At 41.9% G+C, this 48,556-nt stretch carries 48 protein-coding genes, 4 tRNA genes, 1 pseudogene and 1 riboswitch; of the genes and pseudogenes, 28 read left to right on the forward strand and 25 right to left on the reverse strand.

The window, feature by feature from the left end; all coding sequences use genetic code 11:
- Positions 1 to 415 precede the first annotated feature (415 nt).
- From HUS62_RS17880 to HUS62_RS17915, 8 genes are all read left to right on the forward strand, one after another.
- Positions 416 to 1,348, forward strand: coding sequence for a hypothetical protein (locus tag HUS62_RS17880; RefSeq protein ID WP_062566278.1), 933 nt, complete (start codon positions 416 to 418; stop codon positions 1,346 to 1,348).
- Positions 1,349 to 1,378: 30 nt separating this feature from the next.
- On the forward strand, positions 1,379 to 2,278 hold the full coding sequence (locus HUS62_RS17885; protein ID WP_175080663.1) for a DUF350 domain-containing protein: 900 nt from the start codon (positions 1,379 to 1,381) through the stop codon (positions 2,276 to 2,278).
- A gap of 73 nt (positions 2,279 to 2,351) precedes the next feature.
- Positions 2,352 to 4,004, forward strand: coding sequence for a polyamine aminopropyltransferase (locus HUS62_RS17890; RefSeq protein WP_404936076.1), 1,653 nt, complete (start codon positions 2,352 to 2,354; stop codon positions 4,002 to 4,004).
- Positions 4,005 to 4,083: 79 nt separating this feature from the next.
- On the forward strand, positions 4,084 to 4,497 hold the full coding sequence (locus HUS62_RS17895; RefSeq protein WP_054563728.1) for a YjfI family protein: 414 nt from the start codon (positions 4,084 to 4,086) through the stop codon (positions 4,495 to 4,497).
- Between the two features lie 24 nt (positions 4,498 to 4,521).
- Positions 4,522 to 5,214 carry a PspA/IM30 family protein gene (locus tag HUS62_RS17900; protein ID WP_054563727.1) on the forward strand — a complete coding sequence of 231 codons (693 nt, stop codon included), beginning with the start codon at positions 4,522 to 4,524 and terminating at the stop codon, positions 5,212 to 5,214.
- Positions 5,215 to 5,285: 71 nt separating this feature from the next.
- The gene (locus HUS62_RS17905; RefSeq protein ID WP_175080665.1) at positions 5,286 to 5,924 is read left to right on the forward strand and encodes a hypothetical protein; all 639 of its coding nucleotides are present in this window, start codon (positions 5,286 to 5,288) and stop codon (positions 5,922 to 5,924) included.
- Positions 5,921 to 6,238 carry a hypothetical protein gene (locus tag HUS62_RS17910; protein ID WP_063700569.1) on the forward strand — a complete coding sequence of 106 codons (318 nt, stop codon included), beginning with the start codon at positions 5,921 to 5,923 and terminating at the stop codon, positions 6,236 to 6,238. Before HUS62_RS17905 ends, HUS62_RS17910 begins: the two co-directional genes overlap by 4 nt.
- A 65-nt stretch (positions 6,239 to 6,303) precedes the next feature.
- Complete coding sequence (locus HUS62_RS17915; protein ID WP_054554683.1) at positions 6,304 to 6,489, forward strand: hypothetical protein; 186 nt, start codon at positions 6,304 to 6,306, stop codon at positions 6,487 to 6,489.
- Here the strand turns inward: HUS62_RS17915 and HUS62_RS17920 are convergent.
- The 5 genes from HUS62_RS17920 to HUS62_RS17940 all read right to left on the reverse strand — a co-directional run bounded on the left by HUS62_RS17920 (position 6,482) and on the right by HUS62_RS17940 (position 9,583).
- A complete protein-coding gene (locus HUS62_RS17920; protein ID WP_058585357.1) occupies positions 6,482 to 6,883 on the reverse strand; it encodes a hypothetical protein in 402 nt (133 codons plus the stop codon). The two genes, HUS62_RS17915 and HUS62_RS17920, sit on opposite strands and share 8 nt — an antisense overlap.
- Before the next feature lie 13 nt (positions 6,884 to 6,896).
- A complete protein-coding gene (locus HUS62_RS17925; RefSeq protein WP_175080666.1) occupies positions 6,897 to 7,382 on the reverse strand; it encodes a hypothetical protein in 486 nt (161 codons plus the stop codon).
- A gap of 149 nt (positions 7,383 to 7,531) precedes the next feature.
- Positions 7,532 to 8,908 carry an aspartate ammonia-lyase gene (locus HUS62_RS17930; RefSeq protein ID WP_175080667.1) on the reverse strand — a complete coding sequence of 459 codons (1,377 nt, stop codon included), beginning with the start codon at positions 8,906 to 8,908 and terminating at the stop codon, positions 7,532 to 7,534.
- Positions 8,909 to 8,916: 8 nt separating this feature from the next.
- Positions 8,917 to 9,243, reverse strand: coding sequence for a hypothetical protein (locus HUS62_RS17935; protein ID WP_175080668.1), 327 nt, complete (start codon positions 9,241 to 9,243; stop codon positions 8,917 to 8,919).
- 145 nt (positions 9,244 to 9,388) lie between these two features.
- Positions 9,389 to 9,583 carry a hypothetical protein gene (locus HUS62_RS17940; RefSeq protein ID WP_054554610.1) on the reverse strand — a complete coding sequence of 65 codons (195 nt, stop codon included), beginning with the start codon at positions 9,581 to 9,583 and terminating at the stop codon, positions 9,389 to 9,391.
- Between the two features lie 183 nt (positions 9,584 to 9,766).
- Between HUS62_RS17940 and HUS62_RS17945 the strand changes: the two genes are divergently transcribed.
- Positions 9,767 to 10,357 carry a DUF938 domain-containing protein gene (locus tag HUS62_RS17945; RefSeq protein ID WP_175080669.1) on the forward strand — a complete coding sequence of 197 codons (591 nt, stop codon included), beginning with the start codon at positions 9,767 to 9,769 and terminating at the stop codon, positions 10,355 to 10,357.
- Here HUS62_RS17945 and HUS62_RS17950 read toward each other — a convergent pair.
- The 3 genes from HUS62_RS17950 to HUS62_RS17960 form a co-directional block, all read right to left on the reverse strand.
- On the reverse strand, positions 10,334 to 11,473 hold the full coding sequence (locus tag HUS62_RS17950) for a GNAT family N-acetyltransferase (protein ID WP_175080670.1): 1,140 nt from the start codon (positions 11,471 to 11,473) through the stop codon (positions 10,334 to 10,336). The genes HUS62_RS17945 and HUS62_RS17950 overlap by 24 nt on opposite strands.
- Positions 11,470 to 12,837 carry a carboxylesterase gene (locus HUS62_RS17955; RefSeq protein ID WP_175080671.1) on the reverse strand — a complete coding sequence of 456 codons (1,368 nt, stop codon included), beginning with the start codon at positions 12,835 to 12,837 and terminating at the stop codon, positions 11,470 to 11,472. The genes HUS62_RS17950 and HUS62_RS17955 overlap by 4 nt, the downstream gene beginning before the upstream one ends.
- A 68-nt stretch (positions 12,838 to 12,905) precedes the next feature.
- Positions 12,906 to 13,367: an Lrp/AsnC family transcriptional regulator gene (locus HUS62_RS17960; protein WP_175080672.1), complete on the reverse strand. Its 462-nt coding sequence runs from the start codon at positions 13,365 to 13,367 to the stop codon at positions 12,906 to 12,908.
- Positions 13,368 to 13,480: 113 nt separating this feature from the next.
- Between HUS62_RS17960 and HUS62_RS17965 the strand changes: the two genes are divergently transcribed.
- Together HUS62_RS17965 and HUS62_RS17970 are read left to right on the forward strand one after the other, a co-directional pair.
- Positions 13,481 to 14,650 carry a monodechloroaminopyrrolnitrin synthase PrnB family protein gene (locus HUS62_RS17965; protein ID WP_054563718.1) on the forward strand — a complete coding sequence of 390 codons (1,170 nt, stop codon included), beginning with the start codon at positions 13,481 to 13,483 and terminating at the stop codon, positions 14,648 to 14,650.
- Positions 14,650 to 15,765 carry an aminotransferase class V-fold PLP-dependent enzyme gene (locus HUS62_RS17970; protein WP_175080673.1) on the forward strand — a complete coding sequence of 372 codons (1,116 nt, stop codon included), beginning with the start codon at positions 14,650 to 14,652 and terminating at the stop codon, positions 15,763 to 15,765. The genes HUS62_RS17965 and HUS62_RS17970 overlap by 1 nt, the downstream gene beginning before the upstream one ends.
- A 12-nt stretch (positions 15,766 to 15,777) precedes the next feature.
- Here the strand turns inward: HUS62_RS17970 and HUS62_RS17975 are convergent, their stop codons facing one another.
- The 5 genes from HUS62_RS17975 to HUS62_RS17995 form a co-directional block, all read right to left on the reverse strand.
- Positions 15,778 to 16,545 (reverse strand): MBL fold metallo-hydrolase, encoded by a 768-nt coding sequence (locus HUS62_RS17975; protein ID WP_175080674.1) that lies wholly within the window; start codon positions 16,543 to 16,545, stop codon positions 15,778 to 15,780.
- 69 nt (positions 16,546 to 16,614) lie between these two features.
- Positions 16,615 to 17,115, reverse strand: a complete 501-nt coding sequence (locus HUS62_RS17980) for a DUF4124 domain-containing protein (RefSeq protein WP_175080675.1) — start codon at positions 17,113 to 17,115, stop codon at positions 16,615 to 16,617.
- 108 nt (positions 17,116 to 17,223) lie between these two features.
- A tRNA-Ser gene (locus tag HUS62_RS17985) sits at positions 17,224 to 17,316 on the reverse strand.
- A gap of 53 nt (positions 17,317 to 17,369) precedes the next feature.
- A tRNA-Ser gene (locus HUS62_RS17990) sits at positions 17,370 to 17,460 on the reverse strand.
- Positions 17,461 to 17,687: 227 nt separating this feature from the next.
- Positions 17,688 to 17,828: a hypothetical protein gene (locus tag HUS62_RS17995; RefSeq protein ID WP_166341396.1), complete on the reverse strand. Its 141-nt coding sequence runs from the start codon at positions 17,826 to 17,828 to the stop codon at positions 17,688 to 17,690.
- A 407-nt stretch (positions 17,829 to 18,235) separates the two neighbouring features.
- On the opposite strand from HUS62_RS17995, the gene HUS62_RS18000 reads away from it, so the two are divergent.
- Entirely contained in the window at positions 18,236 to 19,000 is a 765-nt protein-coding gene (locus HUS62_RS18000; protein ID WP_309473923.1) for a YegS/Rv2252/BmrU family lipid kinase, read from the forward strand.
- Positions 19,001 to 19,053: 53 nt separating this feature from the next.
- Here HUS62_RS18000 and HUS62_RS18005 read toward each other — a convergent pair whose 3' ends face one another.
- Positions 19,054 to 19,983, reverse strand: coding sequence for a DMT family transporter (locus HUS62_RS18005; protein ID WP_175080676.1), 930 nt, complete (start codon positions 19,981 to 19,983; stop codon positions 19,054 to 19,056).
- A gap of 101 nt (positions 19,984 to 20,084) precedes the next feature.
- On the opposite strand from HUS62_RS18005, the gene HUS62_RS18010 reads away from it, so the two are divergent.
- The gene (locus HUS62_RS18010; RefSeq protein WP_054563711.1) at positions 20,085 to 21,527 is read left to right on the forward strand and encodes a PLP-dependent aminotransferase family protein; all 1,443 of its coding nucleotides are present in this window, start codon (positions 20,085 to 20,087) and stop codon (positions 21,525 to 21,527) included.
- 66 nt (positions 21,528 to 21,593) lie between these two features.
- Here the strand turns inward: HUS62_RS18010 and HUS62_RS18015 are convergent, their stop codons facing one another.
- The gene (locus HUS62_RS18015; protein WP_054563710.1) at positions 21,594 to 22,394 is read right to left on the reverse strand and encodes a YggN family protein; all 801 of its coding nucleotides are present in this window, start codon (positions 22,392 to 22,394) and stop codon (positions 21,594 to 21,596) included.
- Between the two features lie 391 nt (positions 22,395 to 22,785).
- On the opposite strand from HUS62_RS18015, the gene HUS62_RS18020 reads away from it, so the two are divergent.
- Positions 22,786 to 22,974, forward strand: coding sequence for a PA3496 family putative envelope integrity protein (locus HUS62_RS18020; protein WP_082389337.1), 189 nt, complete (start codon positions 22,786 to 22,788; stop codon positions 22,972 to 22,974).
- A gap of 52 nt (positions 22,975 to 23,026) precedes the next feature.
- On the opposite strand, the gene HUS62_RS18025 is transcribed toward HUS62_RS18020, so the two are convergent.
- From HUS62_RS18025 to HUS62_RS18035, 3 genes are all read right to left on the reverse strand, one after another.
- Positions 23,027 to 23,509, reverse strand: a complete 483-nt coding sequence (locus HUS62_RS18025; RefSeq protein ID WP_175080677.1) for a glutathione peroxidase — start codon at positions 23,507 to 23,509, stop codon at positions 23,027 to 23,029.
- Between the two features lie 107 nt (positions 23,510 to 23,616).
- Positions 23,617 to 23,916 (reverse strand): AzlD domain-containing protein, encoded by a 300-nt coding sequence (locus HUS62_RS18030; RefSeq protein WP_175080678.1) that lies wholly within the window; start codon positions 23,914 to 23,916, stop codon positions 23,617 to 23,619.
- Positions 23,913 to 24,620 carry an AzlC family ABC transporter permease gene (locus HUS62_RS18035; RefSeq protein WP_054563737.1) on the reverse strand — a complete coding sequence of 236 codons (708 nt, stop codon included), beginning with the start codon at positions 24,618 to 24,620 and terminating at the stop codon, positions 23,913 to 23,915. The genes HUS62_RS18030 and HUS62_RS18035 overlap by 4 nt, the downstream gene beginning before the upstream one ends.
- A gap of 137 nt (positions 24,621 to 24,757) precedes the next feature.
- On the opposite strand from HUS62_RS18035, the gene HUS62_RS18040 reads away from it, so the two are divergent.
- Both HUS62_RS18040 and HUS62_RS23225 read left to right on the forward strand, forming a co-directional pair.
- Positions 24,758 to 25,408 (forward strand): cytochrome b/b6 domain-containing protein, encoded by a 651-nt coding sequence (locus HUS62_RS18040; RefSeq protein WP_175080679.1) that lies wholly within the window; start codon positions 24,758 to 24,760, stop codon positions 25,406 to 25,408.
- Positions 25,409 to 26,468, forward strand: a pseudogene (locus HUS62_RS23225) (IS4 family transposase); the annotation flags it as partial.
- Between the two features lie 41 nt (positions 26,469 to 26,509).
- Here HUS62_RS23225 and HUS62_RS18055 read toward each other — a convergent pair.
- The gene (locus HUS62_RS18055) at positions 26,510 to 29,020 is read right to left on the reverse strand and encodes a zinc-dependent metalloprotease (protein ID WP_175080682.1); all 2,511 of its coding nucleotides are present in this window, start codon (positions 29,018 to 29,020) and stop codon (positions 26,510 to 26,512) included.
- Between the two features lie 265 nt (positions 29,021 to 29,285).
- Here HUS62_RS18055 and HUS62_RS18060 point away from each other — a divergent pair, with 265 nt between their 5' ends.
- The 5 genes from HUS62_RS18060 to HUS62_RS18080 all read left to right on the forward strand — a co-directional run bounded on the left by HUS62_RS18060 (position 29,286) and on the right by HUS62_RS18080 (position 37,201).
- Complete coding sequence (locus HUS62_RS18060; protein ID WP_175080683.1) at positions 29,286 to 30,458, forward strand: efflux RND transporter periplasmic adaptor subunit; 1,173 nt, start codon at positions 29,286 to 29,288, stop codon at positions 30,456 to 30,458.
- Between the two features lie 9 nt (positions 30,459 to 30,467).
- On the forward strand, positions 30,468 to 33,605 hold the full coding sequence (locus tag HUS62_RS18065) for an efflux RND transporter permease subunit (RefSeq protein WP_175080684.1): 3,138 nt from the start codon (positions 30,468 to 30,470) through the stop codon (positions 33,603 to 33,605).
- 135 nt (positions 33,606 to 33,740) lie between these two features.
- Positions 33,741 to 33,824: riboswitch (cyclic di-GMP riboswitch) on the forward strand.
- 107 nt (positions 33,825 to 33,931) lie between these two features.
- On the forward strand, positions 33,932 to 34,501 hold the full coding sequence (locus HUS62_RS18070) for a hypothetical protein (RefSeq protein WP_055020585.1): 570 nt from the start codon (positions 33,932 to 33,934) through the stop codon (positions 34,499 to 34,501).
- 153 nt (positions 34,502 to 34,654) lie between these two features.
- Positions 34,655 to 36,733 carry a S9 family peptidase gene (locus HUS62_RS18075; protein ID WP_175080685.1) on the forward strand — a complete coding sequence of 693 codons (2,079 nt, stop codon included), beginning with the start codon at positions 34,655 to 34,657 and terminating at the stop codon, positions 36,731 to 36,733.
- 66 nt (positions 36,734 to 36,799) lie between these two features.
- A complete protein-coding gene (locus tag HUS62_RS18080) occupies positions 36,800 to 37,201 on the forward strand; it encodes a hypothetical protein (protein WP_095209738.1) in 402 nt (133 codons plus the stop codon).
- Between the two features lie 140 nt (positions 37,202 to 37,341).
- On the opposite strand, the gene HUS62_RS18085 is transcribed toward HUS62_RS18080, so the two are convergent.
- From HUS62_RS18085 to uvrD, 4 genes are all read right to left on the reverse strand, one after another.
- Complete coding sequence (locus tag HUS62_RS18085) at positions 37,342 to 38,190, reverse strand: CZB domain-containing protein (protein WP_175080686.1); 849 nt, start codon at positions 38,188 to 38,190, stop codon at positions 37,342 to 37,344.
- A gap of 67 nt (positions 38,191 to 38,257) precedes the next feature.
- Complete coding sequence (locus HUS62_RS18090; protein WP_175080687.1) at positions 38,258 to 39,382, reverse strand: ABC transporter substrate-binding protein; 1,125 nt, start codon at positions 39,380 to 39,382, stop codon at positions 38,258 to 38,260.
- Entirely contained in the window at positions 39,345 to 41,414 is a 2,070-nt protein-coding gene (locus HUS62_RS18095; protein ID WP_175080688.1) for a tRNA(Met) cytidine acetyltransferase TmcA, read from the reverse strand. The genes HUS62_RS18090 and HUS62_RS18095 overlap by 38 nt, the downstream gene beginning before the upstream one ends.
- Positions 41,392 to 43,557, reverse strand: a complete 2,166-nt coding sequence (gene uvrD, locus HUS62_RS18100; protein ID WP_054563945.1) for a DNA helicase II — start codon at positions 43,555 to 43,557, stop codon at positions 41,392 to 41,394. The genes HUS62_RS18095 and uvrD overlap by 23 nt, the downstream gene beginning before the upstream one ends.
- 258 nt (positions 43,558 to 43,815) lie before the next feature.
- On the opposite strand from uvrD, the gene HUS62_RS18105 reads away from it, so the two are divergent.
- Both HUS62_RS18105 and HUS62_RS18110 read left to right on the forward strand, forming a co-directional pair.
- Positions 43,816 to 44,040, forward strand: a complete 225-nt coding sequence (locus HUS62_RS18105) for a hypothetical protein (RefSeq protein ID WP_054554878.1) — start codon at positions 43,816 to 43,818, stop codon at positions 44,038 to 44,040.
- A 121-nt stretch (positions 44,041 to 44,161) separates the two neighbouring features.
- Positions 44,162 to 44,530 carry a YacL family protein gene (locus HUS62_RS18110; RefSeq protein WP_175080689.1) on the forward strand — a complete coding sequence of 123 codons (369 nt, stop codon included), beginning with the start codon at positions 44,162 to 44,164 and terminating at the stop codon, positions 44,528 to 44,530.
- 32 nt (positions 44,531 to 44,562) lie between these two features.
- Here the strand turns inward: HUS62_RS18110 and HUS62_RS18115 are convergent, their stop codons facing one another.
- Complete coding sequence (locus HUS62_RS18115; protein ID WP_175080690.1) at positions 44,563 to 45,192, reverse strand: peroxiredoxin-like family protein; 630 nt, start codon at positions 45,190 to 45,192, stop codon at positions 44,563 to 44,565.
- A 133-nt stretch (positions 45,193 to 45,325) separates the two neighbouring features.
- Here HUS62_RS18115 and HUS62_RS18120 point away from each other — a divergent pair, with 133 nt between their 5' ends.
- Positions 45,326 to 45,946 carry a dUTP diphosphatase gene (locus HUS62_RS18120; protein ID WP_175080691.1) on the forward strand — a complete coding sequence of 207 codons (621 nt, stop codon included), beginning with the start codon at positions 45,326 to 45,328 and terminating at the stop codon, positions 45,944 to 45,946.
- On the opposite strand, the gene yrfG is transcribed toward HUS62_RS18120, so the two are convergent.
- The gene (gene yrfG / locus HUS62_RS18125; protein ID WP_054563941.1) at positions 45,947 to 46,603 is read right to left on the reverse strand and encodes a GMP/IMP nucleotidase; all 657 of its coding nucleotides are present in this window, start codon (positions 46,601 to 46,603) and stop codon (positions 45,947 to 45,949) included. It lies immediately after the preceding gene.
- A 61-nt stretch (positions 46,604 to 46,664) separates the two neighbouring features.
- On the opposite strand from yrfG, the gene nudE reads away from it, so the two are divergent.
- The 4 genes from nudE (at position 46,665) to HUS62_RS18145 (ending at position 48,556) form a co-directional block, all read left to right on the forward strand.
- Entirely contained in the window at positions 46,665 to 47,237 is a 573-nt protein-coding gene (gene nudE / locus HUS62_RS18130) for an ADP compounds hydrolase NudE (protein WP_171040476.1), read from the forward strand.
- Positions 47,230 to 48,027: a 3'(2'),5'-bisphosphate nucleotidase CysQ gene (gene cysQ / locus HUS62_RS18135; protein ID WP_055021754.1), complete on the forward strand. Its 798-nt coding sequence runs from the start codon at positions 47,230 to 47,232 to the stop codon at positions 48,025 to 48,027. Before nudE ends, cysQ begins: the two co-directional genes overlap by 8 nt.
- 240 nt (positions 48,028 to 48,267) lie before the next feature.
- Positions 48,268 to 48,344: transfer RNA gene (locus tag HUS62_RS18140), tRNA-Met, on the forward strand.
- 139 nt (positions 48,345 to 48,483) lie between these two features.
- Positions 48,484 to 48,556 (forward strand) — tRNA-Met (locus HUS62_RS18145).

Below are 48,556 nucleotides of genomic sequence, written 5' to 3' on the forward strand. Positions count from 1 at the left end.
ATTATGAGCCCGCATATAAGCACGCAGTCTGACAAAATTAACGAAGGGTATTGTGCAATAGGAGGAGTCCATATAAGGCACTTCAGTGCCGAATTCAGACCAGAACAAACACATTCACGGCCAAAGCCATACCTACAAGTACACTTTGCCTAGAACCTCCAGCTGAGGAAGACGCAGCACCAAACACCTCCACCGCGCGGCTGATCGCTGACGGCTGAAAGCTCTTCTTATGATGGGTTTCACTCCGCTCTAGCCAACCTACGCCAGACCTCAAAACTTTACTCTTTCAACTTTCCCCTCGCTAACTTATGTAACCTACCAACCCAATTTACCCTTTGTTGCAATTTTAATCTTGGTTTAGTACCTGAGCTATGTAAAACTATTTGCGTTTTTAAACCACAATCAGGTGACATGAATGTCTCAAATAAAAGCTTGGAAACTTATTAGCCTGTTTTGTTTGGTAAGCTTGCTTATGGGCTGTGAGTCGAAAGAAGAGCAGCTGAAACAAACAATACAACAATCCATAGAAAAAGCTGAAGTTGAATTAAATCAACTCGGTACAGCGCTTGATAATGGCTCTTTGCGTAATGCGACGATACTTAAACAATACGGCAAGGTGCTTGCTGAGCAGCAACCGCAACTTTCTGAGATCGCCCGTGTAATTAGTCTTGATGCGACTCGTGAAGGGGCTATTTATTCAGGTCTTACACAACGCTTAGCTGATGTTAAGTCTACGTATCTAATACCACCATATGAAGATACTCTTCATCAACTTGATCTTATTCGTGATGCTGCCAAACCGTCTTTATTTCAGGATGCGCTGACAGATCCTATCAATATGCTTGCCGATATGTCGCAAGGCTCACTAGCGCGGGTTGGTGCAATTAGTGAAGCTGCTGAAGGTGAAAGTGTTGGTAACCAGTTAGTTGGTAACCCTAACTATGGGCAATGGCAAACAAATAGCAGCGGTACCAGTTTTTGGGTTTGGTACGGTATGTATCGCATGTTGGGCGATGTATTCGACCGAGTTGAATATGGTCGCTGGAGCCGTCATAGAAAGTATAGCTATTACAATGACTATGGCCGTTATCGTTATTCGAGCCCAAAACAGATTAAAGCACAACAAACGGTAGAGACGCGGACTCGACAGTCTTATCAACGCCAAGGTAAACAATTCACTAGTCCGTATGCCACTAAGCGCAGTGGTGCATCTGGATTAAGCCGTAGCAGCTATACGCCGCCACGCACACGCAGTAGCTATGCTTCTAGCAGTAGTTACAGTAGAAGCTCTGGGTCATTACGCAACAGCTCGAGCAGAACATCACGTGGCATTAGCCGCGGTAAGTAGTGAAAAGAATAACCACCGGAGTTACAACACATGTATGAATTTAATGGAATAACAACTTGGTCGTTGCAAGCTTTAGCAATCGACTTTGCAATCATTATCGCTTTATTTGTCAGCCTAAAATTTATCAAAGGCTGGGTATCTAACTTACACGCTAATGATGAAATAACTGAGCGTGACAATTTTGCTTTTGGTATTAGCTTTGCGGCAGGACTTGTGGCACTGGCTATTGTTCTAAGTGGCGTGAGCAGTGGCTCATTTGCACCGACTTTACAACAAGAAGCATTACAAATGCTAGGTTATGGTGTGATGGCGATTGTGCTTATCAAGCTAGGTCACTTCTTCCAAGACAAGGTAGCGCTTCGTAAAGTGAGCCTGCATGACGAAATCGTAAAAGGTAATGCGACTGCTGCACTCATTGATTTTGGCCATGTGGTGAGTGTGGCTATTGTTATTCGCTCAGCTTTATTTTGGGTGGCGACTGAAGGCTGGCATGGTATTCCAATTGTGATCGCAGCTTTTGCCATTGGCAGCATTGCGATGCTACTGATCAGTCAATATAGAGTGCAGTTATTCAAGCGTACTAATCGCAGTGGTGATTGCTTACAGCAAGCGGTTATTGACGGTAACTTAGCAGTAGGTATTCGTTACGCTGGCTTTTTAGTGGGTAGTGCATTGGCATTAACTGCTGCATCAGGTATTGCTCCTTATGCGGCTGACAACATTATTGCTAGTTTAGGTTACTGGGCATTAAGTGCTGCAGTGAGTTTAGTTGCTTTCATTTTACTACACTTAGTGACTATCAAAATCATCCTATCTGGTTGTGATATTTCAGATGAAGTGAACCGCCAGAAGAACGTGGGTGTAGCAGCTATCTCTGCAGCAATCTCATTTGCGATTGGCTCGACTATGGCAACCTTGTTAGGTGCCTAATTAAGTGTCTACTACAACAAGCGCCCCAAGTAGAGCCAATCTACTTGGGCATGATTTCCTATTAATAACTGTTATGGCCGTACTCGCTGGGTGCGGCCTTATTTATGAGTACCTGCTATCTCATTATGCAGGTCGTGTCTTAGGCTCGGTCGAGAGTGCCATTTATGCCATGATCGGCACCATGATTGTCGCTATGGGTATCGGTGCATTTTTAGCACGTTGGTTTAAAGATGCATTTACTGCTTTCGCGTGGCTAGAGAGTATTATTGCCTTGGTCGGCATGGGCTGTATTTTAGCGATAGCGAGTGTTATCGCTGTCAGTTATTCATTGCCGCATATCTTCTCCGAAATTTTTAACTTGCCTGCAGATACCGTACTTAATGGCTATGTATTTGAAAAGCTACAAGAGTGGTCACGTTTCTTACCCTATGTGTTTGGTCTGTTACTCGGGCTATTGATCGGTATGGAGATCCCGCTGATTGCGCGTATTCGCCAGCAAGTTTATGGCCGCTTTTTAGAAAATAATGCGGGAACTATTTACGGGGCGGATTATATCGGTGCCGGTGTCGGTGCTGCTATTTGGGTGAGCATTATGCTTGCTATGCCAATTATGCAAGCAGCAGCTTGGACGGCGTTGTTTAATATTATTGCTGGTCTCGTGTTTTTATGGCGCTATCATCAACATGTTCGCTTCGCTAAGCTACTGCTAGTTTGCCATGTGCTGTTGTTGGTGTTTTTTGCGTTTGTGCTTGTGCTTGGCACCAGCTGGATGAAAAACCTAAGCAATGTTTTATACAAAGATAAAGTTATCTACTCGCAAGCAACTAAGTATCAGCACCTAGTTTTAACTGAGCGTTTGAGCCGCAATCAGCCCAATGCGATTACCGATCTTTACCTCAATGGCCGTTTACAATTCTCAAGTGTGGATGAGCAAATTTATCATTCAATGCTTGTCTATCCTGCTATGTTGGCCTCAAATCGCCATGACAGCGTGTTGATCATCGGTGGCGGTGACGGGCTTGCATTACGTGATGTTCTGAAGTGGCCAGTAGAGCATGTCACTCTGGTTGACTTAGATGGTCAGCTGTTAAACTTATTTGGTAATGATGTTGGCGACTATGATGCGCCAGAGAAAATCAGAACACGTTTAACAGCGCTAAATAAACATTCTATGAGCGATCCCCGGGCTGATATTCGCATTGCAGATGCCTTTTTAGAAGTCGAAGCAATGCTGGCAAAAGGCGAGCGCTTTGACACTATTTTAATTGACCTACCAGACCCTAATCACCCTGATCTCAACAAGATGTACAGTGACTATTTTTACAATCATGTACGTCAGTTATTGGCGCCTGACGGGGCTGTGGCCGTGCAATCAACATCCCCTTATCATGCGAAGAAAGCATTTTTGAGTATTGCTAAAACAATGAAAGCTGCGGGTTTTGGTTATGTTGAGCAATACCAACAAAATATTCCTTCGTTTGGTCAATGGGGTTGGACAATCGCGACTACCGCTGGAAAATCAGCAAGTCAGCGAATTCGTGAAACTAACGAATTACCGGTGCCATCTCGTTGGGTAAGCAAAGAATATTTATTGGCTTCTTTTGTGTTTCCGAATCATTTTTTTGAACAAGTAAACACGATTGAAGTCAATAGATTAGGTTCAGGAACCTTATATGATTATTACCGCCAAGCGTGGCAAGTTGAAACCGAATTGTACAAAAATTGATATTTTATAGTTGACATAATATGTCGGCTATGCAAATCTTAACTCAGACATAATATGTCAAAACGTAAAAAGGTGAGACATGGAATTAAATGAACTATCAATCAAACTGGCTTCTTTTGAAACAGAAGGTGTGAGCTTTGAGTCTTTCTTGATTGCCAACGAAGGTGAGCAAGATGTGTTACAAGTTATCGTCGATGGGAATGATGAGTTACCTATCTTTGTTACTCAAACAGAAGAGCAATTACTGTGTATTAGCTACCTGTTTGCTGAAAACGAAGTACAAGCAGATATGCGTAATGAGTTAAACGAAACGTTACTACGTTTAAATGTACCAATCCCATTAAGCGCATTTGCAAAAATTGATGATAAATACGCTATTTTTGGCGCGTTATCGGTTAATTCATCGTTTGATGATATTACCCATGAGTTGGTAACACTGGCAGACAATGCGATTGATGCACTTGAAGCCGTGACCATTTATTTAAACGATTAATTAGCAATTTCTGGAGTTAAGATTATGAGTATTTTAAAGAAACTATTTACAGCTGTACGTGGTGGCGCTCGTGAAGCAGGACAAGCAATTGTTGATGCAAACGGTATCCGTATCTTTGAACAAGAAATTGCTGATGCACAAAATGCCCTACAACGCGCTAAAAAAAGCCTGACTGAAGTAATGGCAAAAGAGATGCAAACGAAGCGTAAAATTAGCGCACTAGATGCATCAATTGCAGAACATGAAGCGTATGCAGGTCAAGCACTTGAAAAAGGTAACGAAGCTCTTGCATTAGAAATCGCAGAAAAAATCGGTGATTTTGAAGCTGAGAAAGCAGAGCACGAAGAAGTGTTAGCTGGTTTTAGTAACCACATTGTGCAACTAAAGCAGCAAGTTAAAGATGCTGAAAAGTCGATTAAAGAAAACCAACGTCAATTAACGATGGTTAAAACGACAGAGAGTGTGCAGCAAGCAACAATGGCTGTTAATAGCACGCTAAATACTAATAGCTCATCAATGACATCAGCACGTGAGTCTCTAGAGCGTATTAAGCAGCGTCAGCAAGACCGCCAAGACCAGTTAGGTGCGGCTAAGCAATTAGAAGCTGATACTAATGGCGATGATTTAAAAGCGAAAATGGCTGAAGCGGGTATTGGTGATACCAACCCGAAAAGCGCGGATATTCTGGCGCGTATTAAAGCAAAACAAAATAGCTAATCAGTTAACACAAAGACAAAAGGTAACCCACGCACTGGGTTACCTTTTTTGCTTCAACAAGGAGTCAGCCAATGTTTAACTTTTTCAAATCTAAAAAAGCACCAGAGCGTCAGCTTACTGATCCAAGCCAATTACTCGTTGGTGATATGCTGACGGTGATTGATTCGTTTGCTTACCCAAGCTGGTTAAAAGGACAGACACTGCGTGTTATTGATGTGCAAACGTATCAGTATCAACGTAGTGCAGAGTATGAGTTGGTACTCGAAAGCGAATCTGGCCAAGTGGTGTTTTTGCAAATTGAATCAGATGACGGTGAGCAATGGGCAAATTTTGCGATCAAAATCCAACGCGACGATGTTGATGAGATTTTTACCCTTGATGAGTTCGCTCGTATTTTTGATGAAGACGAATTAACGGCAATTAACGTGCAAAATAGTCCGGAGCGTTTTAGTCACTTTTTAGCATCGAGCTACAAGCAATCAGAAGCGCCTTATGTGTGTTATTTCCATAATAAGGACTACCGTGATAAGCCTTTACCTCGTTATGAAGATGAAGGCGGTGAACCGTGTGAAATGATCTGTTTAAGCTCAGATGATGAATCGCATAGTTTAAATATTGAGATTTGGGAAGGCGGTGAAACAGAGGTATCACTTACGTTAACCAGACCAATTAGCGATATTGTTGACTTATTTCCTGGGGATGCCAAGTGAGTGATGCAAAAGCCAAATGGCAGCGTCAGGAGCAAGCCGTTAGAGCCACGCAAATGGCGTTCGATTTAAGCTCTGAAGTGCAAAAATCAATTAAGAAGCAAGCCATTGACCAAGAGCTTACGCCATCAGATATGATCCGTAAGATTTTGGAGCTCGACGTTAAGTCGAAAAAAACCAGACAGCGTTTATCGTTTAACTTAAATGATGAAGAGATTGCTTTATTGGCTGAGCGCTTTGGTGTTGCAGCTGATGATAAGCGTGCTGTGAAGCAGCGCGTGGCTGAATTACTCATTGCACACAGTAAAAAAAGCTAAGGTTTTGCCTTTACTTCTTTAAGCCCTTACACTGAGACTAGATGTTTTAAAGAAGTGGCATAACTGTGGATATTATTTTACTTGCGTATTTAGTTATTTTTGCATTATTTGGTACTGCAGCAAGTTACTTTGTTCGCTACATTTATGCTTACTGGGTGCATAATACAATGCAGGTTAAATACATATATAAGGCCGGGATTTGTATCATCAGCGTGGTGATTGTTTCCGGCCTTATTGCATTGTTTACTTAATCTCGATTGCTTGGCACTGCTGTGAAATACACAGTGATTGTACAGGCAGAACTGGTGAGCAATCGTTAACAGTTAATGCTTGATCAGATGACTTCTCAGCCGCTGTAATTCGCTCTGCAAGTTGCTCTGCTTGCTCTTGTGTATTGTTTAACGTTGAATAAACCACATAGCGACTTGGCCCACCACATGCCCGTTCACCAACTTCTAACACCTTACATTGAAAGCTCGCGGTACAGCTATTATTGCTAACGATATCGTTCAGCTGATCGTTTAAATCACCTAAATCAACGCGCGCAGAACTACCCGACGTTGTTGTTTCGCAACCGCTTAAAGCAATGCTTGCTAACACAGTTGTGGTGATGAAAAGTTTCTTGAAAGTCGATGAACGAACCATTATTGCTTATTCCTTAGTATACACTTGCCGCTGAGCCTTCGATTCTAACACAAGTATTCTCAGAACACTGCGCACCTGGTGCGGTTAGATGCTGACAAATACTCATCATGTCGTTTGCTGCGTTAAATTGCTTTTCAAGGGCGGTGATATCTTTTGCAAGTTTTTCAACCTCAGCCGTGTCAGCTGTTTTGGTTGAATAAACAATGAAGCTACTTGGGCCGCCACAGGCACGATTACCAACAGGTAATACTTTACATTGGGTGCTGTTGTCACAGCTTGGATCATCGATTAATTGTTTAAGTTGCTCATGGGCAGAGCTAATAGTGGCTTTATCTGGGGCTGCTTTGGTCACTTCCTCAGCGTTTTTTATTTCAACGGCTTTTGGTGCCTCGACAAGTTTATTGCTGGTTGCCGTTGATTCGGCTTGCTCATTAGTTGCAGCGTCCGAGCACGCAGTTAATAACACAGGAAATAAAATTGCCAATAGTGGATAGCGCATAACATACCTAAAAATCGTTGAATAAGTACTCACTATCATACACATTGCTCAAAGTGGAGCAATAAAAACGTTAGCTTTCAGTAAGTAGCTCTGTATTCACAGAGCTACAGTAAGATAAAAGTTTTACACCTATCTGCAATAAATAGGTATTACAAACCACCTTGGGTTAGTTTGGCAGGGTTCAGTAACTCGCTCAGTTCTTCGCGCGAAATATCCGTATGCTCAGCAGCAACATCAATAATAGGACGACCTTCTTTATAAGCTAATTTGGCAATTTTTGCGGCTTTGCTATAGCCGATCACCGGATTAAGTGCAGTAACCAGAATTGGGTTTTTAGCGAGCGCTTTATCAACATTGCTTTGGTTTACTTTAAAGCTGGCAATCGCTTTATCTGCCAGTGCTTCACTGCTATTTGCTAACAGTTCGATACTTTGCAAAATGTTTAAGGCAATCACTGGCAGCATTACATTGAGCTCAAAGTTACCCGCTTGACCAGCCACTGTAATGGTCGCGTCATTGCCAATTACTTGTGCGCTGACCATAGCGGCCGCTTCAGGGATCACAGGGTTTACTTTACCCGGCATAATTGATGAGCCCGGTTGTAAAGCCTCAAGCTCAATTTCTCCAAGCCCTGCAAGAGGGCCTGAGTTCATCCAGCGTAAGTCATTGGCTATTTTCATTTGTGCTACAGCAAGTACCTTTAGCTGGCCTGACAGCGCAACAATGGCGTCTTGTGAGCCGATGTTATAAAAGAAGTTTTTACTTGGGCTAAAGCGAATACCTACATTCTCACTCAAGTGTTGGCAAAACTCACCGGCAAACGCTGGATCGGCATTTATGCCGGTACCAACTGCTGTGCCACCTTGTGCAAGTTCACAAACTCGCTCAAGAGCTTGGCGAATGCCTGCCATTGCATGATCCACTTGTAACTGCCATGCCGCCAGTGTTTGTGCAAAACTCACAGGCATTGCATCCATTAAATGAGTGCGACCGGTTTTAACAATATGGCCTACTTCGGCTTGTTTGCTTTGTAGGCTTTGACTGAGTTTATCGAGTTTAGGAAACAGCTCATAAATGATGTTAATAGCGCTACTTACAGCAATCGCAGTGGGGATCACATCATTTGAGCTTTGTCCCATGTTCACATCATCGTTGGGGTGAATGGTTTCTCCTGCAAATTGGCTCGCCAGCGTTGCAATGACTTCATTGGCATTCATATTTGAGCTAGTGCCAGAGCCTGTCTGAAATACATCAACAGGAAACTCTGAAAAATGCTTACCATCGATGACCTCTTGGCATGCTTGCTCAATGGCTTTGGCTTTACCTTGGCTCAAATGGCCTAAAGCAGCATTACTTTGCGCGGCAGCTTGCTTAATGTAGGCGAGGGCGGTGATAAATTGCTTAGGCATGGCTAAGCCACTAATTTGAAAATTGTTGATAGCGCGTTGCGTTTGAGCTTGATACAAAGCATTGGCAGGGACTTGTAGCTCACCCATGCTATCTGATTCGGTTCTAAATTGGCTCATAAACACTCCTAAATCGGGTTAAATTCTTGGCTGAGAAGGCACGCTTCTCGCTCCAAACTGAAATACTTTTCAATACAGTTATGAGTTTTGTAGTAACGCTTTAGCGCAAGTTGCGGTTTATAAAGCTGAGCTAAACATTGTTTACGAATTGCATTATGCACTAATGAATCACACATCTTTTCAAGTAGTTCATGAAAGGTACGTCTTAGATACAGCTCTTGCAAAATAAAGTTGTGATGCTTTTCGTAATAGCGTGAAATGTTTAAACCCGCTTCAACATAGTTAGCAACAAGTGCAGGGGCATGTAGCCCAGGTCTTTGGCAAACACATTTCATTTGCCGCTGATAATGGAGCATAGCATTGTGAGAGTGCATAGAAAAACCGATTAACTGTAATGATAATTGTTATCATTACAGTTAATCGGTTTTAGTGCAAGTCTTATATAATGAAGCTAAGACTGAATGGATTAACTGTGTGTGATTAATTGTAGCCGAGAATAAAAATCTGGTCTGTTTCATGTTTTTTCGGCGCCTGTACATTTTCTTTGTTACATTGAGAAAGAAGATCGATCACGGTTGCTCTGTCGTCACAACTTGTTAAGGCGGCTTTTTCGCTTTCAGCACGTTCGCTGGCTGCAAGTGCTGCATCTACAGCGGTGTAGGGTGAGATATACATAATATTGCTCCTATTGATTAATTCACTTAAGAAATAGCATAAGCTGTACCAATATTGATCAATAAATTTAACTTGTTGAAAATAATGGTTTTATGTTTTTAACTAATAAATTCACCGCGACTTTATTATTTATTTTTGCTTTACTGTTGTGCACTAATTACCAAACATGGTGCACTAATTTGTATGGATAAACCCTTCTCTCAAGCCTGTGAAAACAATAAATTACCTATTTTAAACGTATTAGCAGAGTTCTTTTCTGATGTGACGGATGTATTAGAAGTCGGCTCAGGTACTGGGCAACATAGTGTGCATTTTGCAACGCATTTAGCACATTTGCAGTGGCATTGTAGTGATCGCGAGGTTAATCACCCGGGGATTTTACAATGGCATCAAGAAGCTGCATTAACTAACTTGCATGCGCCACTGACACTCGACCTTAATGATCCTTGGCCGGTTGAAACTGTGAATGCCATTTTTACGGCGAATACAATGCACATTATTAGCTGGCCACTGGTGGAGCGCTTTTTCCAAGGTGTAGCAAAGCATTTAGCGTCTAAAGGTAAATTGTGTATTTATGGACCATTTAAATATCAAGGTAAGTTTACCAGTGCTAGTAATGCTGAATTCGATGCTTTTTTAAAACAGCAAGATGCACATAGTGCAATCCGTGATTTTGAAGCGATTTGCCAACTTGCAGAGCAAGCTGGCTTAACCTTGGTTGAAGATGTGCAAATGCCAGCGAATAACCAATTATTGCTGTTTAAAAGGCAGTAAGCTTTCGCAATGGGCTTTATAGAGCGCCATATGTTGGCGTTCTCTAGTTATAAAATCGCTAATGGCAGCTGCAAAATCACCGTGCTGAATATGATGCAGTGAATAGGTAGATACGGGCTTAAAACCGCGACTTATTTTATGCTCACCTTGTGCGCCAGAATGGAACTGTTTAAGTTTGTTGGCAATGCAGTATTCAATGCCTTGGTAATAGCAAAGCTCAAAGTGCAAACTATCAAGCTCATAATTTGTTCCCCAGTATCGACCGTATAAACAGTTCTGATCTTTAAAACTGAGTGTGGCGGCAATCACTTCTCCTTGATACTTAGCGAACATTAACACCAGTTTGTCGGCCATGCTTTGCTGTAATAACTCAAAAAAGGCGGTATTCAAATAACCATTGTGGCCTGAGCGCTTCAAATAGGTTTGGCGGTAAAAATGACTAAATTTCTGCATATGCTGTTTGTTGATGTCAGAACCTTCGAGCCATTCTATGGTTATCTGTTGTTCAGCTATTTTAGCGCGTTCTTTTTTGAGCGATTTACGTTTTCTTGCGGTGAGTGAAGCTAAAAAGTCCTCAAAGTCATTATAGCCTTCATTAAACCACTGAAACTGCACGCCATGACGTTGCATTACGGTGTCGCTAGTTAATGCTGTCGCTTGTTGCTGGAGGCAAAAATTTATATGCCAACCTGACCAGTCTAATTGCGCTGCCGTTGCTGTGAGTATGTGCTGAATATACGCATAGACTTCAGCGGGCTTATTGTGATTTATACTAATTCGTTGCCCTGCAATAGGTGTGAAGGGTACGCCACACAGCCATTTAGGATAATACTCTAGGCCATGTTGTTGATAGGCCTCAGCCCAAGCCCAGTCAAATACATATTCACCATAAGAGTGGTGTTTTAGGTACCCGGGTAGTAAGGCTATGACCTGCTCTTGCTGGTAAATTGCTAGGTGCATGGGTTGCCAGCCCGACTCTTCACTCACACAGCCTGCTTGTTCTAAAGCAGCTAAAAAAGCGTGATCGGTAAAGGGCGTATCATCAAAAAATGATTGCCAAAGAGCGGCATCAATCTCGCTTATTTGATAAAACCAGCGGTGGCTAAACTCACTCATTGTGCTGCCGATTCAATATCTTTGATAAAACCGTTGATATGCATAGCAAGCATATCGAAATAAGGGTTAAACGTGAGTCGTGCAAAGGGTTTGTGCGCTTGTAAATTTTCGGCTGTTCGTTCACCCATCACAACGTCTTTTTGGTATTTGCAGGCTGTATAAAGCGTGTCGTCATCTAAGTAGCTGCCGCAATTGCGATACAATGCTGTGCGACCGTAGTAAGGGTTGCTGGGTTTATTAACAATACCAATATGTGACATTCCTTTGATTTTTTTACAGTCATCGGTGTTGCAGTCATCACGAATTATTTGGTAATCAGCTGGAAAGCTGGCGGGAATATTATCGTCATCACCATAGTATACAAGCCGATCAAGCTGGTTATTCTTGCGTGTTTTTGGGTCGTGTAGCTTAGTTAAAATTTTAAAGGTCGCTTGGTTATCTATTGTGGTGTCAACATCACTAAAGGTGCTAAATATCGCTACATTAGGGAGTTGGCGATGACGTAGTTCATCAAGGCTAATACGACTCATTGCTTCGTGACTAGCTGAGGCTGCACTAAATGGAAACGACTCATATTTGGCAAAATCAAGGTCCGCGTCTTTATCAATCCAATTCACAAATGGAATCGCATCAACCCATTTCGCTAGCCAACCGTTTTTATTGTGTGGCTCGCTTGCGGGTGAAAACAACATAGCAGCAGTAATCTTATTATCGACCGGGCCTTGAGTTAAGTAATCAATAACCAGTGCAGCACCCGTTGAGTAGCCCCCTAATATCACCTGATCAAAATCTTTTAATGTGCGCTCAATGGCATACACGCTAGCCTTTTGCCAATCATCGGCATCGATGTCTCTAAGTGCAGCAGGAGCGGTACCATGCCCAGGTAGTAAAATTGTGCGTACCGTATACCCTTGTTGATAATACACTTGTGCAAGGTCGTGATAGGTAAAGGGTGAGTCGGTTAAACCGTGGATCAAGAGCACGGCTTTACGGCTATTGGCCTGTTTAAGTTCAAATGGGCTTATTAAATCGGCAACAGTCGCGTTAGCTGGTCGAGCGCCTTGTGCAACAAGCTGCTGATAGGTATCTGTGTAAACAGGGCATGGCAAACTAGCACGCGGGTTTTCGCTACTAATTTGCAGGTAAGCAGCGGTTAAATAGTCACTAAATGCTTGCTCGATATTATAGCTAAAGGTGCTATGGGTGCGTGGTAATGGCTCTCTAAACAGTCCTTCGCGCTTACTTTTCATCATCAGTTCTTGGTCTTCAAGCTGAGTAAGGCAGGTTTGTTGTTGCGCCATTAATGAGCTGCTAAAGAGCCCACTGATGGCCCAAGAGATAGCAACTAAGTTGATGAATTTCATATTTTAAGCATCCTTTTAAAGCCTGTTTTTAGCTTATCGAGTTATGTTTTATTTGCAAGCAAGGTGCGTCAAGCGAGCGGTAAATGACGCTTAGTGAACGCTTGTTTTAAGACCACTGTCGATTCGATGTTAGCAATACAATCAATACTACCTAATTTATGTTTCACAAAGCTTTCATAGCTTTCTAAATCAGCGGCAACGATCTTCAGCAGGTAATCATAACTGCCTGAAATAACAGAACACTCAAGTACATGGTCAAGCTTCTCAACCTGCTGTTCAAATTGCTCAGCAGCGGCAACAGAGTTTTGGTTTAAGCGAACAAAGGCATACACAGATACATTTAACTCAACGGCTTTAGGATTGATGGCAGCATGATAACCGCTGATCACATTTGCTGATTCGAGTTTTTTAATGCGGCGTAGGCAAGGGGTATCGGACAGGCTAACCGAGTGTGCCAGCTCTGAGACAGAAGTTCTCGCATTATCCTGTAAAGCATTAAGTAATTGTTGGTCTTTTTTATCTAATTTCATTTTTATTTGAGTGATTTTCACTAATCTAGATGGATTCTAGTCTATATTTTGGCGATTAGCACTCATTGAACTCTGTTAACATTATCGCAATATAATTATTTTGGAGTGAGCCTGTGACTGAGAACACTAAGGCATTTGATAGCTGGCTTCGCACCCGTTTTGTTGAGATCAACAGCGAATTAGAAAAACTATATTGGCAACAAGACGATAAAGCGAATGTAGAGGGTGTCGGTGAGCACCTTAAACGTCAATTAGAGCAAGAAGGTAATGAGCATATTCGTGCCTTACTGGCAGAGGGCAATACCGATGAAGGCTTTGATAATGCCTTTGACTTATTAGGTAATGTTGGCTTGTATATGGCGGCATGCCGTCGACATGAAATCACTGAGCCTTCTCGTGAAACAAGCTCACCGCTTGTTGAAGCTTCTGCGTTGGCAATGCACATTGGTGCATCTATTGGTGTAACCCCGCGTTTTGCAACGGCGCATTTAACCACCCACAACAAAGCGGTTGATGGTTTGTATAAGCGTTTTACTGACCTTGAAGATGAGAAAATCTTTATCGATTACAATACCAAGGGCATTTTAGCGTATAAGCGCGCGGCAGATGCTTTATTAAAAATTCAGCCGTTAGGGATATCACACCCTATCGCGGCAGATTTACTCGCAGTAGCAAAACAAGCATTGCTTGATGTGATTGAGTCGAACAATACGTTATACAACAAGCTCGATACAGACCGCTTTTTCTATTGTGTACGCCCGTATTACAAGCCGTATCGAGTAGGTAAAGAAGTATATCGTGGCGCGAATGCTGGTGATTTTGCGGGCATTAATGTTATTGATTTATTGCTTGGTCTTTGTTTTGCTAATGAACCTAGTTACTCGCAAATGCTGGTGGATAAATTCTTGTATATGATGCCTGAAGATCAGCAGATCCTGCGTGAAAGCATGCGTATGACAAGCATTATGGATGACTTTTTAGCGGCAGAAGCTGAGCGCGATAGCGAATGGTTACAAACTAACTTAAAGCTGTTCATTCAAGTGTGTAAACTGCATGGTGATACTGCCATTGGCCACCATAATCAGTTGGTCAGTAAATACATAGCGCAGCCTTCACAGCAAATGCAGCAACAACATATGGATAAAGTCACAGCCAGTGGGCCGCCTTTGCATGTGTTACTTAACTCACTAGAGCAGTTACGTGATCGCCGTGCGGCAGCAAAAAGGGACGATATTCGAACTCGGTTTGATGATTTAACTAAGTTAAAACAGTGGATTAAGTAATGAACAAAAACGATTTCGTAATTCCACAAGGCAGCTATTTGCTTAATCATTCTGTGGGGCGACCCTTAAAATCTGCTGAGCAGCATTTTCATCAGCAGTTTTTTGCCGCTTGGCAAAATGAAAATACAGAACCATGGCAACAGTGGTTGCAAGGTGTTGAGGCATTTACGAGTAGTCTCGCTAAATTATTTAACTCGCAAAGTGAGTTATTTTGTCCACAAGTTAACTTATCGAGTGGTTTAACCAAGCTGTTGATGTCGCACCCACGACTGCAACAAGAAAATTGCAAAGTGTTAATGGCAGAAAGTGACTTTCCAAGCATGGGTTTTGCGATGCAAAAAGCCCTACCTGAAAGTGCTGAAATCGTGTTTATTGGTAAGCATGAAGATTTAACTGATGCGCAGGTTTGGCAGTCATATTTAGCAAATAATGATATTGATTTAGTCTTTATAAGCCATGTTTATTCAAATACGGGTCAGCAAGCGCCTATTAACGAAATTATCAATATCGCAAAGCAACACAACACATTGAGCTTACTTGATGTTGCGCAGTCTGCGGGTATTTTAGAGGTCGACTTAACTAAGCTTGATGCCGATTTTATGTTGGGCTCGAGTGTAAAATGGTTATGTGGTGGACCGGGTGCTGCTTATTTATGGGTTAACAGCAAGCAGCTATCACTTTGTCAGCCACAAGATGTTGGCTGGTTTTCTCATCAAAATCCGTTTGAGTTTGATATTAAGCACTTTGCTTATCATCAAACCGCGTTACGCTTTTGGGGCGGTACCCCTTCAGTTGCACCTTATATTTTGGCTTCGCATAGTATTAATTACTTTGCTGATCTTGGTATTGAGAAAGTACGCGCTCATAACTTAGCAATGCTCGCTCAGTTTCATGATCAATTAGCTGATTATATGCGCTCACCCATACAGGCTGACAAATGCTCTGGTACGGCTATTATGCATTTTGGCGAGCAACAAGCGGCTGTTAAAGCTGCGCTTATTTCAGCGAACATTGCGGTTGATGAACGTCACTTAGGCTTAAGAGTTTCTGCTCATATTTATAATGATCAGCAGGATATAGATACTTTTATCACGACTGTGAAAAGCGCTTTATAACAAAACGCTTAATTAAGTGTTATTGCGAGTTGGTATTACGTTAAGTGCTTGTCGAGCCTTTGCTTTGACGGAACGCCAGTGCGTCATTGGCTTTTTGGGGACCAGCGCTAAAATTTGCTCAAAGTCGATGTCATCAATACTGACTTCGTTGCTGTGGGCAAACATAATCCGTTTTGGTTGTAGCGCTTTTAGCATCAACAAAGAGCTTAAATACAGCTTTGGGTAAAAAACAGGAAAGGGTGGCACAAGCTGCCCTTTTACTTTTACTAGTAAATCAGCAATGTAAATTCGCTCGCTAGGAATATGATACAGGCTAATATCTCGGTCAGTGTGACCTGGGCTATGTAGTGCTTGCCAATCGTCAAAGCCGGGTAGGGTTGCATCAGTTGCAAGGTAATAATCTGCATCTAGATGGCGGCTGTACCAAAGGTTGTGGCGTTTTTTATTTAACCTACCTGCGACCCACCAAGCTAAAGCGATATCGGTTAAATGCATTAAGAAACCATCAATGCCTCTATACCATTGACCTGGAGCATTCGACGCCGCTATTTTACCGCCACTTAACTTTCTTAGTGCATGCGCTCCACCGGCATGATCTGGGTGCATATGGGTGACTACAATCAGTTTTAAGTCAGTAATGGGGCGCTTTAGTTGTTCGGTAATATAGTCAAATACTGTATCAACATCAGCACGGCAACATCCATCAAGCAGCATCAATTTATCTGGATATTCAACTAAATAGATATTTTGAATATAACCTTCGAGCGTGTGAATGTGCAAAACAATTGACCCCTAAACTAAATCAGCAAATGTTGTTATATCATGTCTGACCAGTTTTAGTAAGTTAAGCTAATTGGATTGCGTGCCTCGCTCTTTGAGCTGCTTTTTGTTTTCTTCTAACTGTGCTACCTGTTTTTCGAGGATGCTGATTTGGCTCTTATAGTAAGCGTTAATACGCTCACTTTGTTTGCTGATAGCATCATCAATAGATGCTGCGCCTAACCTATTTGCGGCATCTTGCGTCATATTATTGAGTTTATCGATGCGCTCACTTTGCTTCTTTTGGAGCTCATTGATTTCTAGTTGAAGGCGCTCTATTTCACGATCGGCTTTTTGAATTTTTAAATAATCTTCAACACTTAAGTCAGCAGGCTTTTGTGGTTTTTGCGGCTGCTCTGTAGCTGGTGTTTTGCTAGATGCTGGTGGCGGTGCAATTTTCACGATTACTGCATCTTTTCCACAAGGTTTCTCCGTAAAGGTGGCAACCCCGTCAATCATGCACTTATAAATAGTGGCTTGACTGTAGGCGCTGGCAAATAGGGCAAGAGTAAAAAATGCAAAACGAAACATAGCATCACTTTGTGTAGCAAATAGATACTTAGCATGCATGAAATATAATGAAGTGTGCAAGTTTTCGGGCATAAAAAAACCGCTTAAAAGCGGTTTTTAATAATAAAATGGTGGAGAAGGAGGGATTCGAACCCTCGATAGAGCTACAAACCCTATACTCCCTTAGCAGGGGAGCGCCTTCGGCCACTCGGCCACCTCTCCAGCGCATAATTCTGATTGTAATTTGCTGAAATTAATCAACAAATAAAAATAAGTGGTGGAGAGATAGGGATTTGAACCCTAGAGGGGCTACAAACCCCTGCCGGTTTTCAAGACCGGTGCATTCGACCACTCTGCCATCTCTCCACATCGTGATGCGAGAATAATACTTAGCTGAATCGGCTGTGTAAATAGGAAAAAGTTTGTTTGCTTGTTTTTTGAGCGTAAAGAGGGAGTTTTTTGTAAAAAGGTTTAATTAATTGCTGTTTTTAACTTAAAAGAAAGGGGTTGGAGCAGTAAACGGAGGAGCTAAAGAAGGATCTTCGTTAGTGGTTGGGTGTTTACTGCACCGATAAAGTAACCATGGTTGGGGATTACTTGTGTTGTACTGCGCCGCCAAGAGCTAACTTTTTGCCGTAGCGATTTAGTTTTGCCAACATTTTTGCTTTGCGGTTTGTTGGTTTTACGGCAACATGAGTTGCAGCGTTTTGGTTTAATGTATTAATTGGGTTCATTACTTTGCTCCGGGTTGTGTTTGGTTGAAAACGTGAGTATTTTGCAATCAAACTGGACAAAAATAAAACGATAAAAATTGAGTCTGTCGGATAACTTTTTCTAATCCAAAAGCCTTTTATTAACATGGGGTTAAGTTTTTGTCTAAGTGATATTTTGCATGCTTATGCAGTTTCTTTAACGCTGAAGTGTAGGTAAATAAAGGTTTTTAGTTTTTGTTATTTTTATTTATGCGTTTTTAGAGTGAGAAAGTGACTAATTATTCAGATTAATATAATTTGAATGAGTGTGGTGTTTTTGCCGTGCAAGAAAAGAAGTAACCGTTGATGTTGATAATAATAAAGCCAAGTGACAAAAAAATCATAAAAACAGTGTTGATTGGCTACTAAAAGAATGTAAAAAAAGACAGATTGAGCCTAAATTGTATTTAACCACAGGCAAGTTTGAGAATGATTGCGCTGATATAGCGCTTTTGGCTAAAAACGAAACTCAAGTTGTGGTGATTGGTGGTGATGGGACGCTTCATGTAGCCGTTAATGCATTAATGTCGAGTCGCTGTTCTATCGCGTTAATTCCGGCTGGCACAGGGAATGATTTTGCTCGTGGCTTTGCGTGTAAACAACAAGCTTGGTATGACGCTGTTTTTAATAGCCGTACAGAGTTAATCGATATTGGGCAAATCAATCAACGCTATTTTATTAATGTGGCGGGAATAGGTTTTGACGCTGAAGTCGTGACTCAACTAAATAAAGCCGGAAGTTTTAGCTCGTTTGGCTACACTTGGCAGGGCATCAAGCAGCTATTTTCATTTAAGGCACAGTCACTTCAGGGTGAGTTTAATGGTAAAGCACTCAGCTACAGTAATTTAGCGACGATTTTTGCTAATCATCATTACTTTGGTGGTGGCTTAAAGATTGCCCCTCGGGCAAAGTTAAATGATGGTCAGCTTGATTGCTACTGCATGCCAGCTGGCGGTTTGTTGAAAAACCTGATCAGCTTTTTGTATTTACTGCTCGTAAAGCATCATGGTTTGCAAGCGCTAGAATATACCCAGTTAACAACTGCAGAGGTCACCACGAAAGGGTTGGCTATAGAAGCCGATGGTGAGCTTGTTGGTTTTACTCCGGCTAAGATTAAGATTCACAAACAAGCACTTCGTTTTCATATGCCATAAAAAAGCGCCGGCAAATTTGCCGGCGCTTGGTGTTAGAGGCGACATAGTCACTTCTAACTGGGGACGGAGCTTTTTTGCTGTAGGTTACGTGCAGCAAAAAATGCTTTAATTTGTCGAGTAGGAGTCAGCACGATAGCATTACCGAATAACACCAAGCTAAATCCCATAAAGGTATTCGCTTGCCATTCAAATCCTTCAAATAAAGTACTTAACACCACTGCAACCAGTGGGAATAACACGATCACATAGCTTGCGCGCTCAGGGCCGATGTTTTTAAGTAGCGCGAAGTAACAAGCAAATGCGATTACGGTGCCAAACACTGCTAAGTAGAAAAGCGATACCCAATAGCTACTTGGGGCGTTCAACGTGAGCTCAACGTCGCTTACTAAAACATAAGCAGCTAGACCTAAAGCGCTGTATAACATACCCCAGGCATTGCCTTGAAGTACGCCAATGTTACGTTGTGAATTTCGAACACTGACCATATTCCCCAATGAAGCCACAAAGGTTCCAGATAGCGCAAGTAGTAACCCGACCAACGCACCGTTACTCAAGTCGAATTGCTGAATTTTTGGCCAAAATAAGCTGGCAATACCCATTACGCCAAGTAGAGCCCCAAAGTAAATTCGTTTCGCAATTGGCTTTGCGAAGAACAAGCGGGTGTTAATAATGTTCATCAATAGCAACATCGAAAACGCTATTGAGGCCATTGCTGAGGTGAGATAGTTCTGCGCCCAATACAGCACTAAATAATTTAAACCAAAGTTAAATAAGGCTAATAAAGCAAAAAATCCGTGATCACGCAGTGAATAATGCATAGGTAGCTTTTTCATGAGCACAAAGGCCCACATTAAAATAGCTGCAATGGCAAAGCGGTAAAATAAAGAGACCTCAACAGCGACATCACCTAGTTGAAACTCAATAGCTAGCCAAGTCGATCCCCAGATCAGTACTGTAGCAAGGTAGAGAGCGGCGCTTTTCATAGTTAGTACCCAAAAATTGAAAGTATGTTCATTTTAATCCTCTTCTGTATACTTAACATATACAGAAAACTAGAAATGCAACCTATACAGTTTGGTGGGCTATGTCACAAGTTATCAGTCGTAGTAACAGTGAGTTCTTATATCAACAAGTTATTCAGCTAGTTAGAGATCTTTGCTTGCAAGGCTCGTTATTACCGGGTGAAAAGTTACCTTCGCTCAGAAAAATGGCAGACAAGCTCAACATCAGTATTCCTACTGTAAAACAAGCGTATCAATTACTTGAAGGGCAAGGATTGATTGAAGCAAGAGAAAAGTCAGGGTACTTTTTAAAGTCTTCACAGTTAAATCAGTCACGACCAAAGCGAGTTAGGCTCAGTCGAGAGCCGACCACAGTCAATAAGCAAGGCTTGATTGAGCAAGTCTACAGCGCTATCCATAAAGCTAATGTGGTGCCATTTGGTATCGCCAACCCTGTAGCCGCTGCACCGACAGATAAAGCACTGGCACGAACAATGCGCCGAGTAATGACATTAGCGGGCGCATCGGCAATTAATTACGGGCCGATGGATGGCTTTGCACCACTTAAAAAACAACTCATTCATCGCTATCTGGATTTTGGCATTGGGGTTGATAGCGATGAATTAGTGATCACCAATGGTGCTCAAGAGGCATTGGCGATTGCCCTTAAGTGTGTCGCTAAACCCGGTGATGTTATTGCTATCGAGTCGCCTTGTTATTTTGGCATTATCGAATTAATTGAAAGCTTAGGTTTAAAGGCACTGGAAATACCGCTGTGTCCTGATGAAGGAATATGGCTAGATGACTTGGCTCAAGCACTCGATGAACATGATATAAAAGCCTGTGTGTTTTCAACCTCATTAAATAACCCAGTTGGCAGTTTTATGCCTGATGCCAAGCGTGAGCAATTAGTGGCACTTTTAGAGCAGCGTGACGTGGTGCTTATTGAGGATGATGTTTATGGCGACTTACATTTTACAGCTAAGCGTGCCACTCCTGCGCAAGCTTATTCAAAAAAGGGCTTAGTGATCACCTGCGCGTCGTTTTCAAAAACAGCTGCTCCCAGTTATCGCATAGGTTGGATCATTGCCGGTAAGTTTGCTGAACAAGCAAGACGACACAAACGCGCGCTTAGTTGCTCCGCGCCACTTATAAACCAGTGGACCTTGTATGAGTTTATAGCTAGCGGTGAGTACGACCGTAACATTCGTTTGCTTAGACAGCGCTTAAGTACCAACAAAGAGCGTATGATTTGGTGCCTGCAGCAATATATGCCAAGTTGTGCGCGTATAAGTAACCCGCAAGGGGGCTGTGTTATCTGGGTTGACCTTGGTAGCCAATATGATGCGGTAAAGTTATTCCATTTGGCACTTGAGGCGGGGATCAGTATTACTCCAGGGTTGATATTCTCAGCGGGTAAAAAATACCGTAGCTGTTTTCGTTTAAGTTATGGCTTGCCTTGGTCTGAAAACTTAGAGCAGGCGATTAAAACGTTATCGCAGCTGACTGTGCTGGCCAAAAAATAAAAAAGCGCAGAGCAAGCTCTGCGCGAAAGGACCAAGTGTTTTGGTTCAGGGATGTTAATTAGTCAATTACTCTGCATTCTGTTTGAAAGTAAATAGTTGATACTCTTTTAGCTCTGGTACTAGAACCACTAGCTCTTGCTCTTTATGAGCGATGTCAGCAAAGCTGCCGCATAATGCATCTGCACGCTCTTCAAGTTGAGCTGCCTGTGTTTCTACACGCGCTTCGATTTGTGCGCCCATGTTTTCCATACGTTGCTCAAACTCATCCATGTCGCCACCTGAACCTAAAAGTTCAGAGCCTAGCGCCACTAAAATACTGCCCATCGATTGCATCATGGCTGACTCGACAGCCGATTCGATTTGCTCATCGAATTGGTCTTCAAAGTTTTGGCCAAATTTTTCGAAATTTTGCTGACCCATGGTGAACGCACCTTGCTGATAGAAAGCGTTTTGTACTTCTACGCTGATATCGTCCATTAATTCTGAAATGTCGCTTAGGCCATCAATATTGAAAGCATTTGATACTTCTTCGATGGCTACACCAGCTATTTTTACACCATCAAGTGCGATATTTGCTACTTCAGGAAGTTGGCTGCGTAAGCTGTCTGAGTAATCTGCAATTGCTTGCTGTTGTGAAGCATCAAGCGACACGCTTTGACCATCGATATATAAAGTGTGTTGATCGATGATTTTCATAGTGCGATTATCGGCTGTGTATACTTCTAACTCGCTTGGTGTAATGCGTACATCATTTATAAATTCAACATCACACTGCTCACCGCTGAATGAAATATTTGTATCATTATCGTTATGAGCCATTGCGCCGGTAGCGATAAATAAAGAACTTACTAACAATAACTTTTTCATTTTTTTCTTTCCTGTTTGAAATGACACAAATACATAATCAAATTGAATGCCAAAATTTATAAATTCAATTAATTCAAAATCTTGCTGTGTTTTGAGGCTTTTTCAAAAATTGCGGTGAATAACTTTTTAACCATTTTTTAGTCAAATTAACTAAAAAATACACATGCATAAATGACTTTTATCGAAACGATAAAAAACTCTCACTTTTCAGAAATCAAATTTAGCGCTATTTATTCACAATATTGACATATGACCTATTTAGCATGGGTGTATGGCTTTATTTTGGTGGTTTTTTAGATACTAAATTACTACTGAGCTTTTTAATCTTTGCCAATTCATCGAGCAAATTTTAATCTCAAGAATTGGTCTCAAACACTTTATGGAGTGGGTTGTGGGTAAGACATTTAGTTATGACGCGCTAGATGACGATTTTGTTGAAGACGAGTACGAAATGGTCGGGCGTAATCAACACGACAAGAAAAAGCAACGCGTAAAGAAGAAGTTGGAAGACTATCTTGAACAAAAACGCTTGCGCAGAAACTTAGGCGATGACGACTTTGACGAGTACTTGAACGACTAAGCATAAATTTAGATAAAGAGGCAATTTGCCTCTTTATTGCTTTTAGACTTTGTTATTTGCCCAGTGCTGCTGCGATGTCTGACTCTAGCTGTTCAGGTTTTGTCAGTGGCGCATAGCGCTTAATTGCCTTGCCATCTTTACCAATTAAAAATTTGGTGAAGTTCCATTTTATTTTGCGGGTGATAAATCCCGGTAACTCTGATTTTAGGTATCTAAAAACAGGGTGAGCATGTTCGCCATTCACATCGACTTTGCTCATCATTAAAAAGCTAACGCCGTAGTTAATTAGGCAGCCTTCTTTAATTTCTTTTGCATCACCTGGTTCTTGTTTTCCAAATTGGTTACATGGAAAACCAATTATTACTAAACCTTGCTCATGATACTTTTCATGCAGTGCTTGTAAGCCTTCATATTGTGGAGTGAAACCACATTTACTTGCTGTATTTACAATAAGTACGACCTTGTTTTCAAAATCAGAAAAGTCAACGGTTTGGCCTTGTAGGCTGGTGGCTGAGAGTTGGTGAAATTCGCTCATAATGATAACTTTTTATTATTGTTGCATTGATTCTAACTTGCTTGGAGTTTTTCTAAAAGGGTAAATTTTAATCAGCGGTTTTTCTTACTTGGCGTTAAGTATCGCAGCTAACTTAAAATTATAAATAATCCCATTCCTGCCAGTGTTGTGTAGTATATGTTATGTGTTTTATAAGCCACGATAACAGACACAATAGCAGCACTTAGATAAGGATTTTGCCAGTCTAGATTTATCCCTTCGTCATTAATAAACACAATGGGCACCCAAATTGCGGTGAGTACGGCTGGGGCGCTAAAACTTAAAAATTGCTGCATTTTCGGGCCGACTTTAAACGGTAATGCGCGGTGCAAAAATAAGTAACGTGTGAAGAAGGTAATACACGCCATTAATAAAATGGTGATCATCATAGCGTATGCTCCTCTTTTGCTTGCCAGCGACTAATTAGATAACCAACCGTCATAGCGATAAGAGCCGCGGTGACAAGCCAAAGTTGAAAGCCCTGACTTTTCAATAGCGTTGCAACAACGCCTGCGGTGATCACTGTAGCCAGTGTTGCAAGGTTCTTTACTCCCGGAATAACTAAAGCAATAAACGTGGCAGCGATGGCAAAATCAAGGCCAAGGTGTGTTAAATCGGGAAGTAAGCTTCCTGCGACAATACCTAGTAAGGTCCAAATATTCCAGGCAATATAAAAACTAAAGCCGGCACTGAGTGCGTAAATAAGGCGAACTTTTGTGCGGTAGGCTTTGTGATGATGCGAAAAAGCAAATAATTCATCGGTTAGCACAAAACTCACTGGCAGTCGCCAACGAAAGGGTTGGTCAATGACTTTGTGGCGAATAGCTAAACCATATAAAAAGTGCCGTGAGCTAATAATGAGTGTGGTAAATAAAATAGTTAAAAGCGGCGTATTGCCTGCCATTAATTCAATCGCAACGAGCTGTGCTGAGCCTGCAAATACCAACAACGACATAGCTTGTGTTTCTAAAGCACTGAAACCATTTTGAACTGCTAACGAGCCACATAGAATTCCCCAAGGTAACACCGCAAGGCATAACGGGAGCATGTCGAAAAATCCTTTTAGCAAGGCTCTTATTGTTGATTTATGCATTTTATCGCTCATGTTTGTTGTTATGGCTCAGATCAAAACAGCTGAAATAGAGGTGTGTCAAAATAACTGAAGTTTGCAATAATGTATAGCCGAGCCTGTTGCTGAAATCATTAGCGTCTTTTAAAGGGAAAGTTACAATGTCAAAAGTTAAAGTATGGGATGGCTTTATAAGAAGCTTCCATTGGTTATTAGTTGCGGCCATCGCAACCCTCTATTTTAGTGCTGAAGAAGGTATGTTGGAGCTGCATTTTGCTGCAGGCTACTTCACTCTAGCGCTTATTATTACACGCCTTGTTTGGGGCCTTATTGGTAGTAAAACGGCAAAGCTGTCTGCACTGATTCATTCACCAATCGCCGCAATTAAATCGTTTACAAGCAATGAACATAAGGCGGGTCACGGCGCGGCGGGGAGTTATATGGTGATAACCTTTTTTGCGTTACTTATTGTACAGCTAACCTCTGGCTTAATGACTAGTGACGATATATTAACGGATGGTCCACTAGTCGAGCATGTATCCTCAGATACCGTAGAGTTTGCCGGTTGGTTACATCACTTAAACTTTGACATTTTGTTGTATGCCATTGTGTTGCATGTATTGGCGATTGTGATTTACCGCATTAAAGGAAAAAACTTAGTGAAACCTATGCTAACGGGTAGTAGCGACCAAGTTGCGGTTACTGAGCCTGTTACTAAATCACCGTTGGTAGCTTTTGTTATTTTTGCAGTGTGCTTAGTGGTGCTATTTACGACTTGGGGTGCAGAGCCCCTCAGCTATTTGCTTGGGTAGGTAATTCAAGCACGAAAAAAACTAGGAAGTGACGTGGTGCGCGATGTATTTCATCGTACAGCACAGATTTGGCATGAACGCTCAGAGCATCCTCATTGGTGTGGATTGAACCTGTATGGAGTAGATGGCGTAGTCTGGCGAACACCAGATACTAAAACGAATAGCTCAGCGTTTGCTCGTACTGCTAATAAAGCAAGCGAAGCCGGTTACCCGCAAGTGCGCATGGTCTGCCTGATGGAGTTGAGTAGCCATTTAATCGTCGATAGTGCTTTTGACAGTGTCGCTGAAAACGAAATGAACTTAGCTAGCCAACTGGTGAAGCGGGTGCCGGATAATAGTTTGACGTTGTTTGATAAAGGCTTTTATTCCCTCGGTTTGCTGCATGATTGGCAGCAACAAGGGCAAAATACTCACTGGTTATTACCGTTGAAGAAAGGGACACAGTACGAGGAGATCAGAAGTTTAGGCCGACAAGATAAGTTAGTACGTTTGACCACAACCAGCCAGGCGAGAAAAAAAACGTCCGAGTTTACCTGACACCATAGAGGCAAGGCTATTAACCCGTCAAATCAAGGGAAAAGAAGTGCATATTCTCACCTCAATGACTGATCAAATGGCGTATCCAAGTGCGGAGATAGTGGATTTATACGGGCATCGTTGGGAAATTGAAATGGGTTACCGGTAAATGAAACAACACCTATTGGAAAGTCGTTTTACGCTGCGCAGCAACCTACCGGAGCTTATTTATCAGGAGTTGTGGGGACTGCTACTCGCGTACAATCTTATCCGCTATAAAATGGTGCTAATGGCTAAATCTTTGAAAGGGGTTTTCGCCAACCAATTAAGCTTTCGAGATGCTTCATCGCATATCATCCATAAACTTACTCAAATGCCGATATATGCACCGGGTAACGTCCCCAAACTTATCTTAGATATAGAGCGTAATGCAAGCCAATTCAAACTGGAAGGAAAGCGCGAGAGAAGCTACCCAAGGACATTAAAAGTATCGAAAAATCGATATCCAGTTGCCAAAAAGAAAAAAGCCGCTCACCTTAAGTGAACGGCATTATGCCAAGTGGCAGCTTTTTTGTGTTGTTTTACTTATGCTTCAAGCGCTTTACTAATTAAGCGATCGATATATTGCTTATGGGCTTTAGCTGCGGTGTCTGCACCCCATGGTACGCTCATATCAGCAATTTGATTTAACTGATAAAGCGCGGCAGCTTTGGCTAGGTTATCGTGCTTGCTCGCTTTGCCTAAACCAGCAATCGCGATTAGCTGATTCACATATTCAACTTGTAGATTGTGACTTAGGGTATTTGCTTTTTTGCTGTCTACAAAAATGCTTGCTGTTAAGTCATTCATAAATTGGTTAAGTGAATACTCGTTGCCATACATTGCGCTGTCTGAAATACGCAGCATAACTGCTGGGTGCAACAACTGAGCAAGTACCAGCTTTTGCATGCCTAAAATCATGCCATGTGGTTTAGGGTCTTCGTTCTTACCATAATGATTAAAACCACGACGCTGCTGTAGCAGGTAGTTATACAGTGGCTGCATGCTAGCAAGCACATTTGGCGAGAATACTTTGTCGGCTAACACTTGCATTGCATGTTGCTGGCGCTCAAGTGGCACTGGCGTAAATGGTGCACCATTTTTGTCATCGCCCACCACATTACGTTCTACATAAACACCACCAATTTGACGAGATACCACGCCTGCTTGTGTTCTGTAGCTTCTAAATAAAATGTTCGCTGAGGTAACCAGCTGTTGGTATGACTCACCATTAACCGTGGCATTGTCTTTAAGTTCGGTAAACAGCTTATTGATAAGTTCCATACGATCATCAGCATATGCGGCAGGGTTAGATGACATATCACCAATCATTACACGTGGGTCGATATGGCGGCCTGGGGCACGCATATCATCAGCATCATTACCAAAAGCTAAAGCATGCTCAGATGAGCGAGCGAGAATTTTTTCAAGGCGCTGCTGCTCAGCGGCTTTATCTGCTAATGCTTGGCTGTAGCCGTACTCAATCGCCCAATCATCGTATGGGCCAGGTTTTGTTTGGAAGATATCACCTTGTTGCATGCCAATAGGGGCAATGTTTGCTGGTGCATAGTCCATAACTGAGCCCGTTACGATACCTTGCGTTTTACTCTTATCGTGAACTTCTTTTTCATCCCACAAAATAGATGATTTCATATTGTGGTTAAGACCTAGGGTATGGCCCACTTCGTGTAAAACTAGCTGAGTTAAGCCTTGGCGTAAAATCTCTTTGTCTTCAATGCTCGCACCTGTGCCTAAGCCTTTAGCAAGTAGCATGTTTTCTTGAATGCTGTGGCCCAGTGAGCAATGTAAATCTGTGCTGCTTTGGCTAGTTTCAAGCGTGGCTGCACCTTGAGTGTATAAGGTGTCGTACATCCAACGGTTTTTCATGAAAACGTACTCTAACATGATGTCAGAGCCTAATATTTCACCGGTTAATGGGTTCGCAAGGGCAGGACCATAACCGCCAAATGAAGGGCGTGGTGATGCAGTCCAACGCAACACGTTGTAGTTAATATCGCCCGCATCCCAATCGGCGTCATCAGGTTGTACTTTTACTTCGATGGCATTTTTAAAGCCCGCTTTTTCAAATGAGCTATTCCACGCGAGCACGGCATCACGAATGGTGTCTCGCCACTCAACCGGTGTGGTATTTTCAATCCACCAAGTAATCGGTTTAACTGGCTCTGAAAGTGCAGCTGATGGGTCTTTCTTTTGTAAGTCCCAGCGCTTGATGACATCTTCATAAGGTGCCCAATCCGCTGATGTCATATTGTCGAATTCGTTAGTGAAATAACCAATACGCGCGTCATCTTGGCGAGCTTGATAATCATTTTTCGGTAGCGCGACAAATGAATGCTGTACTTTAATTGAAACGTTACGAGGATCGCTTACGGCTTTTGAACCTCGTACTGTTGGGTTAGCATTAGAAAATACGTAATCCACTACAACATCTAGGTTATTTGGGTAAGGGCGCTGTTTAACAATACGCGATTTTTTGTCGTTTAACTTACCAAGTTTAAAACGTTTGCTGGCATTTTTATCTTTAGGATTCGCCCAAGGTGACACTTTATGCAGTGCTTCACTTAAAAAGAGCTTATCAACTTTAAAAGCAATTTTACCGTCTTCTTCTTTTTCGATTTTAATACTCGCAAGGACAGCTTCGCTGATGTTGGCATCGGCAGAGCGTGCTAGGGCTGAGTTTTCATCAAATTTATAGCGCGGTGTTTTGCTAATAATATCAATGCGGTCAAAGTATTTACGAAACTCAATTAGTTTTGTCTCGCGGTATGCCCCTCTGAAGTGGCCTGCGTCAGTAACACCATCAACGGTGTGAGCAAAGTACACAAATGGTGTATCAAGTTGAGATTGGTCGATAACCATTAAGTTATCGCCGGTTTTCGCATCTTGGTAAATGCTGAAAACACCGGCAAACTCGCTTTTATCTTTGATCATTTCAGCCAGTGTTTTTGGCTTCTTTTCTTCTTTTTTTGTTTCGGCGGCGTGGCCATTCATGGCAAACGCTAAGCTTAGTGCCAGCGCAATGTTTGTTATTTTCATTGTTTACTCGTTCCTTTTATTATTTCTCAATCAAGTTTAATGAATTAACCTCTTGATAAAAGGCTGTTTGTTAATAAGTGTGAAGGTGGTTTTGTAAGTTTTTGATATTAGGTGGCTTTTGTTTGTAACAAATTGTTCTTAGATAAGTTTTGGTTTTTGTGTTGCCAATTTATCTGTTTTTGTAACAGTTCCTTACAAATGTCACATTAATGTTTCTGTCAGCTTTGGTATGATAGGGCCAGTGAAAATTTTATAGGTGTAAGTTATGCGCACAAGTTTATTAAAATGGATATTACCGTTTGTTGCATTAATCGTTGGTGTTGCTGGTTTTAAGGCAATCAACGCGATTGCTCAAGAGCCTAAAGACAAGGATGTAGTTGATGTGCGTCCTTTAGTACAGGTTGAGCCGGTAGCAAGTGATGATCATCAAGTGATTATTAACAGTTACGGTGAAGTGAAACCGCTTGAAAGTACTTTACTTGCCTCGCAAGTGGCTGGTGAAGTTACAAGCTGGCACCCAAACTTTGTTGCGGGTGGCATCGTAGCTCGCGGTGAAGTGTTATTTACCATCGAAAAAGACAACTACGAAGCAGCTGTACTACAAGCTGAAGCGTCACTTGCTAGTGCTCAAGCGGCACTGATCGAAGAGCAAGCACAAGCTAAAGTGGCAGAGGATGAAGCAAGACGTTACCCAGAACGTGAGCGCACCGACTTATTCCTACGTAAACCTCAAGTTTTAAGTGCGCAAGCTGCTGTTAAATCAGCGCAAGCGGCATTAAAACGTGCCGAACGTGACCTTGCTCGCTGTGAGGTAAAAGCACCTTACGATGCGCTGGTGATCAGCCGTGAAATTGGTGTCGGCCAATACATTAATGTAGGCAGCCAAGTTGCTGAAATTAATAATATTGAAAGTGCGGAAATCATTGTACCAATTGCTGGTTTCGATAGTGTATTTTTGCCAAAACGCTTAAAAGGCGTAAAGGCGACCATTATCAATAAAGGCTTAAACAGCTTTACTCGTGAAGCCGAAATTGACCGTGACCTAGGCGTTGTTGACAACGCGACGCGTATGAGCAATTTAGTTGTTCGTGTTGATGACCCATACGGCTTAAAGCACGACGTACAACCTATTAAATTTGGTGCTTACGTACAAGTGAGCTTTGCCGGTGCAACACTACAAAACATCTACCGTTTACCACAGTCTTTAGTGAATAACCAAACGGTGTGGATTGTGAACGACGAGAATAAACTTGAACCACGTAAAGTAACCGTAGTGCGTGAAGAAGGTGAGTACTTCTACATTAGTGATGGCCTTGAAGTGAATGACCAGTTGGTTCTGACGCTGCCTGAGTACCCGCAAGAGGGTATGGAAGTGAAGGTTGCTGGAATGAAAGAAATGACAAGCGATGCAGAAACTGCAGCGGTTGAAACGCTTTAAGGTAGCACTATGACTGATACAAACACAGAAAAACAGTCTGGCCTTATAGCTTATTTTGCCAATAACTCGGTCGCTGCTAACTTAATGATGGTGTTTATCATCATCATGGGGATCATTAGTTATTTCACTATTCAGCGCCAGATGTTCCCAAATGTTGAAATTAACTATATTGAAGTACAAGCCAATTATCCGGGGGCCTCACCACAGGAAATCGAAGAAAGTATTCTGATTAAAATTGAAGAGTCACTAAAAGATGTAACCGAGATTAAACGTGGTGTATATCGCTCATTTCGAAATAGTGGCCGTGCAAGTTTAGAGATCAACACTGATGCAGAACTTACTGATGTACTCGATAAAGTGAAGCTACGGGTAGACAGTATTGCGACTTTCCCTGCGGGAATGGAGCCGGTGACGATTAGTCAGGTTGAGTTTCGCCAAGATGTGATTGGTATGACGCTAGTAGGTGATATTCCACTTACTGAGTTAAAGCCAGTTGCAAATAAAATTGAAGATGAATTACTGCAATTATCCAATGTGTCACTGGTGCAAAACGATGTACCACTTGATGAAATTGCAATTGAAATTGACCCTGATTCACTACGTCAATACAACCTTACTTTAAGTGAGGTGGCAAGTGCAGTACGTCGTTACTCTGCGAATATCTCGGCAGGTCAACTACGTACTGACGCAGGTATTATCTCGGTACGTGTTGAAAATCAATACTACAGCGGTGATGAGTTCCGCCAGATCCCAGTAAAAATTGGTGCTAATGGCGCGAAAGTGCTGCTAAACGACATCGCTGTGATTAAAGACCAATTCACAGAAGGTGAGCGCTACTTTAAATTTAATGGTGAAAATGCCGTTTATTTATCAGTAAAAGCAACCAAAGAACAAAACATGATCCCGGTTGCTGATTCAGTTAAAGCGTTCATTGAGCAAAAGAATAAAGAGCTACCGGCGGGCCTGCGTCTTGAGCCATTAATGGACATGACTTACTACCTAAATGCCCGTTTAGACATGATGAAAAGCAATTTATTCCAAGGGGCTATCTTGGTTGCCATTATGTTGTCTATCTTCTTGCGCTTTAAGTTGGCACTTTGGGTAATGATTGGTTTACCTGTGTGTTTCTTAGGTGCAATGATGATGATGCCATTATTTGGTATCAGTATTAATATCGTGTCGTTATTTGCCTTTATTATGGTACTCGGGATCGTGGTCGATGATGCCATCGTCATAGGGGAAAGTGCCTACACCGAAATTGAGAAAAAAGGCGGTGGTGTTGTAAATGTCGTAAATGGCGCAAAACGCGTTGCTACCCCAGCAACATTTGGTGTTTTAACAACGATTGCTGTATTTGCACCATTTACTCTATCAAGTGGCCCAGAGAGTGCATTTTTCTTCGGTATCGCCGTGGTGGTTATTCTGTGTCTGATATTCAGTTTGATTGAATCGAAACTTATTTTACCGGCACACATTGCCCATACTAAGTTCCCGCCAATTAATCAAAATAGTTGGCGAGCGCGTTTTAACAAACGTTTCTTTAACTTTGTAAATGGCCCATATAAGCGTTTTATTGAGCTGTGTGTGGAGTGGCGTTGGTTTGTGCTATTTGCGTTTATCGGTTTATTGATTTTGACGTTTGGCTTAATTTCATCAAATCAAGTGCGTGTGGTACCAACACCAAAAGTACCTCATGACTTTCCGCAAATTCGTTTAGAAATGAATGAAAATGCCTCGGATATGCAAACGATTAATGCTATTCGTGAAATCGAAGCCATGGTTAACAAGGTAGACCAAGAGACAGAACGAGAATTTGGCCAAAAGTTAATTCGCGATATCTTAGTGTTCAACCAAGGTCGTACTGAAGCACAATTACTTGCTCCGCTGGTAGATGAAGAGCTTCGCCCGTATAACGCATTCGAATTATCTCGTCGTTGGCGTGAGCAAATGCCAAGTATCCCAGGTGTGAAATCGCTGCAAATTTACGATGATGTAAATGGCGGTGGTATGGATGGTGAGTTTGGTTACTTACTTTACGGCCCAGATATCGATACCTTAAATGAGGCAGGTCGTCGTTTTATCCAACTACTACAACAGCAAAAAGGCTTATTTGATATTAGTTCGACTATCGATCCGGCGAGCAAAGAGGTGCAATTAAGCTTAAAACCTGTGGCATATGATCTAGGTTTAGACCTTGCCAACATTGCTAACCAAGTAGGCGCAAGCTTCTACGGTGGTGAAGCTCAGCGTGTTATTCGTCGCGGTGAAGAAGTGCGTGTTATGGTTCGTTACCCGAAACTAACACGTGAAGCGTTTGCATCATTAAAGCACGCTGTTATCACAACGCCTGCAGGCCAAGAGGTGATGCTGGGTGATGTTGTTGAACTGAACGAAAAACCAGGTATTAGCTATATTCGCCGTGAAGGTGGCTATCGTACTGTGTATATCTACGGCAGTATCGATGAAGAAGCGATTGAACCGGGTGAAGTGGTTAAGCAAGTGGACGAGAACTTATTACCTCAGTTAAAAGAGGAATACCCATCAGTTAAAACTGAGCTAGGTGGTTCTATTGAAGAGCAACAAGCGCAAGCTAATGAGCAAATCATGTTCTTCATCGGCGGTATGATTTTAGTGTATATCTTGCTTGCAGTGCCGCTTAAGAGCTATTCGCAGCCTCTAATTGTTATGTCGGTTATTCCATTTAGCTTAACCGGTGCAATTTGGGGTCACTTCTGGTTTGGTCTAGATATTAGCTTGATGTCGGGCTTTGGCTTGATTGCTGCAGCGGGTGTTGTAATTAATGACTCGTTAGTTATGACCGACTTTGTAAACCAAGCACGCCGCGAAGGTATTTCAACTCGCGACGCAGTTATTGAAGCAGGTTGTGCGCGCTTTAGAGCAATCACCCTGACATCAATTACAACCTTTGCTGGTGTACTACCGATTATGTTCGAAACCAGCTTGCAAGCTAAATTTGTAATTCCAATGGCGGTTGCACTTGGTTTTGCGGTTATGTTTGCAACTCTAATCACTTTAGTACTAGTACCTTGTTTGTATATTGTAATGAGTGATGTGGGTAATGGCTTCTTGAATGTATTCCGTGCAGGGCACCGAGTCGCGACCAGAAGAAAGCTAGCAAGGGATTAACAGCCCATTTGCGAAAAAGCCAGCCAAGAGGTTGGCTTTTTTGTACCTAACACATTTGCTAGTAACTATTTGCTATATAAGACGTTTGGTTACATTCTTTTGTTTGATTTGTGATTCGGTCACGATTATACTCAGTCTTGTTTTTGGCAAACTAACTGAAAGGTTAGGACGCAAAGTTTCCGGTCTAAGGTTTTAAACTATGATAGCGGGACCGCTGATAAGCACATAATCTAGTGCTTTGGTTCACTTGCCTCAAACTAAAAGTATTTATTTTGTTCGGTTGTTAGATAATGCCAATTAGTTGTTCTTAGGGTGATATTTTGTTTATGCATACGTCAATGGCCTCCGGGAAGTGGTTGCCGATTGGTTGCTTAAATCATCATACCCAACTGTTTGTTGGAGATAGGGTGATTGTAACCTTTTATGACATGCAAGGAGAGCTAGTCGATTTATCATTCGAATACCCGATCAGTAGTTCCGATCAGGGTGAGCCTCATAATTGGCCACGTTCTGTTGCCGAGCATATAAACGTGCATGTTCCGCTGGTAAAAGCGGGCAAAATGACTGAACAAGGTTTAGTGGTTGCGTACCGTTCAAACCAAATTTATGCCCTTGAAGGCTCGGGCATTACGCATGTAAAAGTGGCGTTTAATTGCATCGCAAAATGTAAAGAGCGAGTGCAAGATAGTCTGCAAGATTATGACTATGTCTACCCACAAGCATGCAGCGATTACAGTGCAGGTGTTAAAGTACTGCAGCCAAAAACGGGCCATATTTATATGTGCAAACCGTGGCCATTTAGCGAGTTTTGTCGTGTTAAAGATTCACACAACCCGCTGTTTGAGCCAGGTGTAGGAAAAAGCTGGGCTATGGCTTGGCAGCAAGTATCGCATTAATAGTTTCCCCCTAAATGCTATTTTAGCATTGCTTAGCCCACTCAATTTGAGTGGGCTTTTTTAATACCAACCCGCAATAATACTTAATTAAGCTGATTGGTATAATTCTGTGATAAACTGCTAGCAATTCGTTTTTTATTTTGGTTTTTTCTTGTGTCGTCAAATTCGTATTCTTTGTCTTTATTAGCGCATCCTCCTGTTGCAAAAAAACAGCCTCAGCAATTAACTACTCACCAACAGACTCGCACCGATAACTATTATTGGATGCGTGATGATGAGCGCGAAAATGAGGATGTATTAGCGCACTTAAATGCCGAAAACGATTATTGCGATAAACAACTTGCCGACATAAAACCACTGCGCGAACAGCTATTTAATGAGCTAAAAGACCGTATTGTTAAAGACGACAACACGGTACCCGTGAAAGATGGCCAATATTGGTATCACTCAGAAGTACGTGGTGATGATGAATATGCACGCCATTATCGCAGCAGCTCAATAGAAGCGCGCGATAAGACCTTGTTGTTAGATGTAAATCAATTAGCCGGCGATTACGAATTTTATGAATTAGGCGAAGTGGCTATTAGCCCTGATGAGCAGTTACTTGCTTACTCTGAAGACACCGAAGGTCGCCGTATTTATACCGTGCGTTTTAAAAATATCGCCAGTGGTGAGATGTTTAGTGATGTGCTGGAATACACCGAAGGTCAAGTGGTGTGGGCTAATGATAACAAAACGGTGTTTTATGTGAAAAAAGACCTGCAAACCTTATTGGGTTTTCAGGTTTACCGCCATGTTTTAGGCACCCCGCAAGCCGATGACGTACTTGTTTATGAAGAGCAAGATAAAAGCTTCTTTATGGGGCTTGGCAAAAGCCGCGATGAAAGCCTTATTATTATTGACCTTGCGACCACAGAAACAAACGATACTTGGGTGCTTGATGCCAATAACCCTGGGGGTGAATTTAGCGCCTTAATGCCACGCGAAGAAGGCCATGAGTTTGATGTCGATAAGCTAGGTGATACCTTTTACATTGTTACCAACTGGCAAGCGAAAAACTTTCGTTTAATGACCGCGACGCAAAGCACCATTGCCGATAAAAGTCTTTGGCAGGAGCATACACCGCATCGCGAGAACGTGTTGCTAGAAGGGGTCGAAATTTTCAATGACTACCTTATCCTCACTGAACGAGAGCTTGGCCAAACACGTTTTGTGGTAGTGGATCAGCAAGCAGAGCGTCTTACTTTAGAGTTTGATGACCCTTGCTATTATGCTGCTATTGCCATGAACCCTGAGCCGAATGTGAGCTCTGCGCGTATTTACTATTCAAGCTTAACGACGCCAGGTTCTTTGTATGATGTTGATTTAAAAACAGGTAACAAAATCTTATTAAAACAACAGCAAGTGCTCGGGGATTTTAACCCAGAGCATTATCGCTCAGAACGCTTAATGGTTACCGCAAGAGATGGTGAGCAAGTGCCGGTTTCTTTGGTTTATCGTATTGATAAATTTAATAAAGATGGTACTAACCCGCTGTTGCAATATGGCTATGGCGCGTACGGTATTACCATCGATCCTAGCTTTTCAAGTAGCTCACTAAGCTTGCTTGACCGAGGCTTTGTTTATGCGATTGCACATATTCGTGGCGGCGAAATGCTAGGTCGTCATTGGTATGAGCAAGGTAAAAAGCAAAATAAGCAAAATAGCTTTAGCGATTTTATTGATGTTACTCATGCGCTTACAGAGCAAGGCTATGCACACCCAGAAAAAGTATTTGCGTCTGGTGGCAGTGCTGGTGGCTTATTAATGGGCGCTGTGGTTAACCAAGCACCTGAGCTTTATTTAGGTATTGGTTGTCATGTACCATTTTTAGATGTGCTAACCACTATGCTTGATGAGAGTATTCCACTGACGACCAATGAATATGACGAATGGGGTAACCCAAATGATCCTGCGTTTTATGATGTGATTCAGGCGTACTCGCCGTACGATAATATCAAGTCGCAGGCTTACCCTAATATTCTTGTTACCACCGGGTTCCACGACTCTCAAGTGCAATACTGGGAGCCAATGAAATGGGTTGCTAAGCTGCGTGAACTTAAAACCGATGACAACATTTTGGTGTTTAAAACCGACATGGATGCAGGCCATGGCGGCGCATCGGGTCGCTTTAAAAGCCTTGAGGAAAAGGCATTAGAAATGGCGTTTTTTATTGCTTTATTACCGAATTAAGGCTTAGATAAATAAGTAAATAAATTTTATAAGCGTAAACTTAAGTTGTATTTCAAAGGGGTGAGCATGTTTAAAGCCCATGGTGATTGGCGTTATTTTGTTGAGCCGCCAGTGATTTATGTGGAAGTTAGTGGCAGCTTTAATAAAGAAGCCGTTGCTTCATTTAGTATTGAAGTCGGTCAAGAAATCATGAAGTACCCTGAAAATTCAATTCAGTATGCTGTGGTTAATTTGGAACAATTTGAATTAGCAACTGCAGATAGTATTGAGATTGCAAAGGCTTACTTTCAGGCTGTAAAAGCGCGGGGTTACAAACGCGTTGATTATATTAAAGCGAATATCATTGCTCGCAATTTATTAGAGACAGTTTGGTCAGGTGTAGAAATGGATATTAATTTTCACCCAGATGCTGAAAGCTTTTTTCAAGCAAGACCCGAGTACGATAATTTAAGAAAGTGGTTAAAGTAAGGAGACCACCCGAAATTCAGTGTTCGTGCGCTTTATCAATTCATAACGTTGTTCAAACTGTTGCTGCTGCAATCTTGATGGATATCCTTGAATAGGTTTACTGTCTAAACTACCTAGCCCATGCTCTAGCTAACTAGCAACTAAAAAAGCCCATACTCTTCGGTTTCTTCTGCTTCGTGGCGCATAAGGTGCTCTGGGCGGAAGATGGCACTTGGGTCTAATAATAAGCTGTGTTTATGATTCATTTTAATTAGTCCGCGCATCATGTTTTTAGTTTGCGGATCAACATCAAAACCAACCGAGGTAAGTTGGTCTAACGGCTTGATGTCTTCTTTCTTTACGTTGATGTTGTCTTCTACTTTGTCGACTAGAAGGCCTATATGAGGCGTTACGCCGTCTTTTGTGGTGAAGATGATGATTGGCTTGTAATCAAGAATGATCTGCTCACGTGCCGATTCAAACAATCTAATAAGCTGGTTGAATGTTTGGCGCTTTTTCTCTGCAAATAGGCTAATCACCTTGTCGTGAGGTTGGCTTTTTTGCAATTCTAATAACTCACCGGCCATAGCATGTAATTCACGGTGTGGCTTATCAAACTTGGCTAAGATACTTTGTAAATCTTCGTTATCGGTTTCGAAGTTGTTATACCAACGACCGAAAGCACATTTGTCTGGATCTGTGGCTTTTGTAAAAGGCGCACCTGTTACTAGGCTATTTTCTAGAGCATCTAGCCAATCTAAATGGTCTTTCTCTCTTTCGACTAAAAGGTCGGATAATTCGGTATTGGTCTCTTTGGTTGAGTGATTGTTTAATACAATTCCTAAATCAAAGATAGGCGTTGGGGTTTCCATATAATCTTTAACCCCAATGAAGCTTTTATTTTCATTTGGCAACGACGTTAAATTTCCTTCGTAACGCTCAGTTAGAAGAATATCGAGAATTTTTAGTGAAATGGTCTTTTGGCCAACTCGAAAATTAATCAGATCCATATTTCCCTCAAAGCCTTGTTAAGTCTCTATAGCATAGAACATTATTGTAATTTAGTCGTAGTTTAACCTAATTACTTTTAAAATATGAGCGGTAGATTTTTTTGTTATTTCCAGAAGTGTGAGTGTTAAATAGATCAGCGAAATCTGATGTATCAGTAAAGAGTCGATTTAGCTCGGTCAGTAGGCATTGATTGTTTAGTGGTGTTGGGCATTTTTGGGCAGCGCTAACAAGTGCAACAGCATTCAAATAACCTTCAAATATAATTCTATTCGCACTAGTGTGATAAGGCTCTATATCTTCAATAAATTGCTTACACCAAGGGTTTTTACAGTTATTTGGGTCAGGTACCACTTCAGTGACCATAATGTTGGCGGGCTGCTTAATTCGCTGATATAAATCATGACTCGATACGAAAGACACCGAAGTATAGTCTGGGTTGAAGCTTTGTTTGTTTGCAGCGTTAACAAATTCAGCGAGAGGCTTGTAGGTGCCGACTAAACAAATTGCGGTTGCATTACTTTCTTTTAGAAGCGCTAAAGCTTTTGAAATATCATCACTATTGCGCTTAAACCGTGCGACTTCTACAGGTTTAATACCATGTATTTTTAGGGCGTTAACGAGATTGCTCTCTACCATATAACCAAACTCATCGGCTTGGATCATTAAGCCAATTTTTTCATGCTTACGCTCTTTAACTAGGTAGTTAATTTGCTCTATGGCTTCATCTTGGTAGCTCGCACGAAGATTAAATACATTCGGCATTGAGCTGTTATGTAAAAAGTCAGCGCCTGTAAATGGCATGAGAAATGGAATACGGTGTCTATCTAGCAGGGGCTTAATTGCATGAGCTGTTGGCGTGCCCATAGAGCCAAAAATCGCATGGATCTTTTGATCAAATAAAAACTCGCGGGTATTCACTACGGTATTTTTTGGCTCATAGCCATCATCAGCTAAGATCAGATCGATACTTTGGCCATTAATACCGTTTTCTTTGTTGATTTTGTTAAAGTAAATATTACTGCCAAGCGCTAGCTGTTCACCTATTTGCTTAGCAGGTCCAGTCAGTGCCGTCGACATCCCGAGTTTAATGGTAGGTTGTTCGTGTTCAGCTAAAGCTAACTGAGATAGTAGCAAGGCATAAAAACATAAACACTTAATGGCTGTTATTTTGAAGTGATTTATAGTGAGCATACCAACCTTGCACTGCGGTTTTGAACTGTGAGTCTAAGTCTTTTTTACCTGTAAAACCGGCTTCTTCGATCAAGCTATTTACAGGGGTTTGCTGTAATACTAGTCGAATAAGGATGAATTTTGTATGTTCATCTAATAAATTTAGACTAATTGGTGTGCTCCAAATCATTTTCCATAGCAATGGCTGTACTTGGAAGAGGTTAATGTCACCGGTTAACAGTCGCTCAGCTCTTGTATTTAAGGCAGAAGATAAGGAACTTTTTGGTAAGCCTTTGAATAGTTCTGCAATAAGCTGCCAAGGAAGTGAGCTAAAATGACCAAGGAGTTGCAAAGACAGGTCTTGTTTAAATTCCTCTATTAAGAGTGCTGCGCTATCTGTGCTTTGCTTACCTAACGCTTTAATCACTAAAGCAGCATGTTCAGCCGTTGCTTTGTCATGACTAAATCCAAGCTTAACAATATTAAAGCCATTACTTTGCCAAAACTTAACTAACGCTGCATTGGCGCCAAAACTGGCACCAAAATAACTGCAATTATTTAATTGGCTTTCGCAGTAGTTTAACAGGGCTGAGCCAATACCTTGTTGATGACATTCAGGTGCAACAGCTATTCTCACAACTCTCGCTGAGCGTTTACACAAGTCTTCTGTATTTCCGCTCAATTGAGTCAGAGTTTGCGCCATTAAATGACCATGAGGCCTGCGCTTTCCTTTTATTACTTGCTCTGCGATTTCTGGTGCTAAGCCACCCTCAATAGCGATTAAGCAAACGGCTTTTAATGCATTTTCTTGTTTGCAGATCGATAGCTGTAACTCTGGGGCATCAAGCAATTGGCGTAAGTCGTTTACCGTGGTTTGGTAATGAGCCAACGCCAGTAGCGCCATAACTTGGCTAAGTAGCTGCTCATCATCAACAAGTTGCTCTTTGCTTATGTTTTCAAATTGGTAAGACTTACCACTCTGCGTATCTAGGTACTTTGCATCGAGAAGTAATAGTTCGCGTAGGCTATTTTCGAGAGGGTCATGTTTAGCAAAACGAATTGGCTCATCCAAAGTAATAGTCTTTAGCGATTTATATTGGCTACGTAAGTAATGTAAAAAGCGCAACGTGTAACCACGCCCATTCCCTTCATAACCAACCATAGTGCTCGCAAATACGATTCGTGGATAACTTTTTAGTATCTCTAATAGCATAGGAACCGGAATCGCCGCAGCTTCGTCGACAAATAACAGATCGCAGTCTGGCTTTTCATGTAGCAGTATATCTGGCGCAATATAGCTAAGGTTAGCTAGTTGTTTACAGTTTTGCTCTTTGCTAACACCAAGCTCAGTGGCTAAATGCTTAAAACTTGTTTGTACGGCTTTGGCTTGGGTGGCACAAATAAGGATTCTTTTATCTTGAAGACTTGCTGCTGCAATCCCTAAAGCAGCTGACTTACCACGACCTCGGTCTGCACTGATCACAAAAGGACGATTAGCGCGCCCTGTTGCGGTTTTAATAATTTGCTCAACACATGCTTGTTGTTGCTGATAATTTATCTCAGCAGTTGCTGGCGATACTGATTGGTAAGCAGGGAGCGAGTGTTCAGTAAAATAATGTGGCTGCAACTTTAGCTTGGAGAATAAACGCTGATTAAAAAAGCTGTGTTTAATTTCTTCGCCATAAGAGGTAATACTAGTGAGTGCAGGGTCTTGCCACTTATCGTCATCGGGCAGCAACAGTATCAGTACACCACCTGCTTTTACGGTACCTGCAAGCGCGGCTAGTTTATCGGCATATAAGCCGCTAAAACCATCAAAAATTGCGTGATGAAACTCTTGACCAAGAATTTGGTGAGCATGTTTTGGAAACTCACTATTTGCTAATAATGAGTTGCTACTGAAAACATAGGTATTTTTAAGCGCTAATTGGTTTGCAAACTGATAGCACCAAGTTTCGCTGCCTTGCACAATGACAAGCTGGCGATGCTTTGCGATCACCAGCTCATTACACAGTGCTGTTAAATACTCATTATAAGGCTTGAAGTCTTGCATACTGTGTTACAAGCCATTTGCTGCCTAGGTCATCAAAGTTCACTTGAATACGTGACTGTGCGCCGCTACCTTCGTAATTGAGTACGGTTCCTGCGCCGAACTTGGCGTGTAATACGCGTTGTCCTAAGTTAAAGCCGCTATCTTCAAATGCGGCATGTGTTACTGATGGACTAAAGCGACCTGCCGCGGGTGGTCTTGAAACCTGTGTTTTAATACGAATTTCTTCGATACAGTCTTCTGGCATTTCACGTAAAAAGCGTGATGGGCTGTGGTATTTTTCTTGGCCGTATAAACGGCGACTTTCTGCGTGGCTAATGTATAGTTTTTCCATCGCGCGAGTCATACCAACATAGCAGAGGCGGCGTTCTTCTTCTAAACGGCCAGACTCTTCATTACTTTGTTGCGATGGAAACATGCCCTCTTCAACACCAACCATAAATACCAGTGGGAATTCTAGGCCTTTTGCTGAGTGCAGTGTCATCATTTGCACCGCGTCTTCGTGCTCGTCAGCTTGACCTTCGCCAGACTCTAGTGAGGTATAAGCCAAAAATCCCTGTAGTGGTGAGCTGAACTCTTCATCTTCAGGGAGTTCGTATTGACCACAAGCACTGATAAGCTCTTCTAAGTTTTCTACGCGGGCACGGCCTTTTTCACCTTTTTCAGCTTGATACATTGCCATTAACCCTGAGGTTTGAATGGCGTATTTCGCTTGCTCTTCTAAGGTGAGATCGCTGATTTTATCTTCGATATGCTCAACAAGTTCTAAGAATTTAGTGACGGCACTTGCTGCACGGCCAGATAGATGCTGCTGCTCTACAATAGCCTTTGCGGCATACCAAAGTGGCAATGATTCATTGCGCGCGCAATCACGGATATGGCTTAGCGTTTTATCACCAATGCCGCGGGCTGGGGTGTTAATAACGCGCTCGAAAGCAGCATCATCTTGACGGTTACCCACTAAACGTAAATATGAAAGCGCATCTTTGATCTCTTGACGTTCGAAGAAGCGCATACCGCCGTAAATACGGTATTTTAAGCCTTCTTGTAGCATTGCTTCCTCGAGTACACGAGATTGCGCATTGTTACGGTATAAAATGGCTGCGTCTTGTAATGCATTACCTGCATTTAGCCAGCTACGTAATTTGCTGCTAACAAAGCGCGCTTCATCTAATTCATTAAACGCAGCGTAAACAGAAATAGGCTCACCATCATTGCCGTCTGTCCACAGGCTTTTGCCCATGCGTTCAGCATTGTTTTTGATCAGCGCATTTGACGCTTTTAATATTGTTGCCGTTGAACGGTAGTTTTGTTCAAGGCGAATGGTTTCGGCTTCGAAGTCAGTTAAGAAGCGTTTGATATTCTCAATTTTTGCGCCACGCCAGCCATAGATACTTTGGTCATCATCACCTACGATCATAATACTGTTGGTGTTACCTGCGAGTAATTTTAACCAAGCGTACTGGATTGTATTGGTATCCTGGAACTCGTCTACCAGCATGTGGGCAAAACGCTGTTGATAGTGACGTAAAAGAGTAGGGTGATTCTTAAGTACTTCGTAGCAGCGCAGCAGTATTTCTGCAAAGTCGACTAAACCTGCACGGTCACAAGCCTCTTGATATGCAGCATAGACTTTCAGCATCATTTGCTCATTAATATCGTAGGCTTGAATGTCTTTAGGACGTAGACCTTCATCTTTTTTCGCGCTGATATACCAACCAAATTGTTTTGCTGGCCATTTTTTATCATCGATGTTCATCGCTTTGAGTAAGCGTTTGATCATACGTTGTTGATCGTCAGAATCTAAGATTTGAAAGCTTTCAGGCAAGTTCGCTTCACGGTGATGGGCGCGTAAAATCCGATGAGATAAGCCGTGGAAGGTACCAATCCACATACCACCAACCGGTGCTTTTAACGTTTCTTCTACACGGGTACGCATTTCTTTCGCGGCTTTGTTAGTGAAGGTTACCGCAAAGATGCTGTATGCAGAAGCTTGCTCAACTTGCATGAGCCATGCGATGCGATGAACAAGTACTCGAGTTTTACCAGAACCTGCACCTGCAAGTACCAGCATATTTTGCAATGGGGCTGCGACTGCATCCCGTTGTTTATCATTTAAGCCATCGAGTAATTCAGAAACGTCCATCGTTACGCCTTTTCAATCTATAATGGGTGGAGTATAACAGGTGTTTATGCAAGGCTAAATAAAATACTGTTTTTATAAACAGCTATTTTGGCAAGTTATTAAAATTGTAAATGAAAATTGTGAATTTGACCGATTTTTAGCAAAAAGAACTAAAATTAAAATAACGCTACTTTTTAACACTTTGATTTGTAAGTCATAATAAGTTGGCATAAAGTGTGATTATAAAAAGTATAATCATTAAAAACTACAGAGGTTAGTATGGCAGAGCAAGGTTCTGGCGGTAATGTAATCGCAGCAATATGTAATATCTTTTTTCCTGGTTTAGGACAATTGGTACAAGGTCGTTTAATGGCGGCTATTGCATTCTTTTTAGCATGGGTTATTAGTGGTGCACTAATTTATGTGGCAGTTGGTTTTATTCTACTGCCAATCGTATACCTATGGGCGATTATTGATGCTGCGCGCTTCAAATCGCGACTCTAGCTATTTAATTAGCACAAACTCGAGCGCCACTTAGGCGCTCGAGTTGTTTTAAGATGACAAAACTCGCTACGTTTAGCTGCAAACGGTATAATTAGCAGATAATGTATTAAGAGTACCCTCCATGGAATATCAATTTATCCGCGACCCTATTAGCGGCTTACGCATTAAAATTTCCTCTGAACACGCCATCATAGGCCGTTGGCTAAACGAAGAAGTCGGAAAAGAAAAAATTGCGATGGTGCAAGCGTTGATCTCTGCTGTTAAAAGCAGTCATGAGTCTTTAACCTTACAAGGTCAAGAAATTGATTTGATCTTAAGTAAAGACGAAGCGCTGTTCGAAGCACATGCATTACATCAAGACAACGAAGATTTAGTTGCTTATCAAGATGATGATTTAATGCTTGAAGAAGAGGGCTTGTGCAGCGGTTGTGGTTTTGAAGACTTTGTCGATTTAATTGAATCTTGGCAAGAATTTACACAAAGCCGATAAGCAGACACATGTTCTGCTTATCGGTTGCTAATTTATTGCTCACTCACTGATTTAACAGCGGCTAGTAATAAATCTTCTGTTAAGCGTACTTTGTAATTTGGGTTGGCGTATTGAAAATGAACTAACCCATTTGTATCTATCACGAATACTGCGGGTACTGGCAGTGCTACTTTTGGCTCACCTTCTAACGAGACAAAGTTAACCCCAAGCTTATTACGGTAAATCTTTGCTGTTTTGTCATCTAAATAAAATGCTAAACCTAACATTTGCGCCAAAGTAAGGCTGTCGTCAGAAAGCAATTGATAGCTAGGAGCAGTAATTTTTGTTTCAGCGAGTTTTTCAGGGCTATCTGGTGAAACGGCAATTAGTTGCGCGTCTAAGCTTGCTAATTCTTTCTCTATTTTTTGCACGCTGGCCAATTGTTTTGAACAATATGGGCACCAGCCACCACGATAAACAATCAGCACGGTAGTTTTTTCTTTAAAGCGCTCAGCTAGCGAGACGGTTTTACCGTATTGGTCTTTCAATTCAACATTTGGCACCGTTAAGCCAGGTAATAACGGACTAACTTGCTCTGCTGATTCGGCAATATTGGTTGCAGTTGCAGCGATAACGTGGCTTGATAGTACAAACAGTGCACTAATGAATAGAGATTTAAACATGGGCTTCCTCGGTTATTTTTATCAACTGCAAAGATGACCTGATTGTTACGGGATTTATTTCATCTTTACCTACATCAAACTCAAATTTAACTGTAGTATATAGGCAAATAAAAAATGCAAGTTGGGATAAAGAATGTCTGCTAATTTACAAAAACTCGTTGTTATGCTCGAGATGCAAAATGCGATGAATACCAAAGTTCATGAGCAATGGTTTAGCCAAGGTTTTGAATGGTATCGTGCAATTTGGGTTGAGTGTGCTGAAATGCTGGATCACTACGGTTGGAAGTGGTGGAAGAAACAAACCCCAGATACAGAACAAGTTATTTTAGAGTTAGTTGATATTTTCCATTTTGGTTTATCTTTACGCATTGATGGTGAAACCAGCTATGAGCAGTTAGCTGCGCAACTTGAAGCTGAGTTAAGTGCGCCAGTTCAAGCCGATGACTTTAAACAAACACTCGAATTATTAGCCGCGTCAGCAGTCGCTGAAAAGAGTTTTAATGCCGCTGCATTTGCAGGTTGTATGGCGCAAATCGGTATGGATATCGATGATTTATACCGTGGCTACGTTGGTAAAAACACCTTGAATTTCTTCCGCCAAGATCATGGTTACAAAGAAGGTAGTTATATCAAGGTATGGAATGGCCAAGAAGATAACGAGCACTTAGTTGAAGTGGTAAAAAGCCTAGATACAGAGCATGCAGATTTTGCAAAACTTGTATACCAAGGCTTAGAGCAGCGTTACCCGAAGTAATCATTCAACGGGTATAAGCTCGCGAAAATCGATGGTTGATAAAAAGCCATCGAACTGCTTATGCGGTTGCTGACTATCAGGGTTGGCAACCGCAAGTATATGACCAATACCAAACTCTTTTGCTGCATCTAGCACGGCAGGGCTGTCATCCACAAATAAAGTCCGTTCCTTATCAAACTGCCATTCTTGATGTACTTGTTGCCATAATGGTTGATGCTCTTTACTCACGCCATATTGATGAGTTGAGATCACCCCATCTAAGTAATTATCGATAGCAGTATGTTCAAACTTTAACATGGCACAATCTGGGTGCGCGTTAGTAAGCATGATCAATTGTTTGCCTGCTTTTCTAAGCTCAGTTAAAAACGGCGGAACATCTTCACGAATTCTGATTAAATGTTGAATGTCGCGTTTTAACGCCATAATTGGTAAATCAAGTTGTTGTTGCCAATAATCTAAGCAGTACCAATTAATTTGTCCGTGAACTTGTTGATAACGATGTAAAATGTCAGCTTTTGCTTCGTCTAAGCTGATTTTATGTTTACGCGCATATTGCTCGGGAATAACGGTTAGCCAAAAGTAATTATCGTAATGCAAATCGAGTAGGGTGCCATCCATATCTAACAACACAGTATCGATTTTTGACCAATTTAACATAGGCAATTCACTTTAAAAGATTTATGATGAGCATAACTGCCATGATAGCAAATTAATGCCAATGACACAGAAAAAGCATCCTACACCACCGCAAATTTTGTCTAATGAAGTTGTCGCTAAAAGTCGACTATTTACTGTTGAATCTCTCGAATTGAAGTTCTCAAATGATGAGCAAAGGCAATACGAAAGAATTCGTGGCGGTGGCAGAGGGGCTGTTATGATTGTGCCAGTAACGGCCGATAACGAACTGTTATTAGTGCGAGAATATTGTGCAGGCACCAATGATTATCAGTTGGGTTTTCCAAAGGGCCTGATTGACCCAGGCGAAACACCACAGCAAGCCGCAGACCGTGAGCTTAAAGAAGAAGTTGGTTTTGGTGCTAAGCATTTCGCTGAACTTAAAAAAGTCAGCATGGCGCCGAGTTACTTTAATGCCACTATGCATATTTTATATGCTGAAGATCTCTACCCTGAAACCTTACCTGGTGATGAGCCTGAACCGCTTGTCGTTGTAAAATGGCCAATAAGTGATTGGCAATCATTATTGCAACAAGAAGACTTTACTGAAGCACGAAGTGTCGCAGCTTTGCTATTATTAACAAAGTACTTAGAGTCGGGAGCGGGCAATGAATGATTTTTTAGAACCGTGTATTCGGTTAGCTGAGCAAGCAGGCGATGCCATTATGGCCATTTATCAGCAGGATGATATTGGTGCTGAGCAAAAGTCAGATCATACTCCGGTCACCAAGGCTGACTTAGCATCGAACGATGTATTAATGGCTGGTTTGAAAGCCATAGCCCCTGATATTCCAATTATGTCAGAAGAAACACCCATTCCGGCGCTGGCAGACAGAAAAGATTGGCACCGTTATTGGCTGCTTGATCCTATGGATGGTACTGGGGAGTTTATTCTCGAAAGCGGTGATTTTGCAGTTAATATCGCGTTAGTTGAAAATAATCGCCCTGTGCTGGGTGTTATTCATTGGCCAGCGAAACAAGTGACTTATTTTGCAAGCTATCAAAATGGCGCATTTAAACGTGAAAATGGCCAAGATCAGCAAATTTCGGTAGCAACACCCGATAACTTAACCTTAGCTGTAAGCCGCAGACAAAAAATTGAAGCGGTCAGTCAGTATTTAAATACTCAGTTTGCGACGGTGGCATTAGGCTCATGTTCATTAAAGGCTTGTATCATCGCAGAGGGTAAAGCTGATTGTTTTTTACGTATCGGGCCAACGGGTGAGTGGGATACTGGAGCGTCACAAGTGATTGTAGAAGAAGCTGGTGGCTGTATTACCGATGCCGAATTCAACCCGTTAACTTACAATCAACGAGAAAGCACAGAAAACCCTGACTTTATTGTGATGGGTCACCCTGATTGGGAGTGGCAAAAAATGATTAGTCCTCATCAGCGTGCTTTCTAGCTTTGTTTTGTGTGCTTTTTGTTCGTTTGAGTTAAATTTGTCACTATAACCCTTGATTTCTAATCTTATTGCTATATGATAGCGCTCTCTCTGAAACAGGGCAGCAATAACATGCTTATGTTACTCAGAGATTACAGGCGCGGGATGGAGCAGAATGATAAATCATTCGTCGGACTCGCTAATACCTGAAGTCGAAGGTCGTCGGTTTAAATCCGGCTTCTGGGACTCTAAACATACAGGCGCGGGATGGAGCAGCCTGGTAGCTCGTCGGGCTCATAACCCGAAGGTCGTCGGTTCAAATCCGGCTCCCGCAACCAATCTTTATAAAGATTGGTGTAATGTTGGAACTATAAAGGTCGTCGGTTCACTCTTCACCTTCACAGCTCCCGCAACCAATTCTTTGAATTGGCTGACTTCTTAAATTAAGTGGGAAGTAAAATAAACTTAATATTCAGGCGCGGGATGGAGCAGCCTGGTAGCTCGTCGGGCTCATAACCCGAAGGTCGTCGGTTCAAATCCGGCTCCCGCA

The sequence above is a fragment of the Pseudoalteromonas sp. 0303 genome (genome assembly GCF_013349995.1).
In the GTDB taxonomy this organism is placed as follows: domain Bacteria; phylum Pseudomonadota; class Gammaproteobacteria; order Enterobacterales; family Alteromonadaceae; genus Pseudoalteromonas.

Coding starts and splice junctions, on each gene's coding strand:
- nudE (WP_171040476.1), top strand. CDS start 46,665: ATGACACAGAAAAAGCATCCTACACCACCGCAAATTTTGTCTAATGAA.
- cysQ (WP_055021754.1), top strand. CDS start 47,230: ATGAATGATTTTTTAGAACCGTGTATTCGGTTAGCTGAGCAAGCAGGC.
- HUS62_RS17905 (WP_175080665.1), top strand. CDS start 5,286: ATGTTTAACTTTTTCAAATCTAAAAAAGCACCAGAGCGTCAGCTTACT.
- HUS62_RS18065 (WP_175080684.1), top strand. CDS start 30,468: ATGACTGATACAAACACAGAAAAACAGTCTGGCCTTATAGCTTATTTT.
- HUS62_RS18080 (WP_095209738.1), top strand. CDS start 36,800: ATGTTTAAAGCCCATGGTGATTGGCGTTATTTTGTTGAGCCGCCAGTG.
- HUS62_RS17925 (WP_175080666.1), bottom strand. CDS start 7,382: ATGCGCTATCCACTATTGGCAATTTTATTTCCTGTGTTATTAACTGCG.
- HUS62_RS17950 (WP_175080670.1), bottom strand. CDS start 11,473: ATGAGTGAGTTTAGCCACCGCTGGTTTTATCAAATAAGCGAGATTGAT.
- HUS62_RS18085 (WP_175080686.1), bottom strand. CDS start 38,190: ATGGATCTGATTAATTTTCGAGTTGGCCAAAAGACCATTTCACTAAAA.
- HUS62_RS18030 (WP_175080678.1), bottom strand. CDS start 23,916: ATGATGATCACCATTTTATTAATGGCGTGTATTACCTTCTTCACACGT.
- HUS62_RS18005 (WP_175080676.1), bottom strand. CDS start 19,983: ATGAAAAGCGCCGCTCTCTACCTTGCTACAGTACTGATCTGGGGATCG.
- HUS62_RS18115 (WP_175080690.1), bottom strand. CDS start 45,192: ATGTTTAAATCTCTATTCATTAGTGCACTGTTTGTACTATCAAGCCAC.
- HUS62_RS18035 (WP_054563737.1), bottom strand. CDS start 24,620: ATGCATAAATCAACAATAAGAGCCTTGCTAAAAGGATTTTTCGACATG.
- HUS62_RS17900 (WP_054563727.1), top strand. CDS start 4,522: ATGAGTATTTTAAAGAAACTATTTACAGCTGTACGTGGTGGCGCTCGT.
- yrfG (WP_054563941.1), bottom strand. CDS start 46,603: ATGTTAAATTGGTCAAAAATCGATACTGTGTTGTTAGATATGGATGGC.
- HUS62_RS18105 (WP_054554878.1), top strand. CDS start 43,816: ATGGCAGAGCAAGGTTCTGGCGGTAATGTAATCGCAGCAATATGTAAT.
- HUS62_RS18040 (WP_175080679.1), top strand. CDS start 24,758: ATGTCAAAAGTTAAAGTATGGGATGGCTTTATAAGAAGCTTCCATTGG.
- HUS62_RS17880 (WP_062566278.1), top strand. CDS start 416: ATGTCTCAAATAAAAGCTTGGAAACTTATTAGCCTGTTTTGTTTGGTA.
- HUS62_RS17920 (WP_058585357.1), bottom strand. CDS start 6,883: ATGGTTCGTTCATCGACTTTCAAGAAACTTTTCATCACCACAACTGTG.
- HUS62_RS17935 (WP_175080668.1), bottom strand. CDS start 9,243: ATGAAATGTGTTTGCCAAAGACCTGGGCTACATGCCCCTGCACTTGTT.
- HUS62_RS18055 (WP_175080682.1), bottom strand. CDS start 29,020: ATGAAAATAACAAACATTGCGCTGGCACTAAGCTTAGCGTTTGCCATG.
- uvrD (WP_054563945.1), bottom strand. CDS start 43,557: ATGGACGTTTCTGAATTACTCGATGGCTTAAATGATAAACAACGGGAT.
- HUS62_RS17960 (WP_175080672.1), bottom strand. CDS start 13,367: ATGAAATTAGATAAAAAAGACCAACAATTACTTAATGCTTTACAGGAT.
- HUS62_RS18015 (WP_054563710.1), bottom strand. CDS start 22,394: ATGAAAAAGTTATTGTTAGTAAGTTCTTTATTTATCGCTACCGGCGCA.
- HUS62_RS18010 (WP_054563711.1), top strand. CDS start 20,085: ATGTCACAAGTTATCAGTCGTAGTAACAGTGAGTTCTTATATCAACAA.
- HUS62_RS17885 (WP_175080663.1), top strand. CDS start 1,379: ATGTATGAATTTAATGGAATAACAACTTGGTCGTTGCAAGCTTTAGCA.
- HUS62_RS17895 (WP_054563728.1), top strand. CDS start 4,084: ATGGAATTAAATGAACTATCAATCAAACTGGCTTCTTTTGAAACAGAA.
- HUS62_RS17995 (WP_166341396.1), bottom strand. CDS start 17,828: ATGAACCCAATTAATACATTAAACCAAAACGCTGCAACTCATGTTGCC.
- HUS62_RS18060 (WP_175080683.1), top strand. CDS start 29,286: ATGCGCACAAGTTTATTAAAATGGATATTACCGTTTGTTGCATTAATC.
- HUS62_RS17955 (WP_175080671.1), bottom strand. CDS start 12,837: ATGAAATTCATCAACTTAGTTGCTATCTCTTGGGCCATCAGTGGGCTC.
- HUS62_RS17945 (WP_175080669.1), top strand. CDS start 9,767: ATGGATAAACCCTTCTCTCAAGCCTGTGAAAACAATAAATTACCTATT.
- HUS62_RS18110 (WP_175080689.1), top strand. CDS start 44,162: ATGGAATATCAATTTATCCGCGACCCTATTAGCGGCTTACGCATTAAA.
- HUS62_RS18025 (WP_175080677.1), bottom strand. CDS start 23,509: ATGAGCGAATTTCACCAACTCTCAGCCACCAGCCTACAAGGCCAAACC.
- HUS62_RS18090 (WP_175080687.1), bottom strand. CDS start 39,382: ATGCTCACTATAAATCACTTCAAAATAACAGCCATTAAGTGTTTATGT.
- HUS62_RS18095 (WP_175080688.1), bottom strand. CDS start 41,414: ATGCAAGACTTCAAGCCTTATAATGAGTATTTAACAGCACTGTGTAAT.
- HUS62_RS17890 (WP_404936076.1), top strand. CDS start 2,352: ATGGCCGTACTCGCTGGGTGCGGCCTTATTTATGAGTACCTGCTATCT.
- HUS62_RS17930 (WP_175080667.1), bottom strand. CDS start 8,908: ATGAGCCAATTTAGAACCGAATCAGATAGCATGGGTGAGCTACAAGTC.
- HUS62_RS18070 (WP_055020585.1), top strand. CDS start 33,932: ATGCATACGTCAATGGCCTCCGGGAAGTGGTTGCCGATTGGTTGCTTA.
- HUS62_RS17970 (WP_175080673.1), top strand. CDS start 14,650: ATGAACAAAAACGATTTCGTAATTCCACAAGGCAGCTATTTGCTTAAT.
- HUS62_RS17940 (WP_054554610.1), bottom strand. CDS start 9,583: ATGTATATCTCACCCTACACCGCTGTAGATGCAGCACTTGCAGCCAGC.
- HUS62_RS18120 (WP_175080691.1), top strand. CDS start 45,326: ATGTCTGCTAATTTACAAAAACTCGTTGTTATGCTCGAGATGCAAAAT.
- HUS62_RS17980 (WP_175080675.1), bottom strand. CDS start 17,115: ATGTTTCGTTTTGCATTTTTTACTCTTGCCCTATTTGCCAGCGCCTAC.